The following is a 56,226-nucleotide window of genomic DNA, read 5'->3' as shown; positions in this document are numbered from 1 at the left end:
CGCCTGGGACTGGGCCGACGGCATCCACCCCCTCCTCCCGCGCGAGAACGACACCGCGCTCGACCACGCCACCCGCACCCGGCCCGAAGGCCGCCGCGCCGACCACCTCGTCACGAAGGGAGGCAACTCCCCGGGCCCGAATCCGCTCGGCCACCTGACCAAGACCGAACTCATCCACCTGCTGGACGACCTCAAGGAGGCCCTGCTCGATGGCTGACGTCTACGACCGCTGGCACAAATCCCACCCCAGGCCCGACGACCCCCAATGCCCCGAGCACAAGAGCCGCACCCGCCGCCTGGTGGCCACCCGCGACCACGGCACCGGCAAACGCTGGCAGGTCCGCTACCGCGACCTCAACGGCACCCAGCGCAAAGAGAACTACGAGATCAAAGCCAAGGCCGACGCCCGCGCCGCCGAGGTCGAGAACGACTTGCAGCGCGGCGTTCATGTCGACCCCTCGGCCGGGAAGATCACCCTCGCCGAGTACGCCGAGCAATGGCTCGCGGCCGTAACAGCGGGACCGACGACGTACCAGCGATACGAGCGCGAAATCCGGAATCACATCGTTCCGCACCTCGGTGGGCATGAGGTCCGCAACCTGACCCGACCGTCGAGCATCCAGGGCTGGATCAAGAAGGTACAGGCCGCCGGGCTACAGGCGTCCAGCATCGGCTGTGTTCATGACGTTTTGGTGGGCATGCTGGACGCGGCCGTCGAGGACGGTCTCCTGGCTCGGAACCCGTGCCGGTCCAGTTCCGTGAAGCTGCCGAAGCACGCGAAGAAGGCGGTGGTGCCGTGGGCGCTCGACCGGGTTCAAGCGGTGATCTCCGGTCTCCCCGACCGTTTCACGGCCGGCGGTTCGCTGGGCTTCGGCTGCGGACTCCGTCAGGGAGAGATCTTCGGCGTCGCCGAGGGCAACATCGACTTCACTCGCAAGCTGGTCCACGTCAGGCGCCAGATACAGCTGGTACGCAGCAAGAAGGTGTTCGCCCTGCCGAAGGGCGATCGGATTCGCTCAGTGCCGTTGCCTGACGAGCTGGCCAAGGTGCTGAAGCGGCACCTGAAGAAGTTTCCCGCGACCAACATCGCCTTGCCCTGGGCCACGCCGGACGGTGAGCCGCAGACGCACCGGCTGATCTTCACGGATACCAAGGGCAACGCCTACAACCGGAGCGTCTTCAACCAGGGCGACTGGAAGCGCGCGCTCGTCACCGCCGAAGTCATCCCGCCCCGCGAGCGCGGGGCGAAGTACATGGCCGCCGCGCCCGACGACGGCATGCATGCCCTACGGCACACGTACGCCTCGGTGCTCCTCGACGCCGGGGAGAGCATCAAGGCCCTCTCCGAATACCTCGGGCACTCCGATCCCGGCTTCACGCTGCGGACGTACACCCACCTCATGCCGCAGAGCGAGGTTCGTACCCGTCAGGCGATCAACGCCGTACTGGGTGCCAGCGTCGGCAAGGACAGGGCGGACACGACAGAGGGCACATCCCCCGGAGATCACTCCGGCGTGTGCCCTCAATGTGCCCTGGCGGCCTGATCACCGCCTTCGCGAGACCCCTGAGTCCGCTCCTGCAACCGAGACCGTAAGCTCACTAAAGCGCAGGTCAGGGCCACACTAGGCAGTACGGCTGGTGGCCCGCCTCGTGGAGGCGGTCGGCGAACTCCTGCCATTCGTGGAGCATCCGGTAGACGTCGAAGGCGTCGCGGGGGCCGCCGCGGTCGGGGACCGTGGACCAGATGAAGGCGGCGGCGCCGACCTCTTCCTCGCCGATGCCGCGGAGGGGGTCGACCACCGTCATGGGGAGGCGGACCACCGCGTAGTCGGGGTGGAGGACGACGAGTTCCAGGGGCGGGACCTTGTGGAGCGGTATGCCCTCGATGCCGGTGAGGACCATCGCGGACATCGTCTCGGGCTTCACCTTGGCGAAGAGCCCGCCCTGGCCGAGTTCGTCGCCGCCGAGTTCCTCCGGGCGCATGGAGATCGGCACGCGGGCCGCCGTCGCGCCGTCGGGCGCGCCGAAGTACTTATATGTCACGCCGCCCGATCGGCCGTCGTTCTTGTTCACGCCCTCGCCGCCGTGGTTCACCCGGCGATGGCGTCCGGACCTGGCGCGCCGGGGCCCTCGGTCATCGGTCCCTTCGCCCAGTTCGCCACCGCGATGCATATCTCCACCCGACTGCTCTCAGATGTGCACTGCCCCCGCCGCGCAACCCGATCATCGTCTCAGCTACATCCCCAGCAGCGGGCCCGCGAAACACCCCGACGCGGGTCGCCTTGCGACTCTGAGACCATGGCTTGCGTGACTTATCCGTACCAGGCTCCAGTCTCGCAGAAGCTCTACGACCGTGCGGCCGCCGTGACGCCCGGCGGCGTGAACTCTCCGGTGCGTGCGTTCCGTGCCGTGGGCGGTACGCCCCGGTTCATGGTGTCGGGGAAGGGTCCGTACCTGACGGACGCCGACGGCCGCGAGTACGTCGACCTCGTCTGCTCGTGGGGACCGATGATCCTCGGCCATGCGCACCCCGAGGTGACCGCCGCGGTGCAGGAGGCCGTCGCGCGCGGGACGTCGTTCGGCACCCCCGGTGCCGGCGAGGTGGCGCTCGCCGAGGAGATCGTCTCCCGGGTCACCCCCGCTGAGCAGGTACGACTTGTTTCTTCCGGCACCGAGGCGACGATGTCGGCGATCCGGCTGGCGCGCGGGTTCACCGGGCGGGCGAAGGTCGTGAAGTTCGCCGGCTGCTACCACGGGCACGTCGACGCGCTGCTCGCCGCGGCCGGCTCCGGGGTCGCCACGCTCGGGCTGCCGGACACCCCCGGGGTCACCGGCGCGCAGGCCGGCGAGACCCTCGTCCTGCCGTATAACGATTTGGCAGCCGTCCGCGCGGCGTTCGAAGAACACCCCGGGGACATCGCCTGCGTGATCACCGAGGCGTCCCCCGGGAACATGGGCACGGTGCCGCCGCTGCCCGGGTTCAACCAGGGGCTGAAGGACCTGTGCGCCGAGCACGGCGCGCTGTACGTGTCCGACGAGGTGATGACCGGCTTCCGCACCTCCAGGGCCGGCTGGTACGGCGTCGACGGCGTGACCCCGGACCTGATGACCTTCGGCAAGGTCATGGGCGGCGGCTTCCCCGCCGCCGCGTTCGGCGGCCGGGCGGACGTCATGGCGCGGCTCGCGCCGGCCGGGCCGGTGTACCAGGCGGGCACGCTCTCCGGGAACCCCGTCGCCACCGCCGCCGGGCTCGCGCAGCTCCGGCTCCTGGACGACGCGGCGTACGACACGCTGGACGCCGTCTCCCGGCAGCTCCGCGGGCTCGTCACCGAGGCGCTGGCCAAGGAGGGCGTGCCGCACCGGGTGCAGACGGCGAGCAACATGTTCTCCGTCTTCTTCACCGACTCCGACTCCCCCGTCATCGACTACGAGGGCGCGAAGGCGCAGCGTACGGAGCAGTTCACGGCCTTCTTCCACGCCATGCTCGCCGAGGGCGTCTACCTGCCGCCGTCCGCCTTCGAGTGCTGGTTCGTCTCGACCGCTCTCGACGGGGACGCGATGGAACGGATCGCCCGCGCGCTGCCCGTCGCCGCCCGCGCGGCGGCGGAAGCGGGTGACGAAGCCGGGGGCGGGTCACCGGCCGGGGGCAGGGACGTCCAAAATGGCTGACATGCGCGGTAAAGATGAAGAGAATCTCACCGTCGTGCACGTCGTACGCCACGGTGAGGTCCACAACCCCGACGGCGTCCTCTACGGCCGTAATCCCGGCTACCACCTCTCCGACCTGGGCCGGCGGATGGCCGAGCGCGTGGGGGAGCACCTCGCCGCGCGCGACGTGCGGTACGTCGTCGCCTCCCCGCTGGAGCGGGCGCAGGAGACCGCCGCGCCCGTCGCGAAGGCGCACGGCCTGGAGGTCGCCACCGACGACCGGCTCATCGAGGCGGCCAATGTCTTCGAGGGCAAGGCGTTCGGCGTCGGCGACGGCGCGCTGCGCAAGCCGGCGAACTGGAAGTACTTCACCAACCCCTTCCGCCCCTCCTGGGGCGAGCCGTACATCGAGCAGGTCGTCCGGATGATGGGCGCGGTGCAGTCCGCCCGCGAGGCCGCCCGCGGCCACGAGGCCGTCTGCGTCAGCCACCAACTGCCCATCTGGATCCTGCGCAGCTTCGCGGAGGGCCGGCGGCTCTGGCACGACCCCCGGTCGCGGCAGTGCACGCTGGCGTCGCTGACGACGTTCACCTTCGACGGCGACGACATCGTCTCCGTCGGCTACAGCGAGCCCGCCCGCGACCTCGTGCCGCCGCACCTCCTCGCGGGTGCGCAGCGCAAGTTCGGCCGGGGCGCCATCCGCGGCGCGGCGGCCAACGCCCCGCGGGCGTAGCGCACGGGCGGCCCCTCCGGCCCGTACGCGGCCCAGCGGACCCCCCGCCCAGCCGGCCCGCCGTCCAGCGTCCCCGCGGCCGATGGACCCGCCGTCCAGCGGCCCCGCGGCCGGCGGACCCCACCGCCCCCGCGCCCCCTGAGCAGCCCTTCCGTTCCGCCGCGCGGCGCTACAGGGGGGTGGAGAAGATCCCTCTCCGGGCCATGCGAAACTTTTCACATGATTTCTGCGAGGAGGCTCCACCGCCGGACCCTCGCGGCCGCCGCCGCGGCCGTCGCCGGCGCGCTGGCGCTGACCGCGTGCGGCGAGGACGCGACGTCGTCCGGTGGCAACACCCAGTTCGTCAGCGGCACCGGCCAGCTCACCGTGGTCAAGGCGAGCGACCGCCTCGCCGCGCCGGACATCTCCGGCGAGACCACCGACGGCGAGCAGCTCGCGCTCGCCGACTACCGGGGCAAGGTCGTCGTCCTCAACGTGTGGGGCTCCTGGTGCGCCCCCTGCCGCGCCGAGGCGCCGAACCTGCGCAAGGTCTCGGAGGACACCGCCGACCGCGGTGTGCAGTTCATCGGCATCAACACCCGCGACCTCGACGTGGCCAACGCCCAGGCGTTCGACCGCACCTTCGAGATCGAGTACCCGAGCCTGTACGACCCGTCCGGCAAGCTGATCCTGAAGTTCCCCGAGAACACCCTCTCGCCGCAGGCCATCCCCTCCACGCTCATCCTCGACCGGGACGGGAAGATCGCCGTACGGGCCCTCAAGCCGCTCTCCGAGAAGGAGCTGCGCACAGCGCTCGAACCGGTCGTCGAGGAGAAGTGACGTAGAAACCATGGTGGAGCCGAACCAGACCGTGCTGACCGGGGCCCTGCTGCTGGCCCTGCCGGTCGCGGTGCTCGGTGGCCTGGTGTCCTTCTTCTCGCCCTGCGTGCTGCCGCTCGTCCCGGGCTACCTGAGCTACGTCACCGGGGTCAGCGGCACCGACCTGGAGAACGCCCGCCGCGGGCGGATGGCCGCAGGCGCCGGGCTCTTCGTCCTCGGCTTCACCGCGGTCTTCGTCTCGACGGGCGCGTTCTTCGGCAGCGTCGGCAACAACCTCCTGGAGCACAAGGAGACGATCTCCAAGGTCGTCGGCGGGCTGACGATAGTGCTCGGGCTGATGTTCATGGGGATACTGGGCCGCACCCTCGGCGGGTTCACGCAGCGGGAGTTCCGGATCCACAAGCGGCCCGCGGTGGGTCTCGCCGGGGCACCGATGCTCGGCATGGTCTTCGGCATCGGCTGGACGCCGTGCATCGGGCCGACGCTGATGTCGGTGCTCGCGCTCTCCACGAACGAGGCGAGCGCCGGTCGCGGCGCGCTGCTCACGGTCGCGTACTGCCTGGGCCTGGGGCTGCCGTTCATCGTCGCCGCCATCGCCTTCCGACGGGCGCTCGGGGCCTTCGCCTGGGTGAAGCGGCACTACGTGTGGGTCATGCGCATCGGCGGCGGCATGCTCGTCGTGACCGGCATCCTGCTACTCACGGGCGCCTGGGACCGCATCATCAACGAGATGCAGGTCTGGACGTCGAACTACACGGTGGGGATCTGACCCATGACCACGACCGACGAGCGCGAACTGACGGCCGCCGCGTCCCAGTTGTCCACGGCACCGGTCGACGACTCGCCGCAGAGCCCGGTGCCGCAGGGCGGCTCGTTCGGGCGCGAGCTGGTGGCGTGGGCGCGCTGGTTCTGGCGGCAGCTCACCTCGATGCGGGTGGCGCTGATACTGCTGTTCCTGCTCTCGCTCGGCGCCATCCCCGGCTCGCTCATCCCGCAGAACTCGGTCGACGAGATCGCGGTCGGCCAGTTCCGCGAGCGGCACGAGACGCTGGGCCCGCTCTACGACAAGCTCCAGCTCTTCGACGTCTACAGCTCGGTGTGGTTCTCGGCGATCTACATCCTGCTCTTCGTCTCGCTGGCCGGCTGCATCATCCCGCGCTCCTGGCAGTTCGTCGGCCAGCTCCGCGCCCGCCCGCCGCGCGCCCCGCGGAACCTGACGCGGCTGCCCGCGTACACGACGTGGGAGACCGAGGCCGACGAGGCCGAGGTGCGCGCGGCCGCGGAGCGGATCCTGCGGCGGCGCCGGTTCCGCTACGCCGTGGCGCCGGCCGGCGACGAGGGCGCGATCTCCGCCGAGAAGGGCTATCTGCGCGAGGCCGGCAACCTGCTGTTCCACATCGCGCTCTTCGTCCTCCTCGTCGCCTTCGCCGTCGGGAACCTGCTGCGCGTCGAGGGCGGCAAGCTCATCGTCAAGGGCGACGGCTTCGCCAACACCCTCACGCAGTACGACGACTTCCAGGACTCCGCGTTCGGCGCCGACCTCGACTCGTTCGGCTTCACGCTGGACGACTTCACGGCGACGTTCGAGAAGGACGGGCCGCAGCGCGGCACGGCGCGCGAGTTCTACGCCGATCTCACCTGGTGGAAGGGCGCGGCGGGCGAGCAGCACAAGGCCCGCGTCGAGGTCAACCACCCGCTCCAGATCGACGACACCAAGATCTTCCTCATCGGCCACGGCTACGCGCCCGTCGTCACGGTCCGCGACGGCCAGGGCGACGTGGCGTTCAGCGGCCCGGTCGCGTTCCTGCCGCAGGACGGCAACCACACCTCCACCGGCGCGATCAAGGTCCCGGACTACCGGGACGAGAACGGCGAGAAGACGCAGATCGCCTTCCAGGGCTTCTTCACCCCGACGTTCGGCGGCTACAGCAAGGACGGGATGGTCTCGCAGTTCCCGGGACCCGAGTACCCCGCGCTCTTCCTCAACGCCTACCGCGGCGACCTCGGCGTGGACTCCGGCGTGCCGCAGAACGTGTACCAGCTCGACACCGAGCGGCTGAAGCAGTTCAAGCAGAAGAACGGCGAGCCGCTGCGGAAGTCGCTGCGGCCCGGCGACACGTTCACGCTGCCGAACGGGGCGGGGTCGCTGAAGTTCGAGCGGCTGGAGCGGTGGGCCAGCTTCCAGGTCTCCCAGCAGCCCGGCAACTACTGGGCGCTGGGCGGGTCCGTCCTCGCGATCGTCGGCCTCGCCGGGTCGCTGTTCATCCAGCGCCGGCGCGTGTGGGTGCGTACGGCGCCGGGGGCGGACGGCCGTACGGTCGTGGAGATGGCGGGTCTCGGGCGGAGCGAGAGCGCGCGGCTGCCGGAGGAGCTGGCGGACCTGGCGGTGGCGCTGCAGACGGACGGGGCACCGGCGGTGGCGACCGCGGACGACGCCGACGCCGAGGACACCGGCGCCGAGGAGACCGACGACACCGATGCCGCGGCGGCCGGGGACAAGTCCGGCACGGCCGGGGGGCCGTCCGCGGCGGCGGGTGGGAAGTCCGTAGAGTCCGAAGCCGAGCCCGCAGCCACGACAGAAGAGACCGAGTCAGACGAACCCGACGAGCCCGAAGGGCCCGAAGCCAAGCCCGATGAAGGAGCGCGCGCGTGAACATCGCTGCCGCGACGGACCAGAACCTGGCGGACATCAGCAACGTCCTCATCTACTCGGCGATGGCCGTCTACGCCCTCGCCTTCTTCGCGCATGTCGGGGAGTGGGTCTTCGGCAGCCGTAGCCGCGTGGCCACGACCGCCGCCGCGCTCACCCCGCGGCAGGCGGCCGGCGCGGACGCGCCCGCCGTGACCGTCACGGTCAAGAAGCGCGGCGGCGGCACCGCCGTGCTGGAGCGCCCGAAGGTCGTCACCCGCGGCGCCTCCGGCGCCCCGGCCGTGCCGGACGGCCCCGGGGCCGCGGGCGGCGACGAGCAGGGCGACGTCTACGGCCGCGTGGCGATCTCCCTCACGGTGCTGGCCTTCGCGCTGCACGCCGCCGGGGTGCTGACGCGCGCCCTGTCGGTGCAGCGCGCGCCGTGGGGCAACATGTACGAGTTCTCCACGACCTTCTCCATGGTCGCGGTGGCCGCGTACCTGGGCTTCCTGGCGGCCCGCAAGAACATCCGCTGGATGGGCCTGCCGCTGGTCACCACGGTCCTGCTCGACCTGGGCCTCGCGGTGTCGGTGCTCTACACCGACAGCGACCAGTTGGTGCCGGCGCTCGACTCGTACTGGCTGTGGATCCACGTCTCGCTCGCCATCGCCTGCGGGGCGCTGTTCTACCTCGGCATGGTCGCGACGGTCCTCTACCTCTTCCGGGACCGCTACGAGGCGAAGCTCGCGGACCCGAAGGGCCCGCAGCCCGGTTCGTTCGCGCGCTCGGTGCTGAGCCGGATGCCGGCCGCGTCGTCGCTGGACAAGTTCGCTTACCGGGTGAACGCGGCGGTCTTCCCGTTCTGGACCTTCACCATCGTGGCGGGCGCGATCTGGGCCGAGAGCGCCTGGGGCCGCTACTGGGGCTGGGACCCCAAGGAGGTCTGGTCGTTCATCACGTGGGTCGCGTACGCCTGTTACCTGCACGCCCGGGCGACGGCCGGGTGGAAGGGCCGCAAGGCCGCGTACCTGGCGATCGTCGCGTTCCTCTGCTTCCTCTTCAATTACTACGGCGTGAACATGTTCGTCGACGGTCTGCACTCGTACTCCGGCGTCTAGGGCTCTCCCGCGATACCTCCCTCTGGTTGCCGCCCTCGGCGCGCGAAGCGCACACTGGAAGGGCAAGAAGGGAGGTATCGCGATGCTGGAAGTGAAGACCATCGAGAAGCCGGACGAACGACGCGACTTCCCGCGCGGTCACCTCGAAGCGGTGCACATGACAGGACTGGATTTCGCGGTCGCGACTTTCGAGCCCGGCTGGCGCTGGTCGGAGTCGGTCAAACCCCTGGCGGGTACCGAAACCTGCATGGTGCACCACAACGGTTACGTCGTTCAGGGCCGCATGCACATCCTCATGGACAGCGGCCAGGAATCCGAAGTGCAGGCCGGCGACGTCTTCGTCTGCCCGCCCGGCCACGACGCCTGGGTAGTGGGTGACGAACAGGTCGTCCTCTACGACTTCGCCGGCGCCATGGCGACCGAGTACGCGAAGGGAAGCTGAGGACGATGACGTTCGTGCAGCTCATCGAGTACGAATCCGACCGCCCCGAGGAACTGGGCCGGGCCATGGACGAATGGATGACGGCCACCGAGGGAAAGCGCACGATGTCGCGGGAAATCCACGGACGTGACCGGGAAAGCAGCCGGCATTTCGTGGACATCGTCGAATTCCCGTCCTATGAGCAGGCAATGGTCAACAACGACCTGCCGGAAACGCAGCGCATCGCGGCGCGGTTCCGCGAGCTGTGCACCTCCGAGCCCAGGTTCGTCGACCTGGACGTCGTCGACGACCGTTCCTGACGAGGACAGACGCAGGCACCGGGCCTGACGGCGCGTACGCCGGGCGGGAGCGCCCTCTGGTCCCGGACGGGCCTTCGCGGTCATCCTGGGGCCATGGTCACCTCCAACGGCTACGTCCTGGACGAGTCACCGCGCCGCCTCGGCGAGTTGCGGCCCGTGCCGGACGCCGAGCGGGACGACCGCGAGGCGCTGTGGGCGCGGCTGCGGCGGGAGGGGTATCTGTGGCTGCGGGGGCTGCTCGACCCCGGCGGCGTACGGGAGTTCCGGGACTTCTACTTCGCGCACGTGGACCCGGAGCTGCCCCGCGGCGACCAGCGTGCCGCGCTCTTCGGGCGGGTCGTGCCGGGGCCCGAGTACGCGGACTTCTGCGCGCAGCCCGCAGTGCGGGACTGGTACGCCTGGTTCCTCGGCGGTGAGACCTTCCTGCACCGGCGGAAGATCCTGCGCCACACCCGCCCCGGCGAATCCGGCGTCGGCACCGCCACGCAGGCGCACTACGACCTCGTCTATCTCCGCGAGGGTACGGACCGGGTGCTCAGCTCCTGGATCCCGCTCGGCGACTGCCCCGTGGAGCTGGGCGGGCTGGTGTATCTGGAGCGCAGTCACGTACGGGTCCTCGCGGCCGAGGCGGCGGGCACGCTGAAGCGCCCGGCCGCCTCGATCACCGCGGACCTGCCGGCGCTGGCGGAGGAGTACGACGCGCGCTGGCTCCTCGCCGACTACGCGGCCGGTGACATGGTCGTCCACTCGGCGCACATGGTGCACGCGTCGCTGGACAACACCGCGGCCACGTACCGGCTGTCGACCGACATCCGCTACCAGCGCGCCGACGAGCCCATCGACTGGCGCTGGCAGGAGCACTGGCACGACCTCGACGGGCTCTGATCAGGCGGCGGCCTCCCCCTCGTCCGGCCACAGCTCCGGGCGCCGCGCCGCCACCGCCGCCGCCATCCGCGCCACCGCCTCCGCCGCCGGCAGCGGCGCGGGCCGCCGCCCGTCGCGCAGCCGCAGCGCCGCCGCCCCGCCGGCGGCCTCCCTGGCCCCGACCACCACCTGGTACGGGGCCAGCCGCGCACCCCGTACCCGCGCGCCCAGGGTGCCCCGCTCCGGCCCCGCCAGCTCCGCCCGCAGTCCCGCCGCCACGCACCGCCGCAGCAGCGCCTCCGCGGGCGCCGCCTCCGCCTCGCCCACCGGCAGCACCACCGCCTGCACCGGCGCCAGCCACGGCGGGAACGCCCCCTGGTGCACCTCCACGAGCTGCGCCACCGCCCGCTCCGCGCTGCCGACGACCGAGCGGTGCACCATCACCGGGCGGTGCCGCCCGCCGTCGGCGCCCACGTACGCGAGGCCGAAGCGCGCCGGCTGGTGGAAGTCGACCTGCACGGTGGAGAGGGTCGCCTCGCGGCCGGCCGCGTCCAGCACCTGCACATCGATCTTCGGCCCGTAGAACGCCGCCTCGCCCTCCTCGGCCTCGTAGTCGATCCCGGCCGCGGCGAGCGCCTGCTCCAGCAGCGCGCCCGCCCGCCGCCACAGCCCGGGGTCGCGCACGTACTTCGCGCCCGGGCCCGGCAGCGACAGCCGGTGGCGGGCGGCGGCCAGGCCCATCGCCGCGTACGCCTCGCGGATCAGCCGCAGCGCGGCCAGCGCCTCGTCGGCGACCTGCTCCAGGGTGCAGAAGACGTGCGCGTCGTTGAGCTGGATGGCGCGTACGCGGGTGAGGCCGCCGAGGACGCCGGACAGCTCGGCGCGGTACATGCCGCCCAGCTCGGCGATGCGCAGCGGGAGTTCGCGGTAGCTGCGCTCGCGGGAGCGGTAGATGAGGGCGTGGTGGGGGCAGAGGCTGGGGCGGAGCACGACTTCCTCACCGGCCGAGCGGCCGTCGGGGCCGCCGCCGAGGCGCATGGGCGGGAACATGTCGTCGCGGTAGTGCTCCCAGTGCCCCGAGAGCTCGTAGAGTTCGCGCTTGCCGAGCACGGGTGAGTAGACGCGCTGGTAGCCGGCGCGGTGCTCGACGTCGGCGACGTACTCCTCCAGCGCCTGCCGCACGGCGGCGCCGGCGGGCAGCCAGTACGGGAGTCCGGCGCCGATGAGGGGGTCGGTGCCGAAGAGGCCGAGTTCGCGGCCGAGGCGGCGGTGGTCTTTCACGGTGGGGCTCCTCGCGGGTCGGTGGGGCGGTGGCCGTCCGCGGGGTCGTGCACGCCGAAGCCCCGGGGCGGTCGCCCCGGGGCTTTCGGCTGGGTCGTGGGTCAGCGCGCCGGGACGGTCTCCGGCGTCGTCGTCTGCACAGCGCGCTTCATGCGGAGGAGGCTAGCAGGGCCGGGGGGCGGGCCCGGAGCCGTTTTCCGGTACGGGCACGGGCGCCGGCCCGGGTACGGGGGCGGTCGCGGACCCGGAGCCGGGCCCGGTGCCGGGCCCGGACTCCGGCCCCGGCGCGCCCGCCGGGCCCGCCGGGCCGAAGCGGGCGCGGTACGCCGACGGGCTCAGCCCCGTACGCCGCCGCACCTGCGTCCGCAGGTTCGCCGCCGTGCCCAGCCCGCTCGTCCGCGCCACCACCTCCAGCCGGTGCTCCCCGCGCTCGATCAGCCGGCACGCGAGCGCCACCCGTTCCCCCGTCAGCCACGCCAGCGGCGTGGTGCCCAGCTCGCGGACGAAGCGCCGGTGGAGCGTGGCGGGGCTGACGGCGGCGTACCCGGCCAGGTCGGCGACGGCCAGCGGCCGGTCGAGCCGCTCCGCCGCCCAGGCGAGCACGGGGGCGAGCGAGGCGTCCGGCACCGCGGGCACCGGGCGCTCGATGAACTGCCGCTGGCCGCCGTCGCGGTGGGCGGCGAAGACGAGCCGGCGGCTGACGTGGTTGGCCACCTCGGCGCCGTGGTCGCGGCGGATCAGGTGCAGCCCCAGGTCCAGGGCGGCGGCGCTGCCGGCCGCGGTGAGGACGTCGCCGTCGTCGACGAAGAGCACGTCGCGCCGGACCCGTACGGCCGGGTGGCGGGCGGCGAAGCGGTCGGCCCAGCGCCAGTGGATCGCCGCCGGGCGGCCGTCGAGCACCCCGGCGGCGGCCAGCGCGTACGCGCCGGTGCAGAAGCTGACGAGCCGGGCCCCGCGGTCGGCGGCACGGCGGATGGCGGCGACGACGGGGGCGGTGGGCGGGGTGTCGTCGGGGCGGTTGGGGACGATCACGGTGTCCGCGGCGTCGGCGGCCTCCAGCCCCGGGACGCCGGAGAGGGTGAAGAAGCCGTCGTGCATGCGCACGCCGGGGGCGGGGGCGCAGAGCGTGAAGTCGTACCACGCGACGTCCAGCTCGGGCCGGCGCAGCCCGAACAGCTCGGTGGCGATGCCCATTTCGAAGGGGTTGGACCCGGCGTCCACGAGCATGGCGACACGGTGCGCCCCGCGCCCCGTACGCCCCGGGTCCGGCTGCGAGGATCCTTGCGGCATGTGCGATTCGTAGCACTCCCGGCGTCCGCCTGTCACGCGCAGGATGGCGTACGAGAGGTCGCCGCACCCCGCGGCGGCGGAAGCGAGGAGCGAACCGTGAGCACCCACCCCGCCGAGCCCACAGCTCTCAGCGACGCGCTGGAGCGGATTGCGGAGCCGTGGAGTCCGCACGTCGTCGCGCGGGTCAACGACTACGACGTCAAGCTCGCGCACGCCGAGGGCGAGCACCTGTGGCACGTGCACGAGCACACCGACGAGTTCTTCCTCGTCGTCGAGGGAGAGCTGCGCATCGGCCTGCGGGAGCCGGACGGCGGCGAGCGTACGGTCACGCTGCCCCGGGGCGCGGTGTTCACCGTGCCGCGCGGCGTCGAGCACCGGCCGGTGGCCGCGCCCGGCACGGCGATCATGATGTTCGAGCCGGCCGGGACGGTGAACGTCGGCGACCGGCACGAGGCGGTGCCGGCGCACATCCCGGCGACGACCGGCTTCGAGCTGGCGTAGCGCCCCGGGTCAGGCAGCAGGGTGCCGCGGGTCGCGGCCGGTCGCGGCCAGGGCGCGGTCGAACGCCGGGGCTTCCGGCGGTACGGGCACGGCGTCGGCGAAGCCGTCGTACTGCCGGTACATCTCGCCGTGGTCCTCCGCGACCCGCAGCACCAGCGCCGCCACCCCCGCCGACGCCCGGAACTCCTGCCCGGTCGCCCACGCCACGTCCCAGCCGTGCACCGCCATCTCCTTGACGATCACCGCCGCCACCTCCGGCGCGGGCATCGACAGGAAGCCCAGGTCGACGTCCCCCTCCCAGGCCGCGGGCGCCGCCCAGGCGGCGACGGCCCGGTCGAGCTGCGCCGCGTACGCCTCCGCCCAGCCGGGCTCCGCGGCGAAGTCGCGCTTCGGCAGCTCCTCGGGGAGCGGGGTGCGGCGGGCGCGGTGCTCCAGGCCGTGGGAGGTGAAGCAGACCCAGTGGTTGACGAGGGCGCGCACGTCCCAGTCCGCGCAGGGCGTGGGGCCGGCCAACTGCTCGGGACGTACGCCCCGGGCCACCCGCGCGGCCTCGGCGGCGCACTCCTCCATCAGGGCGTGCACCTCGGCGTTCTCGCTTGCGGTTCGGCTGTTCTCGCTGCTCATACGGGCGAACGTACGGGGGGCGGCGCGGCCGGTCTTGAAGAAACGCGACAGCTACGCTGCGCGTATGCCCGGCTCCGGATTCGACGACGCGCGCGGCGTCCTGCACCCCGGCGAGCACGCCCGGCTCGCCTCGCTGGACCGCCGCCGTCCCGGCGCGGCGCTGGCGCCGTTCGTCGAGTGGTTCTGGCACGTGCGCTGGCAGCTGCCGGGCACGGCCACGTACGACACGAAGGTCCTCACGCACCCCAACCTCCACCTGGTCTTCGAGGAGCCCGAGCCGCTGGTGTACGGGGTGCAGCGGGATCTTTTCGTGCGCCGGCTGGCGGGCGGCGGGCAGGTGCTCGGCGTGCGGTTCCGGCCGGGCGGCTTCCGGGCGCTCACGGCGGGCCCCGTCGCGGAGCTGGCCGACCGGCGGGTGCCGGCGGCGGAGCTGCTCGGGCCGGAAGCCGCGGAGGTGAGCCGGGCGGTGCTGGCGGCGGAGGGCCTGGCGGAGATGTGCGCCGTGGCGGAGGACTTCCTGCGGCCGCTGCTGCCCGCGGCGCCGGATCCGGCCGCCGAGGAGGCGGCGGCCGTCGTCGCGCGGATCACGGCGGAGCCGGGGCTGCTGCGGGTGGACCAGGTCGCGGCGGGGGCGGGGATGTCCGTACGGCGGCTGCAGCGGCTGTTCGCGGAGTACGTCGGGGCGAGCCCGAAGTGGGTGCTGCGGCGGGCCCGGCTCCAGGAGGCGGCGGCGCGGGCGGACGCGGGGGCGGCGCTGGACCTCGCGGCGCTGGCGGCGGACCTGGGCTACGCGGACCAGGCCCACCTGACGCGGGACTTCACGGCGACGGTGGGCGCGCCGCCGTCGCGGTACGCGGAGGGCACCCCGGACTGAGCACGCGCCCCCGCGGGCGGGCCGGCCCCGTCACAGACCGCCCCGCGCCACGCCCCGTCCGTACGGCACCGGCCGCCCCGCCCCCGTACGCCCCCTCAGCCCTCCCAGTCCGGCCTTCTGCCCAGGTACGCCACCAGCCGCTCCCCCGGCTCCGCCCCCTCCCGCACCCACTGCACCGCCGCGAACCGCACCGGCCTGTCCTCCGCCGACACGAACATCGGCGCCAGCTCCAGCAGTTCCTCCGCGAGCGCCGGCGGCACCTGCTCCTCCTGCCCGCTCGCCCGGGCCAGGTCCCAGCCGTGCACCGCCAGCTCCAGCGCCCCCGTGCACGTCACCACCGCCGCGGCCAGCGGCAGGCTGCCGACCGTCACCAGCTCCCGCCGCCGCACCGCCGTCCACGCGCCGAGCAGCCGCCTGGCCCGGTCCCGTACCGCCTTGACCGGGTCGGCGAGGCTGTACGCGGCCTGCGGCTTGAGGGCGATGCGGCCGGTGTCCGCGGCCTCGTTGAGCGCCGCGATGGAGTCGCCGACGTGCGCGAGGAGCTGCCCGAGGTCCCACTGCGCGCAGGGCGTGGGCCGCCGCAGGTCGCCGGGGCCGACGCGGTGCAGCACGCCCAGCGCGTACGTCACCGAGCGCTCCAGCAGCGCCACGCCGCCGAGCAGCGCCGTGGGCGCGCTCCCATCGGGCCTCATCGGCTCTCCTCGCCGCTCAGGACGGCCGGCAGGCCGGCGGTGGCGAAGAGGGACGTGTCGAAGAAGCAGCCGACGTGCGAGATCGCGTCCCCGCCGGGCGCGACGGTCAGCACGTGCAACGCGAACGGATGATGGTCGCCGTCCGGTCCGCGGGTGTAAAGGGCATACCCCGGCTGCCCGTTGAGGCCCACCGGCAGCAGCCGCGCCTCCCCGGGCGCGTACGGGCACTGGACGGAGACGAGCGTCGCCACCCGGCCGGGGCCGCGGAACCACTCGGGAACCGGGGGCATCTCCCAGACCACGTCCTCGGTGAAGAGCCGCACGATCTCCCGTACGTCCTTGGTCACGAACGCCTCGACGTAGCGGTCCAGCAGCTCGCGCCGCGCCGCGTCGGCCGGCTCGGCGACCGACTCCTCGCTCGGCGCGGCCTTCTCCAACTGCGCCCGGGCGCGCTGCAACGCGCTGTTGACGGACGCCGTCGACGTATCTAGCAGCTCGGCGACCTCCGCGGCCTTCCAGCGCAGCACGTCGCGCAGCAGCAGCACCGCGCGCTGCCGCGGCGGCAGGTGCTGGAGCGCGGCCACGAACGCGAGCCGCACGGACTCCCGCGATCCGACGACCGCCGCCGGGTCCGCCTCCGAGGGCTCGACCAGCACGTCCGGCACCGGCTCCAGCCACGGCACCTCGGGCCGCTCGGTCAGCTCCCCCGCCGGGTCGTCCCCGGGGCCGCCGAGGCCGGTGGGCAGGGGGCGGCGCTGCCGCCGCTCCAAGGCGGTGAGGCAGGCGCGGGTGGCGATGGTGTGCAGCCAGGTGCGCAGCGATGAGCGGCCCTCGAAGGTGCCGTACGACCGCCAGGCGCGCAGGTACGTCTCCTGCACCAGGTCCTCGGCGTCGTGGACGGAACCGAGCATGCGGTAACAGTGCGCGAGCAGCTCGCGCCGGTAGGGGTCGGACAACCGGAGGAAGTCCTCCTCGGCCCCCGTGTTCACCGTAGCCATCGCCGATCCGCCCTTTCTGATCGCTTCCGCGTCACCCACTACAAGGACTGACTGCGCGAGGCACGAGAACTCATCGCCTGACGGGGCGGCACAGGGCGGAAAAAGCCCTCCGGGAAGGGGATCAGGCCGCGAAGGCGTCGGCGTGGGCCTGCGCCCACTGCTCGAACGTACGGGGCTCGCGCCCCGTGATGTCGTACACCGTGGACAGCACCGGCGACTCGTCCAGCGCGCCGCCGCGGTAGAAGTCGAAGAAGGCGTCGACATACTCCTCCGGCATGGCCGCCGCCATCTCCGCGCGGGCCGTCGCGTCGTCCAGGCCCTCGAAGCGCAGCGGCCGGTCGAGCACGTCGCCGAGGACGGCGACCTGCTCGCCCGGCAGCAGCGGCTCGGGGCCCGACAGCTCGTAGACCTTGCCCTCGTGGCCGTCCCCGAGGAGCGTGTCGGCGACGACCTCGCCGACGTCGTACGGGTCGATGCAGGCGACCGGCACGTCGGCGAAGGGGCCGCGCACCACGTCGCCGGTGCGCAACTGCGGCAGCCAGCGCAGGGCGTTGGCGGTGAAGGCGCTGGGGCGCACGACGGTCCACGGGATGCCGGCGGCGCGGACGGCCTCCTCGGAGCGGACCATGTACGCGGTGACGGCGTTGCCCATGTCGCCGCTGGCGGCTGAGCGGCCGGAGAGCAGCGCGACGCGAGTCACGCCGGCGCGGACGACCTGGGCGAGGAGGCCGGGCATGTCACGGTAGCCGGGCAGCAGGAAGACGCCGTCGACGCCGGCGAGCGGCCCGGCGAGGGACGCGGGAACGTCGAGGTCGCCGGCGACGGCGGTGGCGCGCGGGGGCAGCCCGGACAGCTCGCCGCCGCGGCTGAGCGCGCGGACCTCGGCGCCCTGCTCGGCCAGCGCCCTGACCACCTCGGATCCGACGTTGCCCCGCGCACCCGCGACCAGATACATCCGGCACCCCTTCCCGGCCCGCCGCCGCACGAACTCTGCGGCTCGCAAGCTGACAGCCTCGCACGCCGGCACCGCGGCTGTGCAGCCTGTCTTACGCCATGGACAGGCGCACGGCCGGGCGCGCGGCGGCAGCGGCCGGGCGCGCACCGTACTCACGCCGCGGCGGCCCCGGCCGGGGACGCGGGCGCCGCCGGGAGGTCCCTGACGTACCGCAGCCCGGACGGCAGGAGCCACAGCACGCTCAGCACGGCCCCCACCGTGCCGATCCACATCGTCGGCCGCAGGCCGAGGGCGGCGCCCAGGGTGCCGGCGAGCACCGCGCCGACGGGTCGTACGCCGAAGTTGGACGTCTGGATCACGCCCATGACGCGCGAGCGCAGGGTGGCCGGGATGACGGCGATCAGGTAGCTGTTCGCCGCGATGTCCATCACCGCGACCCCGCAGCCGGAGGCGAACTGCGCGGCGGCCAGCACCGTGACCACCAGCGGCGTGGGCCCTCCCGCGAGCGGTACGAGCGGCAGCGGCAGGCTGAAGCCGGCGCACCCCGCGATGACGGCGGGCCCGAGCCCGATGCGCCGCACCACGTGGGGCGCGAGGGACGCCCCGGCGAGCCCGCCGAGCCCGAACACGGCGAAGACCAGCCCCAGCACGCCGGGAGACAGGCCCAGCTCGTCGGTCGCGTAGAGGACGAAGAGCGTCGCCAGAAACGTGTGGAAGAGGCTGAGCGTCGCGACCCCGGCGATCAGCAGGCCGGGGGTGCGGTGGGCCGTCACCCAGCGGAACGCGTCGGTGAGGCCCGTGCCCTCGTGGCGCGCGGGCGGCGCCTCTTCGGCCCGGATGCGTCCCAGGCAGACGGCGGACACCAGATAGGTCACCGCGTCGAGCACGAGCGCGAAGGGGGCCGTCAGCACCTGGACCAGCCCGCCGCCGGCGCCGGGTCCGGCGACCGCGGCGGCCGAACGGCTGCCGGAGAGCAGCGCGTTGCCGTCCACGTAGCGGTCGGAGGCGAGGACGGAGGCGTAGACGTGGTGGTTGCAGACGCGGAACAGCACGGTGAGGGCGCCGACGGCGAACTCGGTGACGTACAGGTGCGTCATCGTCAGCGCGTCCATCGCGTACGCGGCGGGCACGGAGGCGACGGCCGCGAACCGGCCGAGGTCGGAGACGACCATCGCCCTGCGGCGGTTCGCCTGCCGGTCCGCCCAGGCGCCGCCGGGGATCGACAGGAGCAGCGACGGCAGCAGGGCGACGGCCGTGAGCCGGCCCATCTCGGCGGGGCCGGCGTCGAGCAGCAGCACGGCGGCGAGGGGGATCGCGAGGATGGTGATCTCGTCGCCGATGAGGGAGATGCTGTGCGCGGACCAGTAGAGGCGGAACCCCCGCTCCCGCAGCAGCCCGGCCGGGGGCGGTGGGTCGCGGGGGTCCGCGGCCGTCACAGCGCCAGCAGCATGATGTCGGAGACGGGCTTGTCGTCGCCCGGCCGCCACCGGCCGACCCGGCGGTAGCCCCAGGAGGCGTACGCGGCGTGCGCGGGCGCCGCCTCGGCCTCCGTACGCACCGCGAGGGTGACCCGCTCGACGCCGAGCCCGGCGCGGAGTTCACCGTGCAGCCGGGCGGCGATGCCCTGGCGCCTGCGGTCGGCGCGTACGGCGAGTTCGACGATGCCGAGGGTGCGGCGGCCGGTCTCGGTGGCGAACTCCGGGGTCACCTCCTCGTCCATGGCCTTCCACCAGGCGGTGTCGGCGGGAAGGGGATAGCCGAAGGCGTAGCCCGCGGGCTGCCCGTCGACGCGTGCGACGACGAGGCGGGCGCGGGGGAGGAAGACCTCCTGGGCGAAGCGGTCGACGAACTCGGCGATCTCCCTGGGTCCTTCGCTGTAGGGCGGCTCGACCCAGATCTCCTTGTACATCGGCAGCACGAGGTCGAGCTGGGCCGCGCACTCCAGCCCCTCCCACCGCTCGACCGCGATCGCTGACTGCGCCATGCGTGGTCTCCGTCCCCCGAACCCGGCCGACTAGCCCCGACCGCCGATACCGATGCCGCCCTTCGCGGAGGCGGGCACGCGGACGGAACGGCGGGTGCCGACGCCGATACCGCCGCCCTTCGCCGTGGCCGGCACGCGCACCGTCCGGCGCGTACCGACGCCGATACCGCCCTTCGCCGTGGCCGGGCGGCGGTTGCCGGCACCCGGACCGCCCTTCATCGTCGCGGCGGCAGTGGTCGTCTCGGGCTCCAGGAGCGTGATCATCTGTGCGGTCCTTCCGTCGTCGGACTCCGGACGCCACACACTCCCCCGCCGACCTGGGCGGAACCTTGTACTCACCTGGAATCCCCAGCCCACCCCCACCACAGGCCACCTGCTTATCCTGGGCCGTATGCCTACCGCAGTCGTCACCGGCGCGAGCAGCGGCATCGGCGCGGCCACGGCCCGCCAGCTCGCCGCCGCCGGTCACCATGTCGTCCTCACCGCCCGCCGCAAGGACCGTATCGACGCGCTCGCCGAAGAGCTGACCGCCGCCGGGTACGCCGCCACCCCGTACGCGCTGGACGTCACCGACCGCGCCGCCGTGGACGCCTTCGCCGCCTCCCTCGAAAGCTGCGACGTGCTCGTCAACAACGCCGGCGGCGCGCTGGGCACCGAGCAGGTCGAGGCCGGCGACCCCGCCGACTGGCGGGCGATGTACGAGGTGAACGTCATCGGCACGCTCAACCTCACCCAGGCGCTGCTGCCCGCCCTCGTCGCCTCCGGCGACGGCACGGTGGTCATCGTCACCTCCACCGCGGGCCACGCCGTGTACGAGGGCGGCGGGGGCTACGTCGCCGCGAAGTTCGCCGAGCACAGCATCGCCGCCACCCTCAGGCTGGAGCTGAACGGCCGTCCCGTCCGGGTCATCGAGATCGCCCCCGGCATGACCCGCACCGAGGGCTTCGCGGTGACGCGGATGCGCGGCGACGCGGAGAAGGCCGCCGCCGTCTACGCGGGCGTGAAGGAGCCGCTGACGTCCGAGGACGTCGCGGACACCATCACCTGGGCCGTGACCCGCCCGGCGCACGTGAACGTCGACCTCCTCGTCGTACGCCCCCGGGCGCAGGCCGCGAACTACAAGGTCCACCGGGAGCCGTAACCGTCCCGGCACCCGAATGGCCGCGCCGCGGCAGCCGTCGCGCGCGCGGGGCGGGAGAGTCGACGTATCGCCGCCGCCAGGGGAAGGAAGTGCCCTCGTGACCCCGGGCCCGTACCCGCCGATCGCGGACCACGGCATCATCGGAGACCTGCAGACCGTCGCCCTGGTCTCCGCCGAGGGCGTGGTCGACTGGCTGTGCGCGCCGCGCTTCGACTCCCCCAGCGTCTTCGGCGCGCTCCTCGACGCCGAGCGCGGCGGGCGCTTCGCGCTCACCGCCGACGCCCCCGACGCCGTCCCCCGCCAGATCTACCTGCCCGGCACCGCCGTCCTCGTCACCCGCTTCCTCTCCACCGGGGGCATCGGCGAGGTGCTGGACTTCATGCCGGTGGACCATCCGGAGCGGCCCACGGACACCCACCGGGTGATCCGGCTCGTACGTGCCCTGCGCGGCCCGATGCGCTTCACGCTCGACTGCAGTCCCCGCTTCGACTACGGCCGCGACCCGCACCGGCTCGAACTCGACGGACGCACCGCCCGGTTCCGCTCCGCCACCGCCGAAGGACACCTCCAGCTCCTCGGCCCGGCCGGCGACCTGACCCGCGAGGGCGACGACGTGCGGGCCGTGCTGGAGCTGGCGCAGGGCCGCACCGCGGCGGCCGTGTTCACCGTGTGCGCCCCCGGCGCGGACCCGCCCCCGCCCGCGTACGAGCGGGACGTGCACCGGGAGCTGAGCAAGGTGCGGGCCTACTGGCACCACTGGACCGCGCGCTGCACCTACCGGGGCCGCTGGCGCGAGGTGGTCACCCGCTCCGCGATCACGCTGAAGCTGCTGACGTACGCCCCGACCGGCGCCCCCGTGGCCGCCGCCACCATGGGGCTGCCGGAGCAGGTCGGCGGCGAGCGGAACTGGGACTACCGCTACACCTGGATCCGCGACGCCTCCCTCTCCGTACGCGCCCTCCTCGACCTCGGCTACGCCGCCGAGGCGGACGCCTACCGGCGCTGGCTCGGCGAACTCCTCGGCGCCGCCCACGCCGCCCGCTCGGCCACCGGCACCGCGGCGGCCGCGGACGGCGCGGGCGACACCCCCCGCGGCACCGTCACGGGCGAGCCGCTCCAGGTCATGTACCGGGTCGACGGCGACCCCCACCTGCCCGAGGAGATCCTGCCGCACTGGGAGGGCTACCGCCGCTCCGCCCCCGTGCGCGCCGGCAACGCCGCCGCCGACCAGCTCCAGCTCGACATCTACGGCGAGGCCGTCTACGCCCTCGCCCAGGCCAGCCGCACCGCGGGCCCCGCCGGCTACGACGCCTGGCGCTACCTCGCCGCCCTCCTCGACTGGCTCACCGACCACTGGGACCGCCCCGACGAGGGCATCTGGGAGACCCGCGGCGGGCCCCAGGACTTCACCTACAGCCGGCTGATGTGCTGGGTCGCGTTCGAGCGCGGCATCCGCATGGCCACGGAACTCTCCCGCCCCGCCGACGTCGCCCGCTGGACCGCCGCGCGCGACGCCATCTTCGAGCAGGTGATGGAGCACGGCTACAGCCCGCGGCGGCAGGCGTTCGTCCAGCACTACGGCTCCGACGTGCTCGACGCCTCGCTGCTGCTCATGCCGCTGGTCGGCTTCGTCGCGCCGGCCGAGCCGCGCTGGCTGTCGACGCTGCGGGCGATGGAGGCGGAGCTGGTCACCGACAGCCTCGTGCACCGGTACGACCCGTCCGCCGCCCCCGACGGGCTGCGGGGCAGCGAGGGCACGTTCTCGCTGTGCAGCTTCCTGTACGTGTCGGCACTCGCCGGCGCGGGGCACGTGGACCGGGCGCGCTACGCGTTCGACAAAATGCTCACGTACGCCAACCACGTCGGCCTGTTCGCCGAGGAGATCGGCCCCACCGGTGAACAACTCGGCAACTTCCCACAGGCGTTCACCCACCTCGCGCTCATCGTGGCCGCACTGACCCTGGACGAGGCGCTGGACGCCGCGGAGAGAGAAGGAGGCACGGCCCCCCATGGGTGACCTGCTGCTCGTACGGCACGGCCAGACCGAGTGGAGCCGCGACGGCCGCCACACGGGCCGTACGGATCTGCCGCTGACCGACGTGGGCGAGGACCAGGCCCGCGCGCTGGCCCCGCTCCTCGCCGGGCGGCGCATCGCCACGGTGCTGTGCAGCCCGCTGCGGCGCGCGGTGCGCACGGCGGAGCTGGCGCTGCCCGGCCGCCGCGGCGCGGTGCTGGAGCCGCGGCTGCAGGAGTGGGACTACGGCGGCTACGAGGGCCTGACCACCCCGGAGATCCGGGCGGAGCGGCCCGGCTGGGACCTGTGGCACGACGGCGTGCCCGCGGGCGGCCCCGGCCACCCCGGGGAGACGCTGGCGGCCGTCGGGAGCCGCTGCGACGAGGTGCTGGCCGTCGCCGACGCGGCGCGGCAGGAGACGGACGGCGACGTGCTGCTCGTCGCCCACGGGCACGTCCTGCGCGTCCTCACCGCCCGCCGGCTGGGCCAGCACCCGGCCGCGGGCGCGCTGTACCGGCTGGAGACCGCCACGCTGTCGGTCCTCGGTACGGAACACGACAGACCGGTACTTCTCGGCTGGAACATCCCGGCCCGCAGCGTCTGATGACGCGCGACATGCCCGCCTCCCGCGCCCATGCGACAAGATAAGCGGGTCAACCGCCTTACCGCGGACACCCGACCGGACGAACCAGCAGGACGTGCGATAAACATTGTGGTCGTCCGCCACGTGCGGGCGGCACCATGTCCTGGAGTCGGAAGGAGCCTTCTCCCGTGCAGCGAAGGGCACTCGCGCAGGCTGCCGCGACGGCCGCCGTGCTCGCGGTCGCGCTGGCCGGCTGCACCGGCTCCGACCAGGGCAGCGGCGCGGTCGACAGCCAGACAGGCGGGGCCGGCGCCGCTTCCGCTCCGGTGCCGTCGGGGAAGTACAGCACGCTGCCCGAGCCGTGCACGGCGCTGAACACCGGGACGCTGGAGGACCTGCTGCCGGGGCCGGCGGACGAGGAGAGCGACGAGGAGGCCGAGGAGGCCCTTGCCGGCGAGCCGGACCTGACGTATGACGCCGACCGGCAGGTGGGCTGCCGCTGGGAGCGGGAGACCACGGAGGGCGGGCACAAGCTGGAGTTGCAGTTCGAGCGGATCGTCTCGTACGACGACGAGGTCAGCGACGACCAGCAGGCCGCCCAGATCTACGCCGAGCGGGCCGAGGAGCACGACGTCGACGTGAGCAGCGGCCGGCCCGACCTGCCCGACAAGGCGGAGACCGGCAACGCCTCGGGCGGCGTCCCGGCCACGGGCGAGAGCAGCCCGCCGGGCGGCGGCCAGGACGGGGCCGCCGGCGCGAGCGACGAGCCCGGGTCGGGCGGGAGCAGCGGCGAGGCGGGCGGCGAGGACTCCGAGGGCGGTGCGGGCGAGAGCACGGGCGGGAGCACCGACGACAGTACGCACGACAGCCCCGACGGCAGCACCGGCTCCGGCACGGACTCCCCCGGCGACGGCTCCACCCCCTCCGAGACCATCGCCCCCCGCCTCCTCGACGACATCGGCGACGAGTCGTTTCTCGACGACAAGACCGCCGACGCCTCCTCCGGGGTGCAGCGCAAGGTGACAGTGGTGTTCCGCACGTCCAACGTCGTGGTGACCGTCACGTACGACCAGTGGCACACCGGGGGCGCCGAGCCGCCGGACGGCGCTGAGCTGCAACAGCGCACCCAGCAGGTGGCCGACCGGCTCGCCGACCGGCTCGCGGACTGACGTCCCGGCCGCCCGTATCGCCCGTACGCCGTCGGCGCCTGCGGGTACGCTCGCAAGCCGGCGCACGCGAGGCGCCTGGCCCAGGGCGTCGTGCCCCCACCACGCGCCGCCCGACGACCGAGTGATGAAGGACCCATGCACCGCTCTACGACCCGCATCCCCCGAGCCCTGGCCGCCGCGGCCGTGCCCGTGATACTCGTCACCGCCGGCTGCTCCTCCGGTGACGACGGCGGCGACAGCGGCAAGCCGAGCAGCGCCGCACCGTCTTCGGAGAGCAGCGAGCCGCAGATCGAGCCGGCGAAGTTCGCCAAGCTGCCCGACCCCTGTGATGCGCTCGCGAAGGACAGCATCAAGGATCTGGTGCCGGGGGCGAAGAGCACGGCCGGCGAGGCCGGCAAGTCCGCCGACACCTCCCAGCGCAGCAGTTGCTCCTGGGACGGCCTCGACGGCTACCAGTGGCGCTGGCTCGACGTCTCCTACCAGCGCTACGACTCCGACCCGGCCGTCGGCAGCGGCGCCGACCGCGCCGCGGAGTACTACGCCAAGCAGGCCAGGGCCGCCGAGGCGGCCGAGGGCGCCAAGGGCATGAAGACCTCCGCCCCTTCGGGCCTGGGCCAGAAGGCCGCGGCGTTCACGTACGAGACGACGGAGGACAAGCAGGACTACCGCAAGCAGACGGTCGTCTCGCTGCAGGAGAACGTCGTCGTCACCGTGAACTACCACGGCGCCGGTTTCCAGGGCACGGACCAGCCCAAGGCCGCCGACCTGCTGAAGGACGCCGAGAAGGCGACCAAGGAGGCCCTGGCCGCGGTGAAGTGAGCGAACCTGCATACGCAAGCCCGTACAGCCGTGCGAGGCTAGCGTGGCTCCGGGCCGGGCCCGGAGCGGCCGGTGATCGCCAGCGGAGAGGGAACGGCGCGTGGACAGGGCTCCTGCGATACGCATGAACCGGACGCACCGCATACTCATCACCGTCGTCGTCCTCGGCGCGGTGGTGATCGCGGCGATCGGCTTCGCCGGGTCCTACGCGGCCGTGCGCGACCTCGCCGAGGAGAAGGGCTTCGGCGACTTCGCGGTCTTCTTCCCCATCGGCATCGACGCGGGCATCGTGGTGCTGCTCGCCCTCGACCTGCTGCTGACCTGGATCCGCATCCCGTTCCCGCTGCTGCGGCAGACGGCGTGGCTGCTGACGGCGGCGACGATCGCGTTCAACGGCGCGGCGGCGTGGCCCGACCCGCTGGGCGTCGGGATGCACGCGATCATCCCGGTGCTCTTCGTGGTGGCGGTGGAGGCCGCGCGGCACGCGATCGGGCGGATCGCGGACATCACGGCCGACAAGTACATGGAGGGTGTGCGCGTCTCGCGCTGGCTGCTGGCCTTCCCCTCCACGTTCCGGCTCTGGCGGCGGATGAAGCTGTGGGAGCTGCGCTCGTACGAGGAGGTCATCCGCCTCGAACAGGACCGCATGGTCTACCGCGCCCGGCTGCGCGCCCGCTACGGCCGGGCGTGGCGGCGGAAGGCGCCGGTGGAGGCGGTCATGCCGCTGAAGCTGGCGCGGTACGGGGTGCCGCTGGCGGAGACGGCGCAGGCGGGTCTCGCGGCGGCGGGCATCGACGCGCCGCTGCGGCCGGCCGGATCGGCCGCGCGGACGGCGCACGCCCTGGAGCCCGCACAGGACGTACAAACCGCGCAAATTGCACAAAATACACAGAACGCACAGCCTGTGCCGCCTGTACAGACCGCGCCGCCCGCCCAGGTCGCGTACCAGCCGGCGGCCGCGGCCCCGCGGGCCGAGCCCGCGCCGCCCGCCACCGCGACCGCCCCCGCGCCCGTGCCGGAACCCGAGCCGCTGCCCGCTCCCGAGCCCGTCGCGACGATCCCGGGGCCCGCGCCGCGCCGCGATCTGCGCGCCCCCGCCGCCGTCAACGGCCACCAGCGGGCCGCCGCGCAGCGGCCGGCCGCCGCCGTCCCGCCGCCCCGGGAACCCGAGCCCGAGCCGGAACCCGAACCGGCACCCGAGCCCGTCGCGCCGCCCGCGCCCGCCGACGACAGCGCCGAGGTCGTCGGGCTGCCGGACGGCGTGCCGTACGACGACGCGCTCTTCGGCTTCTACCGCCAGTACGTGGTGGACGAGGGCCGCTTCCCCTCCGCGCGCGTGTTCGCCCGGTACCTGCGCGACGTCCACGGCGTCCAGTACGCCGACGGCCGCACGCTGGGCGAGCGCTACCTGCGCACGTACACCCACGAGCTGAAGGCGCGCTACAACCAGGGCATGGGCACCGCCTGACCGGCCGGCGGCGCCCCGCCGGGCGGCTTCAGCCGCCCAGCAGCTCCCGCACCCGCTCCTGCCCGACCGCCAGCAGCAGCGTCGGCAGCCGCGGCCCGGTGTCGCGGCCCACCAGCAGCCGGTACAGCAGCGCGAAGAACGCCCGCTGCTCCGCCTTCAGCTCCGGCGTCGGCTTCGCATCCGCGGGCAGCCCGGCGCGCAGCTTCGGCACCCCGTACAGCAGCGTCGTCAGCCCGTCCAGCGACCAGTGCTCGTCGAGACCGGCGAGCAGCAGCCGCAGCAGCTCGCGCTCGCCGTCGCCCAGCGACGCCAGCAGCTCCGCGTCCGCGTCCTTGCGTACCTGGGTGCGCTGGTCGGCCGGGACCTGCGTGGTGATCCAGCGCTCCGCCTTGTCCAGCCGCGGCCGCGCGTCGGCCAGCGACGTCAGCGGGTGCTCCGGATCGACCTCGGCGAGGATCCGCAGCGTCTGCTCGTCGTCGCCCGCGGTCACGTCGGTCACGGAGGCGAGCATGCGGTACGGCAGCGGGCGCGGCGTCGCCGGCAGCGGCCCGCCGGCGGTGCCCGCGGCGCGCTCGTACGCCGCGACGTCGCCCGGCTGCGCCGTGCCCGCGCCGACCTTGCGGACGAGGGCGTCCCACTCGTCGTACGTCCGCTGGATCTCCTGGTCGAAGGCGACCTTGAAGGACTGGTTCGGCCGGCGCCGCGCGTACAGCCAGCGCAGCAGCATCGGCTCCATGATCTCCAGCGCCTCGGCGGGCGTCGGCACGCCGCCCTTCGACGACGACATCTTCGCCATGCCGCTGATGCCGACGAACGCGTACATCGGGCCGATCGGCCGCTCCCAGCCGAAGATCCCGACGAGCTTGCCGCCGACGTTCCACGAGGATCCTGGCGAGTGGTGGTCGACACCGGAGGGCTCGAAGATCACGCCCTCGTACGCCCAGCGCATCGGCCAGTCGACCTTCCACACGAGCTTGCCGCGGTCGAACTCGGCGAGCCGCACGGTCTCGCCGTGCCCGCAGGCGCAGGTGTACGTCAGCTCGGTGGTCTCGTCGTCGTACGCGGTGACCGTCGTCAGGTCGCGCCCGCAGACCCCGCAGTACGGCTTGTACGGGTAGTACGCGCCGCCGGCCGTCAGGCCGTCGTCCTCGTCGGCGGCGCCGGAGCCCTCGGCCGCGGCCAGCTCCGCCTCGTCCACCGGCTTCTGCTGCTGCTTCTTCTGCTGCTTCGGCTTCGTGCGGAACTCGGCGAGGACCGCGTCGATCTCGGCGCGGTGCCGCATCGCGAAGAGGATCTGCTCGCGGTACGCACCCGCCGTGTACATCTCCGTCTGGCTGATGCCCCGGTACGTCACGCCCATCTCGGCGAGCGCGCCCTCCATGGCCGCCTTGAAGTGCGCGGCCCAGCTCGCGTGCGGGCTGCCCGCGGGCGGGGGCACGGAGGTCAGCGGCTTGCCGATGTGCTCCGCCCAGGACTCGTCGACGCCCTCGACGCCGACGGGCACCTTGCGGAAGCGGTCGTAGTCGTCCCAGGAGATCAGGTGCTCGCAGGGGACGCCGCGGCGGCGGATCTCGTCGGCGACCAGGTGCGGGGTCATCACCTCGCGCAGGTTGCCCAGGTGGATCGGGCCCGAAGGGGACAGGCCGGAGGCGCAGACCACCGGTTTGCCGGGGGCTCGGCGCTCCGCCTCGGCGATGACCTCGTCGGCGAAACGGGAGACCCAGTCGGCGGCCTCGGTGGTGGCACCCACAGTCCTGACTTCCTCTCTGGCGCGTCTCTGCAGCGCTTGCGGGACCCATTCTCCCAAACAAAATCGCCTTGCCCTGCATGGGATACTGAGGGCCCGTCCCACCTCCAGAAGGAAGCGGCGATCACGAACATGGCCTCAGTCCCGTCCCTCGCCACCCAGGTCCGGCAGCGCGTCGCGGACGCCCTTGCGGCGGCACTGCCGCAGGAGGCGGCCGCGGACCCCCTGCTGCGACGCAGCGACCGGGCGGACTTCCAGGCCAACGGGATGCTGGCGCTGGCCAAGCGGCTGAAGACCAACCCGCGGGAGCTGGCGGGCCAGGTCGCCGAGCGCGTCGACGCGGGCGACGTGCTCGCGGACGTCGAGGTCTCCGGGCCCGGCTTCCTCAACATCGCGGTGACGGACGCGGCGATCACGTCGAACCTCGCCGCCCGCGCCGCGGACGACCGCCTCGGCGTGCCGTACGCGGACGCCCCCGGCACGACCGTCATCGACTACGCCCAGCCGAACGTGGCGAAGGAGATGCACGTCGGGCACCTGCGCTCGGCGGTCATCGGCGACTCGCTCGTACGGGTGCTGGAGTTCACCGGCGAGACGGTGGTCAGGCGGCACCACATCGGCGACTGGGGCACGCAGTTCGGCATGCTCATCCAGTACCTGGACGAGCACCCGCACGAGCTGGACCACGGTGGCGCGGACGGCGCCGCCGTCTCCGGCGAAGAGGCCGCCTCGAACCTCAACAGGCTCTACAAGGCCGCCCGCGCCGTCTTCGACGCCGACGACGCCTTCAAGGAGCGGGCCCGGCGCCGGGTCGTCGCGCTGCAGTCGGGCGACCCGGAGACGCGGGCGCTGTGGCAGCGGTTCGTGGACGAGTCGAAGCTGTACTTCTTCTCCGTCTTCGACAAGCTCGACATGGAGGTGAGGGACGCCGACATCGTCGGCGAGTCCGGCTACAACGACATGCTGGACGAGACCTGCGAGCTGCTCGCGGACGCGGGCGTCGCGGTCGACTCCGAGGGCGCGCTGTGCGTCTTCTTCGACGACATCAAGGGCCAGGACGGCCAGCCGGTCCCGCTGATCGTCCGCAAGTCCGACGGCGGCTACGGGTACGCGGCCACCGACCTGTCGGCCATCCGCGACCGGGTGTTCAACCTCAAGGCGCAGACCTTGCTCTACGTCGTGGACCACCGGCAGTCGCTGCACTTCCGGATGGTCTTCGAGACGGCCCGCCGGATGGGCTGGCTCGACGGCGACGTGACGGCGACGCAGCTCGCGTTCGGCACGGTCCTGGGCAAGGACGGCAAGCCGTTCAAGACCCGGGCGGGCACGACCGTACGGCTGGAGGACCTGCTCGACGAGGCGATCGACCGGGCGTCGTCGGTGGTCCGGGAGAAGGCCGACAAGGCGGTGCCGCCGCTGACGGAGGCGGAGATCGCCGAGCGCGGCGCGCAGGTGGGCATCGGCGCGGTCAAGTACGCCGACCTGTCCACGTCCGCGGCCCGGGACTACAAGTTCGACCTGGACCAGATGGTGTCCCTGCACGGCGACACCTCGGTCTACCTCCAGTACGCGTACGCCCGGATCCGCTCCATCCTCCGGCGCGCGGGCGACACCGCGCACCCGGTGGCCCACCCGGAGCTGGCGCTCGAACCGGCGGAGCGGGCGCTGGGCCTGCACGTGGACGGCTTCGCCGCGGTGGTCGCGGAGGCGGCGGAGGAGCACGCGCCGCACAAGATCGCGGCGTACCTCTACCAACTCGCGTCGCTCTTCACGACGTTCTACGAGCACTGCCCGGTCCTGAAGGCGGACACCCCCGCGCAGGTGGAGAACCGCCTCTTCCTCAGCGACCTGACGGCCCGGACCCTCAACACCGGCATGTCCCTCCTGGGCATCCGCACGCCGGAGCGCCTCTGACCGGCCGGCCGCGGGCGGCTCCCGTAGGGTGCTCGTCATGAGCGACTGGCAGTTGACGCGGACCTTCCCCAGCGCCGCCGGGGAGGTCCGCTGGGACCGGCTCGGGTCTGCCGGGGGGCAGCCGGTGGTGTTGTTGCACGGGACGCCGTGGTCGTCGTACACGTGGCGGGCCGTCGCGCGGGCGCTGGCGCGGGGGCGCGAGGTGTACGTCTGGGACATGCCCGGGTACGGGCAGTCGGAGAAGCGCGCCGGACAGGACGTCTCGCTCGACGCGCAGGGGCGGATCTTCGTCCAACTGCTTGATCATTGGCGGTTGGACGAGCCGCTGGTCGTCGCGCACGACTTCGGCGGCGCCGTCGCGCTGCGCGCGCACCTGCTGCACGGCGCCGCGTACCGCGCGCTGGCCCTCGTCGACCCCGTCGCGCTCGCCCCCTGGGGCTCGCCGTTCTTCCGTCTCGTACGGGACAACGCCTCTGTCTTCGAGCAGCTCCCGGCGGCACTGCACACCGCGCTGGTCCGCGAGTACGTCACCACCACCGGCGGCCCCGGCCTCCACCCGGCGGTCCTCGACGCCCTCGTCGCGCCCTGGACCGACGACGCCGGCCGCCCGGCCTTCTACCGCCAGATCGCCCAGGCCGACCAGCGCTACACCGACGAGATCCAGCCCCGCTACGGCGAGATCGACCTGCCCGCGCTCATCTGCTGGGGCACGGACGACACCTGGATCCCGGTCGCCAAGGCGCACGAACTGCGCGCCCTCGTCCCGCACGCCCGTCTTGAGCTGTTCGAGGGCGCGGGCCACCTGGTCCAGGAAGACGCCCCGGCCGAACTGACCGCCGTCCTGCAGACGTTCCTCACCGAGCAGTCCTAGCCCCCGCACCGCCGGTCGCGCCTACGCGTCCTCCCACCACGGCTTCACGCCCTCCACGGCGACGTAGTCGGAGAAGTCCATGTTGGCGATCTCCAGGTTGCAGACCATGGAGCCCGCTTCGCGCCACGGCAGGACGGCGATGTGGCCCGGGGCGTCGTCGAGGTCGACGGCGACCAGCGGCCGGTCCGCCCCGGCGAAGGTGCCGGCGTCGGCGAGCGCGACCACCACGGCGTGCTCCCCGGGCGGGACCAGCGCCGGGACCGCGCCGGGCGGCAGGCCCGCGTAGGCGGGGTCGTCCACGACCAGCGCCGTCAGCGGGTAGTCGTCCACGTCGATGTCGTCCGGGTCGATATCCGCACCGACCCACCCCTCCTCGTCGGTCCCGCCCAGCTCGGCCAGGAGGGCGCGCCAGCCCTCGTCGTCCTCGAAAGAGGTGCGGACCAGCAGGGCGCCGTCGGTGGCGGGCAGGGCCGGGAAGGGCCGGGGCGGCGGGGCCGTCGGCGCGGGGAAGGCCGGCCGCCCGGCGTCGCCCTGGTAGGTGCCCTGCCTATCCATCGCGCGGACGAGATCGTCGAACACGAGGGTTCCGCCGAGCAGCGCGCCCAGGATCTCCCCGAGCCGGTCCGCCGCTATCCGGGCCCCGCGCCCGGGTATCGCCGCCAGGTCCACCAGCAGCGGCTCGCCGCCGTACACCGCGGCGCAGTCCACCAGGACGGCGACGGGCGCGGCGGATCCGCCGCCCGGGAGGAGCGCGGGCACGTTCCCGCCGCGCAGGCCGTCCCAGCCGGCGTCGGCGACGCGGCGCAGCCGCACCGGGCCGCCGCCGCCCGGGACGGTCGCGGCGCCGTCCCCGGTCCGGTCGCCCAGCTCGCCCCAGCAGGGCTCGCCCTTGTCGTAGTACGTGCAGATCACCAGCACCTCGCCGGACGCGGTCCGGGGCAGCTCCGGGCAGGACATGACTTCCCTTTCGACGGTTCGCCGCAAGATGCCCGGGAAGCTATCGCGCCGCACTGACAGCGGCCGCCGGCGCCTCCTCCGCTACGAGGCCGACTTCGGGCGGGCGCGCAGGTGGGCGCGCTCGCCCTGGCCGCCGAAGAGGCTGAGGAACTCCACCGGTTCGTCGTCCGCCGCGCCGAACCAGTGCGGTACGCGGGTGTCGAACTCGGCCGCCTCGCCGGGTTCGAGGATCAGGTCGTGCTCGCCGAGCACGACGCGCAGCCGGCCGTTCATCACGTACATCCACTCGTAGCCCTCGTGGGTGCGCAGGTCCGGCTCCCGGCGCCCGCTGCCCGCGGGCAGGATCAGCTTGAACGCCTGGATGCCGCCGGCCCGGCGGGAGAGCGGCAGCATCGTCATGCCGTTGCGGGTGACCGGGCGCAGGTTGATGCGGGGGTCGCCGGTGGGCGGGGCGCCGACCAGCTCGTCGAGCGTGACGCCGTGGGCGCGGGCCAGCGGCAGCAGCAGCTCCAGCGTGGGGCGGCGGCTGCCGGACTCCAGCCGGGAGAGGGTGCTCACCGAGATCCCGGTGGCCGCGGAGAGCTCGGCGAGCGTCTGCTCGCGCCGGCGGCGCAGCTCGCGCAGGCGGGGGCCGACGGCGGTGAGGGCGGTGTCCAGCTCGCCGTCGGGGTCGGGGGTGCTGTCGGTGTCGGCCATACGGAGAGTTTGCCATATCGGCAACAGAGTTTGCGTATCCGGCGGTGCCGGCCGCATGGTCGTCGGCATGGAGGTGGTCGACGTGACCGAAGGGGCCGAGAAGGCCGGTATCGCCGAGTGGGCCGGGACCGCCGCGTGGGCGGAGGCCCCGGGGGCGGCCGACGAGCCGGCGGAGAGCTACGAGGCCGTGGTGGTCGGCGGCGGCGCCGCCGGGCTGACCGGCGCGCTGATGCTGGCCCGCTCCCGCCGCTCCGTGGCGGTGATCGACGCCGGTGCTCCGCGCAACGCACCGGCGGACGGCGTGCACGGGCTGCTGGGCCGCGAGGGCATGCCCCCGGGCGAGCTGCTGGCGCGCGGCAGGGCGGAGGTGCGCGGGTACGGGGGCCACGTGGTGCCCGGCGAGGTCACCGGGGTGGCCCGGGAGCCGGCGGACGGCGCCCGCGACGGCGCGGCCGGGGAAGGCGAGGGCGGCTTCGTCGTCACCCTCGCCGGCGGCCGGACCGTACGGGCGCGGCGGCTCCTCGTCACCACCGGCCTCGTCGACGAACTGCCCGCCGTCCCCGGCGTCCGCGAGCGCTGGGGCCGGGACGTCCTGCACTGCCCGTACTGCCACGGCTGGGAGGTCCGCGACCAGGCCATCGGCGTGCTCGCGACCGGGCCGATGGCGCTGCACCAGGCGCTGCTCTTCCGGCAGTTGAGCGCCGACGTCACGTACTTCGCCCACACCACGGAGCCTCCGGCGGGCGAGGACGCCGAGCAGTTGGACGCCCTCGGCGTGCGCGTCGTCACCGGCGAGGTCGCCGGTCTGGAGATCGCCGCCGGCCGGCTCACCGGCGTACGCCTCGCGGACGGCACCGTCGTCCCCCGCCAGGCGCTCGCGGTGGCCCCGCGCATGGTGGCCCGCAGCGGGCTCCTGACCGCACTCGGCCTCACGCCCGTCGCCCACCCGTCCGGCATGGGCGAGCACATCCCCGCCGACGCCACGGGCCGCACCGACGTACCGGGGGTGTGGGTCGCGGGCAACGTCACCGACATGACCGCGCAGGTCCACGCCGCCTCGTCGGCCGGCGCCATGGCCGGCGCGCAGATCAACGCGGACCTCGCCGCCGAGGACGCCCGCCGGGCGGTCGCCGCCCGGCGGGTCGGCGTGTGACGTACGTACCCACCGAGACGACGACAGAGAGGGACACCGGCATGACGAACGCGACGGAAGAGTTCGGCGAGGCGTACTGGGAAGAGAAGTACCGCGCCCGCGACGCGATCTGGAGCGGCCGCCCCAACACCCAGCTCGTGACCGAACTCGCCGGCCTGCCGCCCGGCACCGCGCTGGAGGCCGGCTGCGGCGAGGGCGCCGACGCCATCTGGCTCGCCGAGCGCGGCTGGCGGGTGACGGCGGTGGACATCTCCGCCACCGCGCTGGACCGCGCCCGCGCCCACGCCGAGGCGCGCGGCGCGGAGGTCGCGGGACGCATCACATGGGTACGGGCCGACCTGACCGACTCCGCCCCGGACGGCGCCCCCTTCGACCTGGTCACCACCCACTACGTCCACACCACCGCCTCCCGCCGGGCGCTCTTCGGCCGCCTCGCGGCGATGGTGGCCCCCGGCGGCACCCTGCTGGTCGTCGGCCACCACGAGACGGACCCCCGTGCCGCGGACATCGCCGAGGCCCACCCGGGCGTGCACTTCACTGCGGAGGACGTGGCGGCGGACCTGGCCACGGACGCCTGGGACATCGACGTCGCGGAAGTCCGCATCCGCCGGGCCCCGGAAGGCCACGAACCCCACGGCCCCGACCAGCCGGCCGAACACCACGACGCGGTGCTGCGCGCGCGCCGGCGCTGACGGCGGCGGTCCCGCGGGGCGGCTCCCCCGGCCACGGCGGAGCCGCCCCGCGCCCGTCCCCGTACACGGCGCACGCCCCTCCCGGATCCGGGTGCCGCCCGTCCCGCGATGCGGCAGGATGACCGCGCGGGACCATGGACGGCGACCGGCGGGGTGGGCAAATGGCGACGAGACAGTGGGAGTTCCAGGATCTCCGCGACCGGTACCCGGTCATGGCCCAGGCGCTGGACAACCAGTGGCTGCCGCCCTCCGCCGCGGCGTCCCGGCAGGCGGCGACCGCCGGCGCGGGCCCGGACGACGCCCATCTCGCCGCGGCCTCCGCGGAACTCCGCCGGGCCCTGGTCAACAGCGGCACGCTGGTCGCCAACCGCGCCTACTTCCTCAACAACCCCGCCCTGTACGAGAACTTCGCCGCCGGCGCCGCCGCGGACGAGCGCCGCGCGTTCGCCCGCCTCCTCAACGACGGCAGCCTCGTCCCCTTCCTGCTCGGCGAGCGCGACCCCGCGGAGCGCCCCGCCCACCTCGACCGCGAGCGCGTGCACCGGTTCAGCATCGACGACCGGATCCACCGGAGCTGGCAGCGGCTGCTGGAGGAGGAGGCGGAACCGGCATGCGTCCGGCTCTCCTGGGACGACGACGCGAACCGTGTGGCGACGGGGCGGGTGGGCGACTACTTCGGCCGCAACGTCATCACCCTCAACCGGCTCGACCCGGTGCTGCTCGCCGAGGACCTCGGCATCCCGGTCGAGCAGGCGGACGCGATGCGCCGCGGCATCCTCACCGACATCGCCCGCTGGTCCGTCGAGCAGGATCCCGACACGGCCATCACCCGCAACGCGGTCTACGAGAACTTCTTCACCCGCCCCGGCACCCGGCCGCACGAGCGGCTGCTGCGCGACGGCGACCACATCCTCACCGCCAAGCAACTCGTCGACCTGCTCTACAACATCGGCGTGCCGGTCGCCGCCGACATCGTCGCCGCCACCCCGCCGCAGTCCCCGCCCCGCAGCGCCCTCCAGGAACTGACCGCCGCGGCCGCCGACCCGGTCGCCGACCCCGAGGCGCTCGGCCGGCTGCTGCGCGGCGTCTTCGCCGACGCGTTACACCGGGCGGTCGACGGACCCGGCTCGTACGGCAGCCTCTCCCTCGCCGAGATCGTCGCGCTGCGCCAGGAGGAGGAGTGGCGTGCGTACATCGACGCGCTCAGCGGCTTCGTCAACTCCGGCTTCACCCCGGACCTGGTGCCCTCGCCCCACGACTTCGCCGCCGCCACCGCGCGGATCGCCCGGCTCCACGCGCGGATGCTGCGCCGGGCACGGAAGATCAGCCGGGGGCCCGGAGCCTTCCGGCGCGAGATGGGCGTCATGCTGATCCTCGAGTCGCCGGGCATCGTCCTGCGGGTGCTGGCGGGCGAAGCCTCCTTACTCAGCGGCTCGCTCGACGCGGTCAGCGTGGTCGCGGGACCGCTGGTGATGCGCCTGGTGTTCAAGGAGGCCCGCGCGTCCCGGGGCGGCCTCGGCCACAGCATCACCCTGCCCGCGCTGCGCCTGCGCAGCCTCCGCAAGGACTGGGAGACGATCCTCCGCGCCTACGGCCAGGAGACCCGCCCCGCCCGCGCCGACACGGCGGCGAGCGAGGCCGACCAGCAGGTGACCGCACCCTAGGACCCTGCCGAACGAGCGGAGGACGGATGACGGCCGAACACGGTCCGCTGGAGCACTACCGGAAGCTGCGCCGCGACCACCCCGGGCTCTTCCTGAACGAGCCGGGCGGGATCGAGATCCTCGACGGCGTGACGGCGGTGGACGGGGTTCCGGTCGGGGTGGTCTACCACGACCCGTACGTGACGATCGTGCGCGATCCCGTCCGCTTCCCCGACGGCAGGCGCGGCACGTACATCCGGCTGCTCGACGCGGCCGGCGCCCCCGGCGTCGTGGCGCTGCCGCTGCTCGGCGGCGGCGCCGAAGTGGTGCTCCTGGAGCACTACCGCCACGCCACCCGCGACCGGCACGTGGAGGTGCCGCGCGGCTTCGGCACCCCGGGGCTGAGCGCCCCCGAGAACGCGGCCAAGGAGGTCGCGGAGGAGATCGGCGCGACGGCCCGGGGGATCGTCCCGCTGGGGCGGCTGCACCCGGACACCGGTCTCGTGGGCGGGCACACGGAGCTGTACGCGGTGCACATCGACGGCTACGGCGAGCCCGCCCGGGGGGAGGGGGTCCGCCGCGTGTTCAGCGTGGCCCCGGCGGAGGCGGAGGACCTGGTGCGCACGGGGCGGATCACCGACGCGTTCACCATCGCCGTGCTGGCCCGCGCCCGGCTGGCGGGGCTGCTGGCAGGCGTCGCGTAAGGGGGCCGGGGCGGCGCGCCGCCCGGCCCCCGCGCGTCAGCCGCGCAGCTTCCGGGCCGCGTCCATCGCCCAGTACGTGAGGATCATCTGCGCCCCGGCCCGCCTGATCCCCGTCAGCGTCTCCATCATCGCCGCGTCCCGGTCCACCCAGCCGCGCTCCGCCGCCGCCTCGACCATCGCGTACTCACCCGAGATCTGGTACGCCGCCACCGGCACGTCCGACTCGTCGGCGACCCGGCGCAGCACGTCCAGGTACGGACCGGCCGGCTTGACCATCACCATGTCGGCGCCCTCCGCGAGGTCGAGGGAGAGCTCCCGCAGCGCCTCGCGGGCGTTCGGCGGGTCCTGCTGGTAGGTCTTCCGGTCGCCCCGCAGCGAGGAGTTGATCGCCTCGCGGAAGGGCCCGAAGAAGGCGGAGGAGTACTTCACGGCGTACGCGAGGATCCCCGCGTCCTGGTGGCCCGCCCGGTCCAGGGCCTCGCGGATGACCGCGACCTGGCCGTCCATCATGCCGCTCGGCCCCAGCACGTGCGCCCCGGCGTCCGCCTGCACGACGGCCATCTCCGCGTACCGCACGAGCGTCGCGTCGTTGTCGACCCGGCCCGCGGCGTCCAGCACCCCGCAGTGCCCGTGGTCGGTGGTCTCGTCCAGGCACACGTCGGACATGATCACCAGGTCGTCCCCGACCTCGGCCCGCACGTCGCGGAGCGCGACCTGGAGGATGCCGTCCGGGTCCGTGCCGGCCGAGCCGACCGCGTCCTTCTTGTGCTCCTCGGGGACGCCGAAGAGCATGATCCCGCCGACGCCCTCGGCGACGGCCTCGGCGGCGGCCTTCTTCAGGGAGTCGCGGGTGTGCTGCACGACGCCCGGCATGGACGCGATCGGCGCCGGCTCGTCGATGCCTTCGCGTACGAAGGCGGGCAGGATCAGCTCCGCCGGGTGCAGCCGGGTCTCGGCGACCATGCGCCGCATCGCGGGCGTGGTGCGCAGCCGCCGCGGGCGGACGACGGGAACGGTGACAGGGCCGGGGTGCGGGGCGTCGGTGCCGGACACGTGTGCTTACCTCCGTGGTGCTCCGGGGCGGCCGCTGACCGGCCCGGCGAAGGAGGGCACATGCGCACGCGCCCCCCACCGGGCCGCGGGGGGCCGGGTGGCTTCCACCGTACGCCCCCGCGGTGACATCCCCGCCGGGCCCCCGTCAGCTCGTGGTCGTCGTCCGCGCCCGCCGCCGCGGCCTGCGCTCGCTGGGCCGGGTGACGTGCTCCCCGGCCTCGACCGCCGCCGCCCGGCGGCGCGCGCCGAACTCCGCCAGCGCCTCGGCCAGCCGGTGCACCGACGGCTCCGGCGCCATGACGTCGACGCGCAGCCCGTGCTCCTCCGCCGTCTTCGCCGTGGCCGGGCCGATACAGGCGATGACCGTGACGTTGTGCGGCTTGCCCGCGATGCCGACGAGGTTCCGCACCGTCGAGGACGAGGTGAAGAGCACGGCGTCGAACCCGCCGCCCTTGATCGCCTCGCGGGTCTCGGCCGGCGGCGGCGACGCGCGCACCGTGCGGTACGCGGTGATGTCGTCGACCTCCCAGCCGAGGTCCTTCAGCCCCGCCACCAGCGTCTCGGTGGCGATGTCGGCCCGCGGCAGGAAGACCCGGTCGATCGGGTCGAAGACCGGGTCGTACGGCGGCCAGTCCTCCAGCAGCCCGTGCGACGACTGCTCGCCGCTGGGCTGCAGGTCGGGCCGTACGCCGAACTCCACCAGCGCCGCCGCCGTCTGCTCGCCGACCGCGGCGACCTTGATCCCGGCGAACGCGCGGGCGTCAAGACCGTACTCCTCGAACTTCTCCCGCACCGCCTTGACGGCGTTGACGGACGTGAAGGCGATCCACTCGTACCGCCCGGTGACCAGGCCCTTGACCGCCCGCTCCATCTGCTGCGGGGTGCGCGGCGGCTCGACGGCGATGGTCGGCACCTCGTGCGGCACGGCACCGTACGAGCGCAGTTGCTCGGAGAGCGACGCCGCCTGCTCCTTCGTCCGCGGCACGAGCACGTGCCAGCCGAAGAGCGGCTTGGACTCGAACCAGGCCAACTGCTCGCGGCGGGCCGGTGCGCTCTGCTCGCCGACGACCGCTATGACCGCCTGTCCGGCGTCCGGCGACGGCAGCACCTTCGCGGACTTCAGCACCTGCGCGACGCTGCCGAGCGTGGCGCTGAACGTCCGCTGCCGCGTCGTCGTGCCCGCGAGCGTGACCGTCATCGGGGTGTCCGGCTTGCGGCCCGCGGCGACCAACTCGCGCGCCGTCGCCGCGGTGGCCTCCAGGGACGTCTGCACCACCAGCGTGCAGTCGCTGGCGCCCGCCTCGCCCCAGATCTGCTCCGAGGCGGTCGCCGCGTCCACGACGCGCACGTCCGTACCCTGCGGGTCGTGCAGCGGTACGCCGGCGTACGCGGGCACGCCGACGGCGGTCGCGACCCCGGGCACCACCTCGAAGGAGATGCCCTCGGCGGCGCACGCGCGCATCGCCTGCGCGGCACCGCCGTCGAGGCCCGGATCGCCCGCCACGGCATGCACGACCCGCCTGCCGGCGCGCGCGGCCTCCATGACAAGATGGCCTGCGTCAGCGGCCGTTGGCGGTTCGTCGTCCCCCGCGGCCGCCGACGTATGCGCCGCGGGCGCGGCCGCCGACGACGTGTGCGGCATGACCGCGCCGACGCGCGCGTGGGCGCGTACGACGGCGAGGACCTTGGGGTCGGCGATCAGGACGTCTGCCGCGGACAGCGCTTCCACGGCGCGCAGCGTCAGCAGTCCGGGGTCCCCGGGTCCTGCGCCCAGGAACGTGACGTGCCCGCGGGCGGCGGGACCGGGCGGCCGGGCCGCGCCGGTCGCTGCGGTACGCGCCGACGCGCTGGCCTTACGGGTCGAAGGCGTGGGGCTCAAAGTCGCTCCCCCATCAGACCGGCCGCGCCCTTGGCGAGCATCTCTTCTGCGAGCTCGCGTCCGAGCGCCACGGCGTCGTCGTACGACGCCGGCACGGGGCCGGTGGCGGACATCTGCACCAGAGCGGAGCCGTCGGGGGTGCCGACGACGCCGCGCAGGCGCATCTCGGTGACAGTGGACGCTGTGCCCAGTGCGGCCCCGGAGGGACCCTCCGCGTGCAGGTCGGCGAGCGCGCCCACGGGCGCGCTGCAGCCGGCCTCCAGGGCGGCGAGCAGCGTCCGCTCGGCGGTGACGGCGACCCGCGTCTGCGGGTCGTCGAGCTCCGCGAGCTGGGCGGCGAGGTGCGCGCTCGACGAGGCGCACTCGACCGCCAGGGCCCCCTGGCCGGGGGCGGGCAAGACTGCGTCGAGGGGGATCAGCTCGGTGACCTCGGCCAGCCGGCCGAGGCGGCTGAGCCCCGCGGCGGCGAGCGCGACGGCGTCGAGCTCGCCCTTCTGTACGTACCCGATGCGGGTGTCGACGTTCCCGCGGACCGGGACGGTCTCTATCGCGCCGCCGAGGGAGCGGGCCCAGGCGTGCAACTGGCAGGCGCGGCGCGCGGAGCCGGTGCCGATACGGGGCCGGGCGCCGGCGGCGAGCAGGTCCTCGAAGCCGAGGCCGTCGCGGGCGACGAGCACGTCCCGCGGGTCCTCGCGGGGCGGCACGGCGGCGATGACCAGCTCCTCGGGCTGCGTGGTCGGCAGGTCCTTCAGCGAGTGCACCGCGAGGTCCACCTCGCCGTGCACCACGGCCTCGCGCAGGGCGGCGACGAAGACGCCCTGGCCGCCGATCTCGGACAGGTGCTGCCGGGACACGTCCCCGTACGTGGTGATCTCGACCAGCTCGACGGGGCGCCCGGTGAGACGGCGTACCGATTCGGCAACCTGCTCGGACTGCGCGAGCGCGAGCTTGCTCCGCCGCGTGCCGAGGCGCAACGGGCGCTGGAAGCGCGGGGCTTCCTGCGCCCCGGCCCCCTTCGCCTGCGTCGGCTTGGCTGCGGTCATGACGGCTCCCGTTCACTGCGTGCGCTGGCCGCCGCGCGGCCGGAGTCCGCGCGGCTGACGGCGTCGACGGTGGCCGGGTCGAGGTCGAAGAGCTCCCGCAGGGCGTCCGCGTACCCCGCTCCGCCGGGGGTGGCGGCCAGCTCCTTGACCCGTACGGTCGGCGCGTGCAGCAGCTTGTCCACGACGCGGCGCACGGTCTGCGCCACCTCGGCCCGCTGACGTTCGTCGAGCCCGGGCAGCCTACCCTCCAAACGGGCGATCTCGCCCGCGACGACGTCCTGGGCCATGGTCCGCAGCGCGACCACGGTGGGCGTGATGCTGGCGGCGCGCTGCGCGGCGCCGAAGTCGTCGACCTCGCCGGCGACGATGGCCCGTACCTGGTCCACATCGGCGGCCATGGGCGCGTCGGCGCTGGCCCCGGCGAGGGCCTCGATGTCGACGAACCGCACCCCGGGCGTCTCGTGCAGCGCGTGATCGATATCACGCGGCATGGCCAGGTCAAGCAGAGCGAGGGGGGTGTCACCGTCCCGGCGGCGCAGCGCGTCGCGCACCTCGTCGGCCGTGAGCACCAGGCCCGTCGCGCCCGTACAGGAGACGACCACGTCCGCCGTCACCAGCTCGTCCGCGATCTCCTCGACCCGCACCGCACGGGCCGCCGGCCCAGACCCTGCGGGCCCGGGCTGCGACGGAATCGGACCTGCCGCGCCCGCCGCAGGCGACCCCGTGCTCCAGCCGCCCGCGACCGCGGATCCCGCGTTCAGGCTCGCCGCCAGGCGCTCCGCGCGCTCGTACGTGCGGTTGGCGATCACCAGCTCCGCCGCCCCGGCCCGCGCCAGCACCGTCGCCGCCAGCGACGACATCGAGCCCGCGCCGATCACCAGCGCGCGGCGTCCCGCCACCCACTCGGCCACCGGGGCGCCGGCCGCGAGCTGCGCGAGCCCGAACGAGACCAGCGACTGCCCCGCCTTGTCGATCCCCGTCTCGCTGTGCGCCCGCTTGCCGACCCGCAGCGCCTGCTGGAAGAGGTCGTTCAGCGTCCGGCCCGCGGTGTGCAGCCGCTGCCCGAGCGCCAGCGACTCCTTGATCTGGCCGAGGATCTGCCCCTCGCCGACGACCATGGAGTCCAGCCCGCAGCCGACCGTGAAGAGGTGGTGCACGGCGCGGTCCTCGTAGTGCACGTAGAGGTGCGGCGTCAGCTCCTCCAGGCTCGCGCCCGCGTGCTGCGCCAGCAGCGTCGACAGCTCGGCGACGCCCGCGTGGAACTTGTCCACCGCGGCGTACAGCTCGATCCGGTTGCACGTGGCCAGCACCGCGGCCTCCGTGACCGGAGCCGCCGCCACCGCGTCCGCGAGGAGCTTCGCGCGCGCGTCGGGCGCGAGCGAGGCCCGCTCCAGCACGCTCACGGGCGCGCTGCGGTGGCTGAGGCCGACGACGAGGACACTCATGCGGGCATCACGGCGGGCACGTCCCCGTCGGGCCCCTGCCCGGTGCGCTTCTTCGCGGCGGCGGTGGGGCCCGCCGCCGCGGCCGCCTCCGGCGTGCCGCCGCGGGCCGCCGCGGCGGCCGCCTCGGCCTCGCGCAGCTCGGCCTCCTCGCCGGCCTTGCGCTGCTCGTGGAAGGCGAGGATCTGCAGCTCTATCGAGAGGTCGACCTTGCGCACGTCGACGCCCTCGGGGACGTTCAGCACGGTCGGCGCGAAGTTGAGGATCGAGGTGACGCCCGCCTCCACCAGCCGGTTGCAGACGGCCTGCGCGGCGCCCGCGGGGGTGGCGATGACGCCGATGGAGACGCCGCTCTCCTTGATGAGCGGCTCCAGTTCGTCGGTGTGCCGCACGGTCAGGCCCGCGACCTGCTTGCCGGTCATGGCCCGGTCGGCGTCGATGAGCCCGGCGACGCGGAAGCCGCGGGAGGCGAAGCCTCCGTAGCCGGCGAGGGCGGCGCCGAGGTTACCGATACCGACGATGACCACGGGCCAGTCCTGGGTGAGGCCGAGCTCGCGTGAGATCTGGTAGACGAGGTACTCGACGTCGTAGCCGACGCCGCGGGTGCCGTAGGAGCCGAGGTACGAGAAGTCCTTGCGCAGCTTCGCCGAGTTGACGCCGGCGGCGGCGGCCAGTTCCTCGGAGGAGACCGTGGGCACGGAGCGCTCCGAGAGCGCCGTGAGGGCCCGCAGATAGAGCGGGAGCCGGGCGACGGTGGCCTCGGGGATCCCTCGGCTACGGGTCGCCGTTCGGTGAGTTCGGCCAGTTGCCACAGTGCTCCTGACGCTAGCGCGGTGCCGCGTACGGCCCGCCGGGGCGAAACCGCACTGATGAGAGAAGGCTATGCCTTTGTGAACGCGTGCACAAAGATGGTGTCCGCTTTGTCCGGGCAAAGTGACGGGCGTCACCCCGCGGGTCATGACCGCAGCGCCCGCCGCAGCCTCTCCGGGTCGACCCGCCAGAAGTCGTGCTGCTCACCGTCCACGAGGACCACCGGGATCTGCTCCCAGTAGCGCCGGTACAGCTCCTCGTCCCGTGTGATGTCCCGCTCCTCCCAGCCGGCGCCCAGCTCCGCGCAGACGGAGACGACCACCTCGCGCGCCTCGTCGCACAGGTGGCAGCCGGGCTTGCCGATGAGGGTCACGGTCCGGTCGGCGGGGGCGGGCGCGGAGGCGGCGCTCTTACGTCGCAACAGGCTCATGTCATCGATTGTGCCGTCCCGCACGGGCATCCGGAGCCGCCCGTAAGCGAGCAGAACAGGACAGAGAGCAGGCACACAACGAAAGAAGCCGGGCAAGGGGCGTACAGAGGCGGGCAGGAATCACCCGGGAGTTCACGCGCGCGTCCGCGGAGGCCCAGCCCCTCGACACCGGTTGGCCCGCCTCGCACCGTTATGCTCATCGGCATGGCCGCATTCGGATGGCTCAGCCGCAGACGCCGCGCGACCGCGCGCAGCGTCGCGGCCGGCGAGGCCGCGGCCGAGGCGGCGCGCAAGACGTCACAGGAGCTGGAGCACGCGGAAGCCGCGCGCGCGGAGGACGTCACGGCGGGCGGCGGGGCGAAGGCGGCGAAGGAGGACGAGGAACCGGACTTCCCCGTCCACGGCGACGTGCACGCGGCGGCCTTCTTCGACCTCGACAACACGATCATGCAGGGCGCCGCGCTCTACCACTTCGGCCGCGGGCTCTACAAGCGCAAGTTCTTCCGCACCCGCGATCTCGCCCGGTTCGCCTGGCAGCAGGCGTACTTCCGCCTCGCCGGCGCCGAGCACTCGGGACACATGGAGGACGCGCAGTCCAGCGCGCTCTCCATCGTGCAGGGCCATCGCGTCGCCGATCTCATGGAGATGGGCGAGGAGATCTACGACGAGTACATGGCCGAGCGCATCTGGCCCGGCACCCGCGCGCTGGCGCAGGCGCACCTCGACGCCGGCCAGAAGGTGTGGCTCGTCACCGCCGCCCCCGTCGAGACCGCGACGATCATCGCCCGCCGGCTCGGCCTGACCGGCGCGCTGGGCACGGTCGCGGAGTCCGTCGGCGGCGTCTACACCGGGCGGCTCGTCGGCGAGGTGCTGCACGGCCCCGCCAAGGCCGAGGCGGTACGGGCCCTGGCCGCGGCCGAGACGCTGGAGTTGTCGCGCTGCGCCGCGTACAGCGATTCGGCCAACGACATCCCGATGCTCTCCCTCGTCGGCCATCCGTACGCGATCAACCCCGATGCGCGGCTGCGGAAGCACGCGCGCGAACACGGATGGCGGCTGCGCGACTACCGTACGGGCCGCAAGGCGGCGAAGGTCGGCATCCCGGCCGCGGCGGGCGTCGGCGCGGTGGCCGGCGGCGCGGCCGCGGCGGCCGCCCTGCAGCGCCGCCGACGCTGAACCGGGCGCACTTGTCCACGCCCCGGCCGGCGTCCCCGGCCCCGCGGTCAACGGGGTACCGGCAGCGTACCCGTGACCGATTCCTCCGGGAAACACACAACACGCCCATGAACCAGGCAGTTCGTGTCACTTACCGATCAAACTCAATCCGGCGGCTGATACTTGAGGAGTCGCCAATAGGCTACAGATCGGACGGAAACGGTGATTTGAGCAACTGGAGGTAGCGCACCCGACACGAAGCGTTATTCTCCTCAGACGCAATCCGGTGCCCGCGCATACCTACGCCGGTCAACGGTCCCGCACTGAACGTGATGGAAGCACTGCCTCTGGGAGTCCCGTGTACTCATCCGTCGGGGTTGACGCCTCAGGCCTGGCTACGCTGCGCGCGCAGGTGATCGAGCAACTGCGCCTCTTCTCGCCCGCCCTGGCCGTCGCCGGCCCCGCCGCGAGTCCCGCCGCCGGCCCGGTCGCGGCCCCCGCCTACGCCCTCACCGACGGCAGCGCCGCCGTCGGCAGCAGACGCCGGCAGGCCGGCGGCGCGGGGACCCGCGAGCGCAGCGGCAGGCAGACCAGGCAGCCGCAGCCCTCGACCGGCGACAGCCGCCGGATGATGGACCTGGTCGAGCGCGCCCAGTCCGGCGAGACCGAGGCGTTCGGCCGGCTCTACGACCAGTACGCCGACACCGTCTACCGCTACATCTACTACCGCGTCGGCGGCCGGGCGACGGCCGAGGACCTCACCTCGGAAACCTTCCTGCGCGCGCTGCGCCGGATCGGCACGTTCACCTGGCAGGGCCGCGACTTCGGCGCCTGGCTGGTGACGATCGCGCGCAACCTCGTGGCGGACCACTTCAAGTCCAGCCGGTTCCGGCTGGAGGTCACCACCGGCGAGATGCTCGACCCCAGCGAGACCGAGCGCAGCCCCGAGGACTCCGTGCTGGAGTCGCTCTCCAACACCGCGCTGCTGGAGACCGTCCGCAAGCTCAACCCGCAGCAGCAGGAGTGCGTGACGCTCCGCTTCCTCCAGGGGCTGTCGGTGGCCGAGACCGCCAAGGTGATGGGCAAGAACGAAGGCGCGATCAAGACCCTGCAGTACCGGGCGGTGCGCACCCTGGCCCGGCTGCTGCCGGACGACGCCCGCTGACGGGAAGCGATCTCCCTTGACTCTTCCGATACCCGGGGCGTCCGCGCCCACCGAAGTAGTATCAACGCCACCGCGTAACCCGACTGCCCTGCCCGTCGTTGAGCGGATAGCAGGGCTTCTTCGGTCGCGAGTTGTCCACCCCGGCTCACCCCTTCGGGTGAAATGGGTCAAGGAGTACAACTATGCGGGCGGGATAGGGAGTCCCACACAGAGACCCCGAGTCGACAGGAGGTGCCGCCCGTGATCGGATCCGTATCGGCACACCGGCGGGCGAACGCCTTCGCCCAGGCCCTTGATGAGGAGTCTCGGGCGCAGCAGGCGGAAGCGCTTGCGGCAGATCCCGAGCAAGCACGGCTGCTGGGCCTGGCGGGCCGGCTCGCCTCGGTGCCGGGTCCCACCCTCGACCCCGAGGTCAAGACCGTCCAGCGGACTCAGCTCATCGCCGCCATGGAGGCGATGCTCGCCGAGGACACGGACACCGCGGAGAGCACCGAAGCCCCGCTGATCCCCGCGCCCCGCAAGCGCGGCGCCCACCGCGCGGCGGGACCGCTGTCCCGGCTGCGCCCGCACTCCCGCCTCTCCCGCGGCGTGGCCATCGGCAGCGCCGGCGTCGGCGTCGCCGCCGGCGCGTTCAGCGCCGCCGCCGCGGTCAGCTCCGACGCCCTCCCGGGCGACACCCTCTACGGCCTCAAGCGCGGCATGGAGGACCTGCGCCGCGGCATGGCCGACGGCGACACCGAGCGCGGCCGGATCTACCTCGACCAGGCCAGCACGCGGCTGAACGAGGCACGGCGCCTGATGGAGCGCGGCCGCGCCGGCGACCTCGACGCGGAGTCGATGGGCGAGGTCCGCGAAGCCCTCGACAACGTACGACACGATGCCGGCGAAGGCCGCAAGCTGCTGCGCGGCGCGTACGACGAGGACGGCTCGCTCGGCCCCATGCAGACCCTCTCCGCCTTCTCGCAGAAGAACGAGCGCGGTTGGCAGCAGTTGCGCGAGCGGCTTCCCGTCGAGCTGGGCGACCTGGGCGACGAGGTCAGCTCGGTCTTCGACGCCATAAAGCAGGACGTCGCCCCGCTGTCGTCGCTGCTGCCCGGTCCCGAGGACGACACCTCCCCCAGCGGCAGCGCGCCGGGCACCGCGAGCACCGGCGGCGGCCACACCGACACCGACGAGGCCGAGCCCGCCCCGTCGTCCACGGCCACCGCCGACGGCGAGGTCGGCGAGGACGGCGAGCCGAAGCCCAGCACCACCGAGGAGGACGGGCTGGTCGGCGAGGACGGCCTGATCGGCGGCGTGCTGCCCGACAAGGACGAGACTGGCGGCCAGGAGACCGGCGGCAGCAGCACCTCGCCCACCGAGCAGCCGCCCGGGAAGAAGCCCGAGATCACCCTCCCGCCGCTGCTGCCGCTGCCCGACCTGGGCCTCGACATCGGCGAGGAGGAATAGGGACGCGCGGGAAGCGGGCGGAGCAGCGGTGACGGGTCAGAAGAAGACCGACCGCCGCTCGACGAGCAGCTTGTACAGCGTGTGCTGGATCGTCTCGCGCACCTGGTCGGTGAGGTTGAACATCAGCATGGGGTCGTCCGCCGCCTCCGGCGGATAGCCGTCCGTGGGGATCGGCTCGCCGAACTCGATCGTCCACTTCGTCGGCAGCGGTACGGCCCCGAGCGGCCCCAGCCACGGGAACGTCGGCGTCAGCGGGAAGTACGGCAACCCCAGCAGCCGCGCCACCGTCTTGGCGTTGCCGAGCATCGGATAGATCTCCTCCGCCCCGACGATCGAGCACGGCACGATCGGCGCCCCCGCCCGCAGCGCCGTCGAGACGAAGCCGCCGCGGCCGAAGCGCTGCAGCTTGTAGCGGTCGGCGAACGGCTTGCCGATCCCCTTGAACCCCTCCGGCATCACGCCGACGACCTCGCCCCGCGCCAGCAGCCGCGCCGCGTCGTCGGCGCAGGCCAGCGTGTGCCCGCCCTTGCGGGCGAGCTGGTTGAAGAACGGCAGCACGAACACCAAATCGGCCGCGAGCAGCCGCAGATGGCGGTCGGCGGGGTGGTGGTCGCGGACGGCGACCTGGGCCATCAGCCCGTCCCAGGGCACGACTCCGGAGTGGTTGGCGACGACGAGCGCGCCGCCGGTGTCGGGGATGTTCTCGACTCCCTTGACGGTCACCCGGAAGTACTTCTCGAAGAGCGGCCGGAAGAGCGGCACGAGCACCTGGTCGGTCAGCTCCGCGTCGAAGCCGAACTCGTCGACCTCGTAGTCGCCCGTCAGCCGCCGCCGCAGGAAGCCCAGCGCGTCGGCGGCCCTGCGCTCCCAGCCGCCGCCCAGGAGCCGCGGCAGCGCGCTCATGAGGGCGCTCTGCAGCGCCTCGGCGACCGCGTCCGCGGCCTCGGTGCCCGGCGGTGCCGTACGGTCCGCAGAGGCGGCGCCCGCCTGCCCTGCCGGGTCCCCCGCCGCGTCCGTACGGTCCGCGCCCTCGTCGTCCGCGGGCCCCTGCCCGCCGGGCAGCGCGGAGAGCGCCGCCTCCGCGCCCGCAGCAGCGCCGCCGTCCGCGCGCCGCGGCCGGCCGGCGCCTGACCGGCGCCGGGACTTGCCGCCTCCGCCGCGGGAGCGGTCGTCGTCGAACGGAATGACCTTCGCGTCAGCCATCGGGCACCGACTCCTTCGCAACTCCGTCCCCCTGCGCCGGGGTCCGCGCCCCCGGCAGCCCCAGCAGCCCGCCGATCGCGTCGACGGCCCGCCGCACCTCACGCGGCGGCAGCAGCCCCGCCGCGCGCCCGGCGGCGAAGTCGGCGAACGCCTCCGCCGTCGAGTACTCCGGCGTGAAGCCCAGCAGTTCACGCATCTGCGTCGTCTCCACGACCCGCCCGTGGGTCAGCAGCCGGATCTGCTCCGGCGAGAAGTCCGTCATGCCCGCGGACCGCAGCGCCGAGCCGACCCACGTCACGGCGGGCAGCGGCACCGGGACGGTGGGACGGCCGAGCCGGCGGGCGGCCTGCGAGAGCAGCAGCACGCCTTCGCCGGCGATGTTGAACGTGCCGCTGTTGATCGTGCCGCGGCGCGGCTCGCCGGCCGCGAGCAGCAGCACCTCGATGACGTCGTCCTCGTGCACGAACTGCAGCCGCGGATCGTAGCCGAGGACCGTGGGCAGGGCGGGCAGCGCCAGATACTCGGCGAGCGGTGTGTCCACGCGCGGGCCGAGGATGTTGGCGAACCGCAGCACGCACACGGCGACGTCCGGGCGGCGCCGTGCGAAGCCGCGCACGTACCCCTCGACCTCCACCGCGTCCTTGGCGAAGCCGCCGCTGGGCAGCGCCTTGGGCGGCGTGCTCTCGGTGAACACGGCGGGGTCGCGGGGCGCGGAGCCGTAGACGCTGGTGGTGGACTTGACGACGAGCCGCCGCACGCGCGGCGCCTGCTGGCAGGCGCCGAGCAGGTGCATGGACCCGATGACGTTGTTCTCCTTGACCGCCCCCCGGCCGCCGCGGGTGAGCGGGGTGCCGGTGACGTCCATGTGCATCACGGTGTCGACGCGGTGCTCGACGAGGATCCGGGCGAGCACGGGGTGGCGGATGTCCGCCGGTACGAAGTCGGCGCCGCCGAGCTGGTGCTCGGGCGCCCTGGCGTCGACGCCGACGACGCGGTCGACGTCCGGGTCCCGCATGAGCCGGCGGACCAGGCGCCCGACGAGGGGGCGGGCGACGCCGGTGACGAGCACGGTTCTGCCCACTGGCCTTCGCCTTCCTCTCCTTGCCTGCCCGTACGCGCGATCGCCCCACCGTATACGCAGGACAACGCGCCACCACGCACAACCGCCGCCCACCCGCCGGGAAAGGCGGATGGACGGCGGAACGGGTGCGGGCTACCGCTACTTCTTGTTGCGGCGCTGCACTCGCGTGCGCTTCAGCAGCTTGCGGTGCTTCTTCTTCGCCATCCGCTTACGCCGCTTCTTGATCACAGAGCCCACGGGTACCCTCGCTCACTTCTCTCCGTCGGGGTGGGCGGGCAAGGGCCCACACGTCTTACAGGGGCCCAAGCCTACCCGGGCGAACTGGATTGACGTAATCGAGGGTGCGCAACCTCTCGGACCCGTCAGGCAGACTCCACCCCCACATACGACTCGCGGAGGTATTCGTGCACCGCCTGCTCCGGCACCCGGAAGGACCTCCCCACCCGGATCGCCGGCAGATGGCCGCTGTGCACCAACCGGTACACGGTCATCTTGGACACTCGCATCACCGCGGCTACTTCAGCCACGGTCAGGAACACAACCTCGTTGAGAGGCTTATCGCTTGCAGCCATGACACACCTGAACCTTCCGCACATGACGGACACCGGCTTCCCCTCCGGTGCCTCCTCCTCGCATGCGCGCTCCTCCCCAGATTAGGGGCGGGTGATGCAAGTGGGGAAGAGGAGTAGCGATCGCATGGCTACAGTGACAGACGGGCGTGTTTGAGCACATAGTCGGCCACCGGCCCGTAGCTGTCCGGTTGCACAGAGTCATCAAGTGGCACCACGACGGGCACCCGGCCCTCCACCTGGGCGACGAAGGGTGCCGGGTCGTCCGCGTCCGCCAGACCGATGGCCTCGATGCCCAACTGACCAGCCCCGCAGGCCCATCCGTGGTCCCCCACCACCAGCCCGGGCAGCGGCCCGCCCGCGGCCGCCGCGGCACCGAGTGCCGCACGCAGGGGAAGCGGAGAGTGAGTATGGACCCCCCTGGTCGCGGGCCCGGTGGAGGGGTCCGGGTCGCCCAGAACGGCAACGGAGTCGGGGTAGTTGAGCCGGTATGTGCGTACGCCGAATCGGGTCGTTATGTCGACATCTCTGCCCTCACCGGGGGTGAGAACAACGCACCCAGCCGCCGAGAGCCCCGCAGCCAAGGGGGCGTAGAAGCCGAGGAGGCGGTCGGGATGCCCGGTCCCGAAGAGAACCGCCTCGCAGTCGTGCGCGGCGTCGCGCAGCCGCTCCGCGAAGGCGTGCAGGGCGTCGATCGTACGGTCCGGATCGATGACCTCGGTGCCCGAGATCCGGCCCGGATCCCCGCTCGTACCGCAGCGTTCCGCCATCAGCCGCAGCAACTCGGCCACCGACCAATCCCGTTCCGGTTCCAGTCCGAGCAGCACCCGCGGGTCGCGGGCCGCGAACTGCTGATATCTGCGGAGGCTCTTGTCGCGGCTCGTCGCCACCGGCCCGGCGATCCCCGTCGCCAGCAGATGCCTACGCAACAAGGGTGCGTCGGTCAACACCCGACCCACTCTGGCCGCCCTTACGGGCGGAACGGGCGGCTTCCCGAATATTTCGCCCACAAGAAAGCCGCGGCGGGGCCGGCTCCTTCAGGGCAGCAGCCCGTGCGCCGGGAACGCCGTCCGCCGCGCGGCACGCACCGCACGATCCAGCGGCGAGCCCGGGTCGTACCCCGCGTCCCAGTCCGCCCAGGAGGCGTCACGCCCGTCGGTCATCCGGTACGGGGCCTGCTGCCCGGTCCGCCGCAGCGCCTCGGCCCGCCAGCTCTCGGGGACCTCCGTGGCCGGAAGAACGGGGTGGCCGGCGGAGATGGCGCAGAGATGCGCCCAGGAGCGCGGAACGACGTCCACGACCGCGTACCCGCCCCCGCCGAGCGCCAGCCAGCGCCCGTCCGCGTGCTCGTGCGCCAGGGCGTGACACGTCTCCATCACCGCACGCTGCGCGTCCAGGCTGACGGCGAGATGCGCCAGGGGATCCTCGGCGTGCGTGTCGGCCCCGTGCTGCGACACGAGCACCTGGGGCCCCCACGACGCCAGCAGCTCCGGCACGACGGCGTGGAACGCCCGCAGCCACCCCGCGTCGCCGGTCCCGGCCGGCAGCGCGACGTTCACCGCCTGGCCCTCGGCCCCGGACCCACCGGTCTCCTCCGGCCAGCCGGTCTGGGGGAAGAGCGTGCTGGGGTGCTCGTGGACGGAGATGGTCAGCACGCGCGGGTCATCCCAGAAGGCCGCCTGTACGCCGTCGCCGTGATGCACGTCCACATCCACGTACGCCACCCGCTCTACGCCCAACTCCAGCAGCCGCGCGATGGCCAGCGCCGCGTCGTTGTAGACGCAGAACCCCGAAGCGGCACCGGGCATCGCATGATGAAGCCCCCCGGCGAAGTTCACGGCGTGCACCGCCCGCCCGTCCCACACGGACTCCGCCGCCGCCACGGACTGCCCGGCGATCAACGCCGACGCCTCGTGCATCCCCACGAACGCGGGATCGTCGACGGTCCCGAGCCCGTAGGAGGGATCCGCTTCCGCCGGCGCCTCGGAGGCCCGCCGTACGGCGTCGATGTAGTCCTGCCGGTGCACGAGCCGCAACGTCGACTCGCCGGCCGCGGGCGCGGCAACGACGTCGACGGCCTTGTCGATCCCCAGTTCCTCGACGAGGCGCATGGTCAGCGCCAACCGAACGGGATCCATGGGGTGTTCAGGACCGAAGTCGTACGCGGTGACTGCCTGGTCCCACATCAGGTGCGCGCGGCCGCTCATATCGGCCACCGTAACGCACGAAAGCCGCCCCGAAGCGTTCGGGACGGCTCTCATGAAGAATTGTTCGGCGGTGACCTACTCTCCCACACGGTCCCCCATGCAGTACCATCGGCGCGGTCGGGCTTAGCTTCCGGGTTCGGAATGAGACCGGGCGTTTCCCCAACGCTATGACCACCGAAACACTATGAAACTATCCCCCACACCCCGTACCAGACCGGTACAGGTTGCGTGGGCGGGGTTGTTGTTTCAGAACCCGCACAGTGGACGCAAGCAGCTATGGACAAGCCCTCGGCCTATTAGTACCGGTCACCTCCACCCCTCACAGGGCTTCCAGATCCGGCCTATCAACCCCGTCGTCTACAGGGGGCCTTAACCCCTCATGGGGGTGGGAGTCCTCATCTCGAAGCAGGCTTCCCGCTTAGATGCTTTCAGCGGTTATCCCTCCCGAACGTAGCCAACCAGCCATGCCCTTGGCAGAACAACTGGCACACCAGAGGTCCGTCCGTCCCGGTCCTCTCGTACTAGGGACAGCCCTTCTCAAGACTCCTACGCGCGCAGCGGATAGGGACCGAACTGTCTCACGACGTTCTAAACCCAGCTCGCGTGCCGCTTTAATGGGCGAACAGCCCAACCCTTGGGACCGACTCCAGCCCCAGGATGCGACGAGCCGACATCGAGGTGCCAAACCATCCCGTCGATATGGACTCTTGGGGAAGATCAGCCTGTTATCCCCGGGGTACCTTTTATCCGTTGAGCGACGGCGCTCCCACAAGCCACCGCCGGATCACTAGTCCCTGCTTTCGCACCTGCTCGACCCGTCAGTCTCGCAGTCAAGCTCCCTTGTGCACTTACACTCACCACCTGATGACCAACCAGGCTGAGGGAACCTTTGGGCGCCTCCGTTACCCTTTAGGAGGCAACCGCCCCAGTTAAACTACCCACCAGACACTGTCCCCGATCCGGATCACGGACCCAGGTTAGACATCCAACACGACCAGAGTGGTATTTCAACGACGACTCCACAACCACTGGCGTGGCCGCTTCACAGTCTCCCACCTATCCTACACAAGCCGAACCGAACACCAATATCAAGCTATAGTAAAGGTCCCGGGGTCTTTCCGTCCTGCTGCGCGAAACGAGCATCTTTACTCGTAATGCAATTTCACCGGGCCTATGGTTGAGACAGTCGAGAAGTCGTTACGCCATTCGTGCAGGTCGGAACTTACCCGACAAGGAATTTCGCTACCTTAGGATGGTTATAGTTACCACCGCCGTTTACTGGCGCTTAAGTTCTCAGCTTCGCCACCCCGAAGAGTGACTAACCGGTCCCCTTAACGTTCCAGCACCGGGCAGGCGTCAGTCCGTATACATCGCCTTACAGCTTCGCACGGACCTGTGTTTTTAGTAAACAGTCGCTTCTCGCTGGTCTCTGCGGCCACCCCCAGCTCCCCGTGTAAAACGGATCACCGGAAGCGGCCCCCCTTCTCCCGAAGTTACGGGGGCATTTTGCCGAGTTCCTTAACCATAGTTCACCCGAACGCCTCGGTATACTCTACCTGACCACCTGAGTCGGTTTAGGGTACGGGCCGCCATGAAACATCGCTAGAGGCTTTTCTCGACAGCATAGGATCATCCACTTCACCACAATCGGCTCGGCATCAGGTCTCACCCTCATGTTGCGCGGATTTACCTGCACAACGGGCCACACCCTTACCCCGGGACAACCACCGCCCGGGCTGGACTACCTTCCTGCGTCACCCCATCACTCACCTACTACAAGCTCGGATCACCGGCTCCACCACACCCATCCTCACCCGAAGGATCAGACAGGGGGCTTCACGGGCTTAGCATCACCTGATTCGATGTTTGGCGCTTCACAGCGGGTACCGGAATATCAACCGGTTATCCATCGACTACGCCTGTCGGCCTCGCCTTAGGCCCCGACTTACCCTGGGCAGATCAACTTGACCCAGGAACCCTTAGTCAATCGGCGCACACGTTTCCCACGTGTGTATCGCTACTCATGCCTGCATTCTCACTCGCGAACCGTCCACCACTACCTTCCAGTGCGGCTTCACCCGGCACACGACGCTCCCCTACCCACTCACACATCCGTTAGGACTATTGCGTAAGTGACACGACTTCGGCGGTACGCTTGAGCCCCGCTACATTGTCGGCGCGGAATCACTTGACCAGTGAGCTATTACGCACTCTTTCAAGGATGGCTGCTTCTAAGCCAACCTCCTGGTTGTCTCTGCGACTCCACATCCTTTCCCACTTAGCATACGCTTAGGGGCCTTAGTCGATGCTCTGGGCTGTTTCCCTCTCGACCACGGAGCTTATCCCCCGCAGTCTCACTGCCGCGCTCAACTTACCGGCATTCGGAGTTTGGCTAAGGTCAGTAACCCGGTAAGGCCCATCGCCTATCCAGTAGCTCTACCTCCGGCAAGCAACACACGACGCTGCACCTAAATGCATTTCGGGGAGAACCAGCTATCACGGAGTTTGATTGGCCTTTCACCCCTAACCACAGGTCATCCCCCAGGTTTTCAACCCTGGTGGGTTCGGGCCTCCACGACCTCTTACAGCCGCTTCACCCTGCCCATGGCTAGATCACCCCGCTTCGGGTCTAGAGCGTGCAACTCACTCGCCCAGCTAGGACTCGCTTTCGCTACGGCTACCCCACACGGGTTAACCTCGCTACACACCGCTAACTCGCAGGCTCATTCTTCAAAAGGCACGCAGTCACGACACACAGCAACAAGTTGCTGCGTGCGACGCTCCCACGGCTTGTAGGCACACGGTTTCAGGTACTCTTTCACTCCGCTCCCGCGGTACTTTTCACCATTCCCTCACGGTACTATCCGCTATCGGTCACCAGGGAATATTTAGGCTTAGCGGGTGGTCCCGCCAGATTCACACGGGATTTCTCGGGCCCCGTGCTACTTGGGTGGTTCACAACGAGCCGCACACATTTCGACTACGGGGGTCTTACCCTCTACGCCGGGCCTTTCGCATGCCCTTCGTCTACATGCACGGTTTCTCACTCGCCGACCAGCCGGCAGACCAGTCACGTAAACTCCCACAACCCCGCCTGCGCAACCCCTGCCGGGTATCACACACAAACGGTTTAGCCTCATCCAGTTTCGCTCGCCACTACTCCCGGAATCACAATTGTTTTCTCTTCCTGCGGGTACTGAGATGTTTCACTTCCCCGCGTTCCCTCCACACCGCCTATACATTCAGCAGCGGGTGACAGCCCATGACGACTGCCGGGTTTCCCCATTCGGACACCCCCGGATCACAGCTCGGTTGACAGCTCCCCGGGGCCTATCGCGGCCTCCCACGTCCTTCATCGGTTCCTGGTGCCAAGGCATCCACCATGCGCCCTTAAAAACTTGGCCACAGATGCTCGCGT

At 72.6% G+C, this 56,226-nt stretch carries 53 protein-coding genes and 2 rRNA genes (1 of these 55 cut by a window edge); 28 read left to right on the top strand and 27 right to left on the bottom strand.

All coding sequences use genetic code 11. The features are described 5' to 3' along the window. On the top strand, positions 1-217 hold the 3' portion of the coding sequence (locus tag DMB38_RS37685) for a helix-turn-helix transcriptional regulator (protein ID WP_346429512.1). The gene continues 302 nt to the left of window position 1, outside the view; 217 of the gene's 519 nt are visible here — the last part of the coding sequence; the start codon falls outside the window, past its left edge; it ends in the stop codon at positions 215-217. Continuing rightward, positions 210-1,544, top strand: a complete 1,335-nt coding sequence (locus DMB38_RS21295) for a tyrosine-type recombinase/integrase (protein WP_125936536.1) — start codon at positions 210-212, stop codon at positions 1,542-1,544. The genes DMB38_RS37685 and DMB38_RS21295 overlap by 8 nt, the downstream gene beginning before the upstream one ends. 67 nt (positions 1,545-1,611) lie before the next feature. Here DMB38_RS21295 and DMB38_RS21290 read toward each other — a convergent pair whose 3' ends face one another. Beyond that, on the bottom strand, positions 1,612-2,172 hold the full coding sequence (locus DMB38_RS21290) for a hypothetical protein (protein WP_173534870.1): 561 nt from the start codon (positions 2,170-2,172) through the stop codon (positions 1,612-1,614). A gap of 126 nt (positions 2,173-2,298) precedes the next feature. Between DMB38_RS21290 and hemL the strand changes: the two genes are divergently transcribed. The 9 genes from hemL to DMB38_RS21245 all read left to right on the top strand — a co-directional run bounded on the left by hemL (position 2,299) and on the right by DMB38_RS21245 (position 10,573). Then, entirely contained in the window at positions 2,299-3,669 is a 1,371-nt protein-coding gene (gene hemL, locus DMB38_RS21285) for a glutamate-1-semialdehyde 2,1-aminomutase (RefSeq protein WP_125936535.1), read from the top strand. 1 nt (position 3,670) lies between these two features. Further along, a complete protein-coding gene (locus tag DMB38_RS21280; protein WP_125936534.1) occupies positions 3,671-4,381 on the top strand; it encodes a histidine phosphatase family protein in 711 nt (236 codons plus the stop codon). 219 nt (positions 4,382-4,600) lie between these two features. Next, the gene (locus tag DMB38_RS21275) at positions 4,601-5,200 is read left to right on the top strand and encodes a TlpA disulfide reductase family protein (protein WP_125936533.1); all 600 of its coding nucleotides are present in this window, start codon (positions 4,601-4,603) and stop codon (positions 5,198-5,200) included. Between the two features lie 10 nt (positions 5,201-5,210). Then, the gene (locus DMB38_RS21270; protein WP_206337721.1) at positions 5,211-5,969 is read left to right on the top strand and encodes a cytochrome c biogenesis protein CcdA; all 759 of its coding nucleotides are present in this window, start codon (positions 5,211-5,213) and stop codon (positions 5,967-5,969) included. 3 nt (positions 5,970-5,972) lie between these two features. Next, a complete protein-coding gene (locus DMB38_RS21265; protein ID WP_125936532.1) occupies positions 5,973-7,853 on the top strand; it encodes a cytochrome c biogenesis protein ResB in 1,881 nt (626 codons plus the stop codon). Continuing rightward, positions 7,850-8,947 carry a c-type cytochrome biogenesis protein CcsB gene (gene ccsB, locus DMB38_RS21260; RefSeq protein WP_125936531.1) on the top strand — a complete coding sequence of 366 codons (1,098 nt, stop codon included), beginning with the start codon at positions 7,850-7,852 and terminating at the stop codon, positions 8,945-8,947. The genes DMB38_RS21265 and ccsB overlap by 4 nt, the downstream gene beginning before the upstream one ends. A gap of 82 nt (positions 8,948-9,029) precedes the next feature. Further along, on the top strand, positions 9,030-9,389 hold the full coding sequence (locus tag DMB38_RS21255; RefSeq protein WP_125936530.1) for a cupin domain-containing protein: 360 nt from the start codon (positions 9,030-9,032) through the stop codon (positions 9,387-9,389). A gap of 5 nt (positions 9,390-9,394) precedes the next feature. After that, positions 9,395-9,688: a hypothetical protein gene (locus DMB38_RS21250; protein ID WP_125936529.1), complete on the top strand. Its 294-nt coding sequence runs from the start codon at positions 9,395-9,397 to the stop codon at positions 9,686-9,688. Between the two features lie 93 nt (positions 9,689-9,781). Next, the gene (locus tag DMB38_RS21245; RefSeq protein ID WP_125936528.1) at positions 9,782-10,573 is read left to right on the top strand and encodes a phytanoyl-CoA dioxygenase family protein; all 792 of its coding nucleotides are present in this window, start codon (positions 9,782-9,784) and stop codon (positions 10,571-10,573) included. Here the strand turns inward: DMB38_RS21245 and thrS are convergent, their stop codons facing one another. Together thrS and DMB38_RS21235 are read right to left on the bottom strand one after the other, a co-directional pair. Beyond that, complete coding sequence (gene thrS / locus DMB38_RS21240; RefSeq protein ID WP_125936527.1) at positions 10,574-11,833, bottom strand: threonine--tRNA ligase; 1,260 nt, start codon at positions 11,831-11,833, stop codon at positions 10,574-10,576. Positions 11,834-11,995: 162 nt separating this feature from the next. After that, the gene (locus DMB38_RS21235; protein WP_240662402.1) at positions 11,996-13,123 is read right to left on the bottom strand and encodes a helix-turn-helix domain-containing protein; all 1,128 of its coding nucleotides are present in this window, start codon (positions 13,121-13,123) and stop codon (positions 11,996-11,998) included. Between the two features lie 96 nt (positions 13,124-13,219). Between DMB38_RS21235 and DMB38_RS21230 the strand changes: the two genes are divergently transcribed. Beyond that, positions 13,220-13,624 carry a cupin domain-containing protein gene (locus DMB38_RS21230; RefSeq protein ID WP_047017429.1) on the top strand — a complete coding sequence of 135 codons (405 nt, stop codon included), beginning with the start codon at positions 13,220-13,222 and terminating at the stop codon, positions 13,622-13,624. 9 nt (positions 13,625-13,633) lie between these two features. Here DMB38_RS21230 and DMB38_RS21225 read toward each other — a convergent pair whose 3' ends face one another. Then, positions 13,634-14,248, bottom strand: a complete 615-nt coding sequence (locus tag DMB38_RS21225) for a TIGR03086 family metal-binding protein (RefSeq protein ID WP_125936526.1) — start codon at positions 14,246-14,248, stop codon at positions 13,634-13,636. 64 nt (positions 14,249-14,312) lie between these two features. Between DMB38_RS21225 and DMB38_RS37510 the strand changes: the two genes are divergently transcribed. Then, a complete protein-coding gene (locus DMB38_RS37510) occupies positions 14,313-15,122 on the top strand; it encodes a helix-turn-helix domain-containing protein (protein ID WP_125936525.1) in 810 nt (269 codons plus the stop codon). Between the two features lie 95 nt (positions 15,123-15,217). Here DMB38_RS37510 and DMB38_RS21215 read toward each other — a convergent pair whose 3' ends face one another. The 6 genes from DMB38_RS21215 to DMB38_RS21190 form a co-directional block, all read right to left on the bottom strand. Then, positions 15,218-15,814: a TIGR03086 family metal-binding protein gene (locus DMB38_RS21215; RefSeq protein WP_047017426.1), complete on the bottom strand. Its 597-nt coding sequence runs from the start codon at positions 15,812-15,814 to the stop codon at positions 15,218-15,220. Next, positions 15,811-16,812 (bottom strand): sigma-70 family RNA polymerase sigma factor, encoded by a 1,002-nt coding sequence (locus tag DMB38_RS21210; RefSeq protein ID WP_240662401.1) that lies wholly within the window; start codon positions 16,810-16,812, stop codon positions 15,811-15,813. The genes DMB38_RS21215 and DMB38_RS21210 overlap by 4 nt, the downstream gene beginning before the upstream one ends. A 121-nt stretch (positions 16,813-16,933) precedes the next feature. Continuing rightward, positions 16,934-17,767, bottom strand: coding sequence for an NAD(P)H-binding protein (locus tag DMB38_RS21205; RefSeq protein WP_125939171.1), 834 nt, complete (start codon positions 17,765-17,767; stop codon positions 16,934-16,936). Between the two features lie 152 nt (positions 17,768-17,919). Beyond that, on the bottom strand, positions 17,920-19,203 hold the full coding sequence (locus DMB38_RS21200; RefSeq protein WP_125936524.1) for an MFS transporter: 1,284 nt from the start codon (positions 19,201-19,203) through the stop codon (positions 17,920-17,922). After that, positions 19,200-19,751 (bottom strand): GNAT family N-acetyltransferase, encoded by a 552-nt coding sequence (locus DMB38_RS21195; RefSeq protein WP_125936523.1) that lies wholly within the window; start codon positions 19,749-19,751, stop codon positions 19,200-19,202. Before DMB38_RS21195 ends, DMB38_RS21200 begins: the two co-directional genes overlap by 4 nt. Before the next feature lie 30 nt (positions 19,752-19,781). After that, positions 19,782-20,015 carry a hypothetical protein gene (locus DMB38_RS21190; protein WP_125936522.1) on the bottom strand — a complete coding sequence of 78 codons (234 nt, stop codon included), beginning with the start codon at positions 20,013-20,015 and terminating at the stop codon, positions 19,782-19,784. 127 nt (positions 20,016-20,142) lie between these two features. Here DMB38_RS21190 and DMB38_RS21185 point away from each other — a divergent pair, with 127 nt between their 5' ends. The 6 genes from DMB38_RS21185 (at position 20,143) to DMB38_RS21160 (ending at position 26,945) form a co-directional block, all read left to right on the top strand. Next, positions 20,143-20,892, top strand: a complete 750-nt coding sequence (locus DMB38_RS21185) for an SDR family NAD(P)-dependent oxidoreductase (protein ID WP_125936521.1) — start codon at positions 20,143-20,145, stop codon at positions 20,890-20,892. Positions 20,893-20,989: 97 nt separating this feature from the next. Beyond that, entirely contained in the window at positions 20,990-22,909 is a 1,920-nt protein-coding gene (locus DMB38_RS21180) for a glycoside hydrolase family 15 protein (RefSeq protein WP_125936520.1), read from the top strand. Beyond that, on the top strand, positions 22,902-23,510 hold the full coding sequence (locus DMB38_RS21175) for a histidine phosphatase family protein (RefSeq protein ID WP_125936519.1): 609 nt from the start codon (positions 22,902-22,904) through the stop codon (positions 23,508-23,510). Before DMB38_RS21180 ends, DMB38_RS21175 begins: the two co-directional genes overlap by 8 nt. 167 nt (positions 23,511-23,677) lie before the next feature. Further along, on the top strand, positions 23,678-24,658 hold the full coding sequence (locus DMB38_RS21170) for a hypothetical protein (protein WP_125936518.1): 981 nt from the start codon (positions 23,678-23,680) through the stop codon (positions 24,656-24,658). 135 nt (positions 24,659-24,793) lie between these two features. Next, positions 24,794-25,477 carry a DUF3558 family protein gene (locus DMB38_RS21165; protein WP_125936517.1) on the top strand — a complete coding sequence of 228 codons (684 nt, stop codon included), beginning with the start codon at positions 24,794-24,796 and terminating at the stop codon, positions 25,475-25,477. 124 nt (positions 25,478-25,601) lie between these two features. Continuing rightward, a complete protein-coding gene (locus DMB38_RS21160) occupies positions 25,602-26,945 on the top strand; it encodes a DUF2637 domain-containing protein (RefSeq protein ID WP_125939170.1) in 1,344 nt (447 codons plus the stop codon). A 28-nt stretch (positions 26,946-26,973) separates the two neighbouring features. Here the strand turns inward: DMB38_RS21160 and lysS are convergent, their stop codons facing one another. After that, positions 26,974-28,695 (bottom strand): lysine--tRNA ligase, encoded by a 1,722-nt coding sequence (gene lysS / locus DMB38_RS21155; RefSeq protein WP_125936516.1) that lies wholly within the window; start codon positions 28,693-28,695, stop codon positions 26,974-26,976. Positions 28,696-28,824: 129 nt separating this feature from the next. Between lysS and argS the strand changes: the two genes are divergently transcribed. Further along, positions 28,825-30,606: an arginine--tRNA ligase gene (argS, locus tag DMB38_RS21150; protein WP_125936515.1), complete on the top strand. Its 1,782-nt coding sequence runs from the start codon at positions 28,825-28,827 to the stop codon at positions 30,604-30,606. A 37-nt stretch (positions 30,607-30,643) separates the two neighbouring features. Continuing rightward, a complete protein-coding gene (locus DMB38_RS21145; RefSeq protein ID WP_125936514.1) occupies positions 30,644-31,477 on the top strand; it encodes an alpha/beta fold hydrolase in 834 nt (277 codons plus the stop codon). A gap of 21 nt (positions 31,478-31,498) precedes the next feature. Here DMB38_RS21145 and DMB38_RS21140 read toward each other — a convergent pair whose 3' ends face one another. Further along, positions 31,499-32,434, bottom strand: a complete 936-nt coding sequence (locus DMB38_RS21140; RefSeq protein WP_125936513.1) for a hypothetical protein — start codon at positions 32,432-32,434, stop codon at positions 31,499-31,501. A gap of 81 nt (positions 32,435-32,515) precedes the next feature. Further along, a complete protein-coding gene (locus DMB38_RS21135) occupies positions 32,516-33,130 on the bottom strand; it encodes an XRE family transcriptional regulator (RefSeq protein WP_125936512.1) in 615 nt (204 codons plus the stop codon). 55 nt (positions 33,131-33,185) lie between these two features. Here DMB38_RS21135 and DMB38_RS21130 point away from each other — a divergent pair, with 55 nt between their 5' ends. The 4 genes from DMB38_RS21130 to DMB38_RS21115 all read left to right on the top strand — a co-directional run bounded on the left by DMB38_RS21130 (position 33,186) and on the right by DMB38_RS21115 (position 37,322). Continuing rightward, entirely contained in the window at positions 33,186-34,283 is a 1,098-nt protein-coding gene (locus tag DMB38_RS21130) for an NAD(P)/FAD-dependent oxidoreductase (RefSeq protein WP_125936511.1), read from the top strand. A gap of 41 nt (positions 34,284-34,324) precedes the next feature. Next, positions 34,325-34,975 (top strand): class I SAM-dependent methyltransferase, encoded by a 651-nt coding sequence (locus tag DMB38_RS21125; RefSeq protein WP_125936510.1) that lies wholly within the window; start codon positions 34,325-34,327, stop codon positions 34,973-34,975. Between the two features lie 161 nt (positions 34,976-35,136). Continuing rightward, positions 35,137-36,639 (top strand): hypothetical protein, encoded by a 1,503-nt coding sequence (locus tag DMB38_RS36215; protein WP_164716067.1) that lies wholly within the window; start codon positions 35,137-35,139, stop codon positions 36,637-36,639. A gap of 26 nt (positions 36,640-36,665) precedes the next feature. Further along, positions 36,666-37,322 (top strand): NUDIX hydrolase, encoded by a 657-nt coding sequence (locus tag DMB38_RS21115; RefSeq protein ID WP_125936509.1) that lies wholly within the window; start codon positions 36,666-36,668, stop codon positions 37,320-37,322. A gap of 36 nt (positions 37,323-37,358) precedes the next feature. Here DMB38_RS21115 and hemB read toward each other — a convergent pair whose 3' ends face one another. From hemB to DMB38_RS21085, 6 genes are all read right to left on the bottom strand, one after another. Beyond that, complete coding sequence (gene hemB / locus DMB38_RS21110) at positions 37,359-38,375, bottom strand: porphobilinogen synthase (RefSeq protein WP_125936508.1); 1,017 nt, start codon at positions 38,373-38,375, stop codon at positions 37,359-37,361. A gap of 145 nt (positions 38,376-38,520) precedes the next feature. Continuing rightward, positions 38,521-40,149, bottom strand: coding sequence for a uroporphyrinogen-III synthase (locus DMB38_RS21105; protein ID WP_125939169.1), 1,629 nt, complete (start codon positions 40,147-40,149; stop codon positions 38,521-38,523). A gap of 101 nt (positions 40,150-40,250) precedes the next feature. Beyond that, complete coding sequence (gene hemC, locus DMB38_RS21100) at positions 40,251-41,297, bottom strand: hydroxymethylbilane synthase (RefSeq protein ID WP_125936507.1); 1,047 nt, start codon at positions 41,295-41,297, stop codon at positions 40,251-40,253. Then, the gene (locus tag DMB38_RS21095) at positions 41,294-42,742 is read right to left on the bottom strand and encodes a glutamyl-tRNA reductase (protein ID WP_125936506.1); all 1,449 of its coding nucleotides are present in this window, start codon (positions 42,740-42,742) and stop codon (positions 41,294-41,296) included. The genes hemC and DMB38_RS21095 overlap by 4 nt, the downstream gene beginning before the upstream one ends. Continuing rightward, on the bottom strand, positions 42,739-43,551 hold the full coding sequence (locus tag DMB38_RS21090; protein WP_125936505.1) for a redox-sensing transcriptional repressor Rex: 813 nt from the start codon (positions 43,549-43,551) through the stop codon (positions 42,739-42,741). The genes DMB38_RS21095 and DMB38_RS21090 overlap by 4 nt, the downstream gene beginning before the upstream one ends. A gap of 143 nt (positions 43,552-43,694) precedes the next feature. After that, a complete protein-coding gene (locus tag DMB38_RS21085; RefSeq protein WP_125936504.1) occupies positions 43,695-43,979 on the bottom strand; it encodes a glutaredoxin family protein in 285 nt (94 codons plus the stop codon). Positions 43,980-44,183: 204 nt separating this feature from the next. On the opposite strand from DMB38_RS21085, the gene DMB38_RS21080 reads away from it, so the two are divergent. The 3 genes from DMB38_RS21080 to DMB38_RS21070 all read left to right on the top strand — a co-directional run bounded on the left by DMB38_RS21080 (position 44,184) and on the right by DMB38_RS21070 (position 47,748). Next, positions 44,184-45,155, top strand: coding sequence for an HAD-IB family hydrolase (locus tag DMB38_RS21080; protein ID WP_125936503.1), 972 nt, complete (start codon positions 44,184-44,186; stop codon positions 45,153-45,155). A gap of 337 nt (positions 45,156-45,492) precedes the next feature. Beyond that, positions 45,493-46,299 (top strand): ECF subfamily RNA polymerase sigma factor, BldN family, encoded by an 807-nt coding sequence (locus tag DMB38_RS21075; protein ID WP_125936502.1) that lies wholly within the window; start codon positions 45,493-45,495, stop codon positions 46,297-46,299. A gap of 231 nt (positions 46,300-46,530) precedes the next feature. Next, positions 46,531-47,748, top strand: coding sequence for a DUF5667 domain-containing protein (locus DMB38_RS21070; RefSeq protein ID WP_125936501.1), 1,218 nt, complete (start codon positions 46,531-46,533; stop codon positions 47,746-47,748). Between the two features lie 36 nt (positions 47,749-47,784). On the opposite strand, the gene DMB38_RS21065 is transcribed toward DMB38_RS21070, so the two are convergent. The 8 genes from DMB38_RS21065 to DMB38_RS21030 all read right to left on the bottom strand — a co-directional run bounded on the left by DMB38_RS21065 (position 47,785) and on the right by DMB38_RS21030 (position 56,212). Next, a complete protein-coding gene (locus tag DMB38_RS21065) occupies positions 47,785-48,951 on the bottom strand; it encodes a lysophospholipid acyltransferase family protein (protein WP_125936500.1) in 1,167 nt (388 codons plus the stop codon). After that, on the bottom strand, positions 48,944-50,032 hold the full coding sequence (locus tag DMB38_RS21060; protein ID WP_125936499.1) for an NAD-dependent epimerase/dehydratase family protein: 1,089 nt from the start codon (positions 50,030-50,032) through the stop codon (positions 48,944-48,946). Before DMB38_RS21060 ends, DMB38_RS21065 begins: the two co-directional genes overlap by 8 nt. A 138-nt stretch (positions 50,033-50,170) precedes the next feature. After that, complete coding sequence (locus tag DMB38_RS21055) at positions 50,171-50,269, bottom strand: AURKAIP1/COX24 domain-containing protein (protein ID WP_003948845.1); 99 nt, start codon at positions 50,267-50,269, stop codon at positions 50,171-50,173. 125 nt (positions 50,270-50,394) lie between these two features. Further along, a complete protein-coding gene (locus tag DMB38_RS21050; RefSeq protein ID WP_158691643.1) occupies positions 50,395-50,604 on the bottom strand; it encodes a helix-turn-helix domain-containing protein in 210 nt (69 codons plus the stop codon). Positions 50,605-50,732: 128 nt separating this feature from the next. Next, on the bottom strand, positions 50,733-51,551 hold the full coding sequence (locus DMB38_RS21045; protein WP_125936498.1) for a phosphatase: 819 nt from the start codon (positions 51,549-51,551) through the stop codon (positions 50,733-50,735). An 87-nt stretch (positions 51,552-51,638) separates the two neighbouring features. Next, positions 51,639-52,808 (bottom strand): acetoin utilization protein AcuC, encoded by a 1,170-nt coding sequence (locus DMB38_RS21040; protein ID WP_125936497.1) that lies wholly within the window; start codon positions 52,806-52,808, stop codon positions 51,639-51,641. Between the two features lie 62 nt (positions 52,809-52,870). Then, a 5S ribosomal RNA gene (gene rrf, locus DMB38_RS21035) occupies positions 52,871-52,987 on the bottom strand. A gap of 97 nt (positions 52,988-53,084) precedes the next feature. Continuing rightward, a 23S ribosomal RNA gene (locus tag DMB38_RS21030) occupies positions 53,085-56,212 on the bottom strand. Positions 56,213-56,226: the final 14 nt, after the last annotated feature.

The organism is Streptomyces sp. WAC 06738, assembly GCF_003945505.1.
In the GTDB taxonomy this organism is placed as follows: domain Bacteria; phylum Actinomycetota; class Actinomycetes; order Streptomycetales; family Streptomycetaceae; genus Streptomyces.
This window is presented reverse-complemented; position numbering and strand designations above follow the sequence as displayed.

Coding starts and splice junctions, on each gene's coding strand:
- DMB38_RS21250 (WP_125936529.1), top strand. CDS start 9,395: ATGACGTTCGTGCAGCTCATCGAGTACGAATCCGACCGCCCCGAGGAA.
- DMB38_RS21085 (WP_125936504.1), bottom strand. CDS start 43,979: ATGAGCCTGTTGCGACGTAAGAGCGCCGCCTCCGCGCCCGCCCCCGCC.
- DMB38_RS21195 (WP_125936523.1), bottom strand. CDS start 19,751: ATGGCGCAGTCAGCGATCGCGGTCGAGCGGTGGGAGGGGCTGGAGTGC.
- hemC (WP_125936507.1), bottom strand. CDS start 41,297: ATGACCGCAGCCAAGCCGACGCAGGCGAAGGGGGCCGGGGCGCAGGAA.
- hemL (WP_125936535.1), top strand. CDS start 2,299: ATGGCTTGCGTGACTTATCCGTACCAGGCTCCAGTCTCGCAGAAGCTC.
- DMB38_RS21080 (WP_125936503.1), top strand. CDS start 44,184: ATGGCCGCATTCGGATGGCTCAGCCGCAGACGCCGCGCGACCGCGCGC.
- DMB38_RS21270 (WP_206337721.1), top strand. CDS start 5,211: ATGGTGGAGCCGAACCAGACCGTGCTGACCGGGGCCCTGCTGCTGGCC.
- DMB38_RS21225 (WP_125936526.1), bottom strand. CDS start 14,248: ATGAGCAGCGAGAACAGCCGAACCGCAAGCGAGAACGCCGAGGTGCAC.
- DMB38_RS21275 (WP_125936533.1), top strand. CDS start 4,601: ATGATTTCTGCGAGGAGGCTCCACCGCCGGACCCTCGCGGCCGCCGCC.
- DMB38_RS36215 (WP_164716067.1), top strand. CDS start 35,137: ATGGCGACGAGACAGTGGGAGTTCCAGGATCTCCGCGACCGGTACCCG.
- DMB38_RS21140 (WP_125936513.1), bottom strand. CDS start 32,434: ATGTCCTGCCCGGAGCTGCCCCGGACCGCGTCCGGCGAGGTGCTGGTG.
- DMB38_RS21265 (WP_125936532.1), top strand. CDS start 5,973: ATGACCACGACCGACGAGCGCGAACTGACGGCCGCCGCGTCCCAGTTG.
- DMB38_RS21115 (WP_125936509.1), top strand. CDS start 36,666: ATGACGGCCGAACACGGTCCGCTGGAGCACTACCGGAAGCTGCGCCGC.
- DMB38_RS21185 (WP_125936521.1), top strand. CDS start 20,143: ATGCCTACCGCAGTCGTCACCGGCGCGAGCAGCGGCATCGGCGCGGCC.
- DMB38_RS21165 (WP_125936517.1), top strand. CDS start 24,794: ATGCACCGCTCTACGACCCGCATCCCCCGAGCCCTGGCCGCCGCGGCC.
- DMB38_RS21215 (WP_047017426.1), bottom strand. CDS start 15,814: ATGAGGCCCGATGGGAGCGCGCCCACGGCGCTGCTCGGCGGCGTGGCG.
- DMB38_RS21245 (WP_125936528.1), top strand. CDS start 9,782: ATGGTCACCTCCAACGGCTACGTCCTGGACGAGTCACCGCGCCGCCTC.
- argS (WP_125936515.1), top strand. CDS start 28,825: ATGGCCTCAGTCCCGTCCCTCGCCACCCAGGTCCGGCAGCGCGTCGCG.
- DMB38_RS21280 (WP_125936534.1), top strand. CDS start 3,671: ATGCGCGGTAAAGATGAAGAGAATCTCACCGTCGTGCACGTCGTACGC.
- DMB38_RS21295 (WP_125936536.1), top strand. CDS start 210: ATGGCTGACGTCTACGACCGCTGGCACAAATCCCACCCCAGGCCCGAC.
- DMB38_RS21065 (WP_125936500.1), bottom strand. CDS start 48,951: ATGGCTGACGCGAAGGTCATTCCGTTCGACGACGACCGCTCCCGCGGC.
- DMB38_RS21190 (WP_125936522.1), bottom strand. CDS start 20,015: ATGATCACGCTCCTGGAGCCCGAGACGACCACTGCCGCCGCGACGATG.
- DMB38_RS21135 (WP_125936512.1), bottom strand. CDS start 33,130: ATGGCCGACACCGACAGCACCCCCGACCCCGACGGCGAGCTGGACACC.
- DMB38_RS21255 (WP_125936530.1), top strand. CDS start 9,030: ATGCTGGAAGTGAAGACCATCGAGAAGCCGGACGAACGACGCGACTTC.
- DMB38_RS21205 (WP_125939171.1), bottom strand. CDS start 17,767: ATGTATCTGGTCGCGGGTGCGCGGGGCAACGTCGGATCCGAGGTGGTC.
- DMB38_RS21130 (WP_125936511.1), top strand. CDS start 33,186: ATGGTCGTCGGCATGGAGGTGGTCGACGTGACCGAAGGGGCCGAGAAG.
- DMB38_RS37510 (WP_125936525.1), top strand. CDS start 14,313: ATGCCCGGCTCCGGATTCGACGACGCGCGCGGCGTCCTGCACCCCGGC.
- DMB38_RS21160 (WP_125939170.1), top strand. CDS start 25,602: ATGAACCGGACGCACCGCATACTCATCACCGTCGTCGTCCTCGGCGCG.
- DMB38_RS21125 (WP_125936510.1), top strand. CDS start 34,325: ATGACGAACGCGACGGAAGAGTTCGGCGAGGCGTACTGGGAAGAGAAG.
- DMB38_RS21145 (WP_125936514.1), top strand. CDS start 30,644: ATGAGCGACTGGCAGTTGACGCGGACCTTCCCCAGCGCCGCCGGGGAG.
- DMB38_RS21040 (WP_125936497.1), bottom strand. CDS start 52,808: ATGAGCGGCCGCGCGCACCTGATGTGGGACCAGGCAGTCACCGCGTAC.
- DMB38_RS21210 (WP_240662401.1), bottom strand. CDS start 16,812: ATGGCTACGGTGAACACGGGGGCCGAGGAGGACTTCCTCCGGTTGTCC.
- DMB38_RS21175 (WP_125936519.1), top strand. CDS start 22,902: ATGGGTGACCTGCTGCTCGTACGGCACGGCCAGACCGAGTGGAGCCGC.
- DMB38_RS21235 (WP_240662402.1), bottom strand. CDS start 13,123: ATGCCGCAAGGATCCTCGCAGCCGGACCCGGGGCGTACGGGGCGCGGG.
- DMB38_RS21095 (WP_125936506.1), bottom strand. CDS start 42,742: ATGAGTGTCCTCGTCGTCGGCCTCAGCCACCGCAGCGCGCCCGTGAGC.
- DMB38_RS21050 (WP_158691643.1), bottom strand. CDS start 50,604: ATGGCTGCAAGCGATAAGCCTCTCAACGAGGTTGTGTTCCTGACCGTG.
- DMB38_RS21290 (WP_173534870.1), bottom strand. CDS start 2,172: ATGCATCGCGGTGGCGAACTGGGCGAAGGGACCGATGACCGAGGGCCC.